This window comes from Undibacterium sp. RuRC25W, from assembly GCF_049339825.1.
Taxonomy (GTDB): Bacteria; Pseudomonadota; Gammaproteobacteria; order Burkholderiales; family Burkholderiaceae_D; genus Undibacterium.
The window spans coordinates 173,015-230,685 of sequence record NZ_JBMPPD010000002.1; the positions used below are offsets into that span (position 1 = coordinate 173,015).

Annotated in this window: 56 protein-coding genes (2 of these 56 running past the window's edge); 15 read left to right on the plus strand and 41 right to left on the minus strand. The window is 46.7% G+C overall.

All coding sequences use genetic code 11. The annotated features are described in order from the left end of the window. The 7 genes from ACO0KV_RS01900 to ACO0KV_RS01930 all read right to left on the minus strand — a co-directional run. Nucleotides 1–494, minus strand: the 5' portion of a protein-coding gene (locus ACO0KV_RS01900) for a sulfite exporter TauE/SafE family protein (protein WP_423039331.1). It extends 289 nt beyond the left edge of the window; the window shows 494 of its 783 coding nt (coding positions 1–494); its start codon is at nt 492–494; its stop codon lies beyond the left edge, outside the window. Between the two features lie 57 nt (nt 495–551). Next, entirely contained in the window at nt 552–2,129 is a 1,578-nt protein-coding gene (gene nadB, locus ACO0KV_RS01905; RefSeq protein ID WP_423039333.1) for an L-aspartate oxidase, read from the minus strand. Nucleotides 2,130–2,475: 346 nt separating this feature from the next. Further along, the gene (locus ACO0KV_RS01910; protein WP_423039335.1) at nt 2,476–5,418 is read right to left on the minus strand and encodes a CHASE domain-containing protein; all 2,943 of its coding nucleotides are present in this window, start codon (nt 5,416–5,418) and stop codon (nt 2,476–2,478) included. 101 nt (nt 5,419–5,519) lie between these two features. Beyond that, nucleotides 5,520–5,900, minus strand: coding sequence for a response regulator (locus tag ACO0KV_RS01915; protein WP_423039337.1), 381 nt, complete (start codon nt 5,898–5,900; stop codon nt 5,520–5,522). Further along, the gene (locus ACO0KV_RS01920) at nt 5,897–6,295 is read right to left on the minus strand and encodes a response regulator transcription factor (protein WP_423039339.1); all 399 of its coding nucleotides are present in this window, start codon (nt 6,293–6,295) and stop codon (nt 5,897–5,899) included. The genes ACO0KV_RS01915 and ACO0KV_RS01920 overlap by 4 nt, the downstream gene beginning before the upstream one ends. Nucleotides 6,296–6,343: 48 nt before the next feature. Further along, the gene (locus ACO0KV_RS01925) at nt 6,344–7,486 is read right to left on the minus strand and encodes a sensor histidine kinase (RefSeq protein WP_423039341.1); all 1,143 of its coding nucleotides are present in this window, start codon (nt 7,484–7,486) and stop codon (nt 6,344–6,346) included. After that, nucleotides 7,483–8,088, minus strand: coding sequence for a response regulator (locus tag ACO0KV_RS01930; protein ID WP_423039343.1), 606 nt, complete (start codon nt 8,086–8,088; stop codon nt 7,483–7,485). The genes ACO0KV_RS01925 and ACO0KV_RS01930 overlap by 4 nt, the downstream gene beginning before the upstream one ends. A 293-nt stretch (nt 8,089–8,381) precedes the next feature. On the opposite strand from ACO0KV_RS01930, the gene ACO0KV_RS01935 reads away from it, so the two are divergent. Beyond that, nucleotides 8,382–8,825, plus strand: a complete 444-nt coding sequence (locus tag ACO0KV_RS01935) for a thioesterase family protein (RefSeq protein WP_423039345.1) — start codon at nt 8,382–8,384, stop codon at nt 8,823–8,825. A gap of 85 nt (nt 8,826–8,910) precedes the next feature. Here the strand turns inward: ACO0KV_RS01935 and ACO0KV_RS01940 are convergent, their stop codons facing one another. After that, complete coding sequence (locus ACO0KV_RS01940; protein ID WP_423039347.1) at nt 8,911–9,648, minus strand: TIGR00730 family Rossman fold protein; 738 nt, start codon at nt 9,646–9,648, stop codon at nt 8,911–8,913. Here ACO0KV_RS01940 and polA point away from each other — a divergent pair, their 5' ends adjacent. The 5 genes from polA to ACO0KV_RS01965 all read left to right on the plus strand — a co-directional run bounded on the left by polA (nt 9,649) and on the right by ACO0KV_RS01965 (nt 18,033). Next, nucleotides 9,649–12,435, plus strand: coding sequence for a DNA polymerase I (gene polA, locus ACO0KV_RS01945; protein ID WP_423039349.1), 2,787 nt, complete (start codon nt 9,649–9,651; stop codon nt 12,433–12,435). Between the two features lie 281 nt (nt 12,436–12,716). Then, nucleotides 12,717–13,199: a GNAT family N-acetyltransferase gene (locus ACO0KV_RS01950; protein WP_423039351.1), complete on the plus strand. Its 483-nt coding sequence runs from the start codon at nt 12,717–12,719 to the stop codon at nt 13,197–13,199. Between the two features lie 56 nt (nt 13,200–13,255). Continuing rightward, nucleotides 13,256–14,170 carry an SDR family oxidoreductase gene (locus tag ACO0KV_RS01955; RefSeq protein WP_423039352.1) on the plus strand — a complete coding sequence of 305 codons (915 nt, stop codon included), beginning with the start codon at nt 13,256–13,258 and terminating at the stop codon, nt 14,168–14,170. Between the two features lie 214 nt (nt 14,171–14,384). Then, nucleotides 14,385–15,329 (plus strand): LysR substrate-binding domain-containing protein, encoded by a 945-nt coding sequence (locus ACO0KV_RS01960; protein WP_423039354.1) that lies wholly within the window; start codon nt 14,385–14,387, stop codon nt 15,327–15,329. 442 nt (nt 15,330–15,771) lie between these two features. Beyond that, the gene (locus ACO0KV_RS01965; RefSeq protein ID WP_423039356.1) at nt 15,772–18,033 is read left to right on the plus strand and encodes a patatin-like phospholipase family protein; all 2,262 of its coding nucleotides are present in this window, start codon (nt 15,772–15,774) and stop codon (nt 18,031–18,033) included. On the opposite strand, the gene ACO0KV_RS01970 is transcribed toward ACO0KV_RS01965, so the two are convergent. Then, nucleotides 18,006–18,794: a helix-turn-helix domain-containing protein gene (locus tag ACO0KV_RS01970; protein WP_423039358.1), complete on the minus strand. Its 789-nt coding sequence runs from the start codon at nt 18,792–18,794 to the stop codon at nt 18,006–18,008. The two genes, ACO0KV_RS01965 and ACO0KV_RS01970, sit on opposite strands and share 28 nt — an antisense overlap. 301 nt (nt 18,795–19,095) lie before the next feature. Between ACO0KV_RS01970 and ACO0KV_RS01975 the strand changes: the two genes are divergently transcribed. Further along, on the plus strand, nt 19,096–19,305 hold the full coding sequence (locus tag ACO0KV_RS01975; RefSeq protein WP_423039360.1) for a hypothetical protein: 210 nt from the start codon (nt 19,096–19,098) through the stop codon (nt 19,303–19,305). 54 nt (nt 19,306–19,359) lie between these two features. On the opposite strand, the gene ACO0KV_RS01980 is transcribed toward ACO0KV_RS01975, so the two are convergent. The 4 genes from ACO0KV_RS01980 to ugpB form a co-directional block, all read right to left on the minus strand. After that, nucleotides 19,360–20,445 carry a sn-glycerol-3-phosphate import ATP-binding protein UgpC gene (locus ACO0KV_RS01980; protein WP_423039362.1) on the minus strand — a complete coding sequence of 362 codons (1,086 nt, stop codon included), beginning with the start codon at nt 20,443–20,445 and terminating at the stop codon, nt 19,360–19,362. A gap of 88 nt (nt 20,446–20,533) precedes the next feature. Next, nucleotides 20,534–21,385, minus strand: a complete 852-nt coding sequence (gene ugpE / locus ACO0KV_RS01985) for a sn-glycerol-3-phosphate ABC transporter permease UgpE (RefSeq protein ID WP_423039364.1) — start codon at nt 21,383–21,385, stop codon at nt 20,534–20,536. Between the two features lie 2 nt (nt 21,386–21,387). Next, nucleotides 21,388–22,269 (minus strand): sn-glycerol-3-phosphate ABC transporter permease UgpA, encoded by an 882-nt coding sequence (ugpA, locus tag ACO0KV_RS01990; RefSeq protein ID WP_423039366.1) that lies wholly within the window; start codon nt 22,267–22,269, stop codon nt 21,388–21,390. 60 nt (nt 22,270–22,329) lie between these two features. Next, nucleotides 22,330–23,646 carry a sn-glycerol-3-phosphate ABC transporter substrate-binding protein UgpB gene (ugpB, locus tag ACO0KV_RS01995; protein WP_423039368.1) on the minus strand — a complete coding sequence of 439 codons (1,317 nt, stop codon included), beginning with the start codon at nt 23,644–23,646 and terminating at the stop codon, nt 22,330–22,332. A gap of 229 nt (nt 23,647–23,875) precedes the next feature. On the opposite strand from ugpB, the gene ubiA reads away from it, so the two are divergent. The 4 genes from ubiA to ACO0KV_RS02015 all read left to right on the plus strand — a co-directional run bounded on the left by ubiA (nt 23,876) and on the right by ACO0KV_RS02015 (nt 25,945). After that, entirely contained in the window at nt 23,876–24,742 is an 867-nt protein-coding gene (ubiA, locus tag ACO0KV_RS02000) for a 4-hydroxybenzoate octaprenyltransferase (RefSeq protein WP_423039370.1), read from the plus strand. Between the two features lie 170 nt (nt 24,743–24,912). Then, nucleotides 24,913–25,224 (plus strand): DUF883 family protein, encoded by a 312-nt coding sequence (locus tag ACO0KV_RS02005; RefSeq protein ID WP_423039372.1) that lies wholly within the window; start codon nt 24,913–24,915, stop codon nt 25,222–25,224. Nucleotides 25,225–25,226: 2 nt separating this feature from the next. Beyond that, nucleotides 25,227–25,616 carry a phage holin family protein gene (locus ACO0KV_RS02010; RefSeq protein WP_423039374.1) on the plus strand — a complete coding sequence of 130 codons (390 nt, stop codon included), beginning with the start codon at nt 25,227–25,229 and terminating at the stop codon, nt 25,614–25,616. Next, nucleotides 25,613–25,945 carry a YqjK family protein gene (locus tag ACO0KV_RS02015; RefSeq protein WP_423039376.1) on the plus strand — a complete coding sequence of 111 codons (333 nt, stop codon included), beginning with the start codon at nt 25,613–25,615 and terminating at the stop codon, nt 25,943–25,945. Before ACO0KV_RS02010 ends, ACO0KV_RS02015 begins: the two co-directional genes overlap by 4 nt. 6 nt (nt 25,946–25,951) lie before the next feature. On the opposite strand, the gene ACO0KV_RS02020 is transcribed toward ACO0KV_RS02015, so the two are convergent. From ACO0KV_RS02020 to ACO0KV_RS02030, 3 genes are all read right to left on the minus strand, one after another. Further along, a complete protein-coding gene (locus ACO0KV_RS02020) occupies nt 25,952–27,763 on the minus strand; it encodes an ArnT family glycosyltransferase (RefSeq protein ID WP_423039377.1) in 1,812 nt (603 codons plus the stop codon). A 361-nt stretch (nt 27,764–28,124) separates the two neighbouring features. Continuing rightward, nucleotides 28,125–28,952, minus strand: coding sequence for a pyrroline-5-carboxylate reductase (proC, locus tag ACO0KV_RS02025; protein WP_423039379.1), 828 nt, complete (start codon nt 28,950–28,952; stop codon nt 28,125–28,127). Next, entirely contained in the window at nt 28,942–29,646 is a 705-nt protein-coding gene (locus tag ACO0KV_RS02030; RefSeq protein ID WP_423039381.1) for a YggS family pyridoxal phosphate-dependent enzyme, read from the minus strand. The genes proC and ACO0KV_RS02030 overlap by 11 nt, the downstream gene beginning before the upstream one ends. A 117-nt stretch (nt 29,647–29,763) precedes the next feature. On the opposite strand from ACO0KV_RS02030, the gene ACO0KV_RS02035 reads away from it, so the two are divergent. From ACO0KV_RS02035 to ACO0KV_RS02045, 3 genes are all read left to right on the plus strand, one after another. Then, complete coding sequence (locus ACO0KV_RS02035) at nt 29,764–30,807, plus strand: type IV pilus twitching motility protein PilT (protein ID WP_423039383.1); 1,044 nt, start codon at nt 29,764–29,766, stop codon at nt 30,805–30,807. Between the two features lie 78 nt (nt 30,808–30,885). Beyond that, nucleotides 30,886–32,022: a PilT/PilU family type 4a pilus ATPase gene (locus ACO0KV_RS02040; protein WP_423039385.1), complete on the plus strand. Its 1,137-nt coding sequence runs from the start codon at nt 30,886–30,888 to the stop codon at nt 32,020–32,022. A gap of 2 nt (nt 32,023–32,024) precedes the next feature. Continuing rightward, nucleotides 32,025–32,507 carry a glutathione peroxidase gene (locus tag ACO0KV_RS02045; protein ID WP_423039386.1) on the plus strand — a complete coding sequence of 161 codons (483 nt, stop codon included), beginning with the start codon at nt 32,025–32,027 and terminating at the stop codon, nt 32,505–32,507. Between the two features lie 76 nt (nt 32,508–32,583). On the opposite strand, the gene ACO0KV_RS02050 is transcribed toward ACO0KV_RS02045, so the two are convergent. From ACO0KV_RS02050 to rplM, 11 genes are all read right to left on the minus strand, one after another. Next, a complete protein-coding gene (locus ACO0KV_RS02050; protein ID WP_423039388.1) occupies nt 32,584–33,312 on the minus strand; it encodes an LrgB family protein in 729 nt (242 codons plus the stop codon). Then, the gene (locus tag ACO0KV_RS02055) at nt 33,309–33,641 is read right to left on the minus strand and encodes a CidA/LrgA family protein (RefSeq protein ID WP_423039390.1); all 333 of its coding nucleotides are present in this window, start codon (nt 33,639–33,641) and stop codon (nt 33,309–33,311) included. The genes ACO0KV_RS02050 and ACO0KV_RS02055 overlap by 4 nt, the downstream gene beginning before the upstream one ends. Nucleotides 33,642–33,658: 17 nt before the next feature. Beyond that, on the minus strand, nt 33,659–34,888 hold the full coding sequence (gene glcF / locus ACO0KV_RS02060) for a glycolate oxidase subunit GlcF (protein ID WP_423039392.1): 1,230 nt from the start codon (nt 34,886–34,888) through the stop codon (nt 33,659–33,661). A gap of 6 nt (nt 34,889–34,894) precedes the next feature. Continuing rightward, on the minus strand, nt 34,895–35,971 hold the full coding sequence (gene glcE, locus ACO0KV_RS02065) for a glycolate oxidase subunit GlcE (RefSeq protein WP_423039394.1): 1,077 nt from the start codon (nt 35,969–35,971) through the stop codon (nt 34,895–34,897). A gap of 27 nt (nt 35,972–35,998) precedes the next feature. Beyond that, nucleotides 35,999–37,486 (minus strand): FAD-linked oxidase C-terminal domain-containing protein, encoded by a 1,488-nt coding sequence (locus tag ACO0KV_RS02070; RefSeq protein WP_423039396.1) that lies wholly within the window; start codon nt 37,484–37,486, stop codon nt 35,999–36,001. A 145-nt stretch (nt 37,487–37,631) separates the two neighbouring features. Next, nucleotides 37,632–37,982 carry an iron-sulfur cluster insertion protein ErpA gene (gene erpA / locus ACO0KV_RS02075; RefSeq protein ID WP_423039398.1) on the minus strand — a complete coding sequence of 117 codons (351 nt, stop codon included), beginning with the start codon at nt 37,980–37,982 and terminating at the stop codon, nt 37,632–37,634. 50 nt (nt 37,983–38,032) lie between these two features. Beyond that, nucleotides 38,033–38,425 (minus strand): bactofilin family protein, encoded by a 393-nt coding sequence (locus ACO0KV_RS02080; RefSeq protein WP_423039400.1) that lies wholly within the window; start codon nt 38,423–38,425, stop codon nt 38,033–38,035. A 77-nt stretch (nt 38,426–38,502) separates the two neighbouring features. Beyond that, on the minus strand, nt 38,503–39,228 hold the full coding sequence (locus ACO0KV_RS02085) for a DUF6776 family protein (RefSeq protein WP_423039402.1): 726 nt from the start codon (nt 39,226–39,228) through the stop codon (nt 38,503–38,505). Between the two features lie 6 nt (nt 39,229–39,234). Beyond that, a complete protein-coding gene (argC, locus tag ACO0KV_RS02090; RefSeq protein WP_423039404.1) occupies nt 39,235–40,272 on the minus strand; it encodes an N-acetyl-gamma-glutamyl-phosphate reductase in 1,038 nt (345 codons plus the stop codon). Between the two features lie 141 nt (nt 40,273–40,413). Then, the gene (gene rpsI / locus ACO0KV_RS02095) at nt 40,414–40,806 is read right to left on the minus strand and encodes a 30S ribosomal protein S9 (protein ID WP_110255177.1); all 393 of its coding nucleotides are present in this window, start codon (nt 40,804–40,806) and stop codon (nt 40,414–40,416) included. Nucleotides 40,807–40,815: 9 nt separating this feature from the next. Continuing rightward, nucleotides 40,816–41,244, minus strand: coding sequence for a 50S ribosomal protein L13 (gene rplM, locus ACO0KV_RS02100; RefSeq protein ID WP_186911382.1), 429 nt, complete (start codon nt 41,242–41,244; stop codon nt 40,816–40,818). Nucleotides 41,245–41,725: 481 nt separating this feature from the next. Between rplM and ACO0KV_RS02105 the strand changes: the two genes are divergently transcribed. Then, nucleotides 41,726–42,181 (plus strand): OsmC family protein, encoded by a 456-nt coding sequence (locus ACO0KV_RS02105; protein ID WP_423039406.1) that lies wholly within the window; start codon nt 41,726–41,728, stop codon nt 42,179–42,181. Between the two features lie 24 nt (nt 42,182–42,205). Here the strand turns inward: ACO0KV_RS02105 and ACO0KV_RS02110 are convergent, their stop codons facing one another. From ACO0KV_RS02110 to ACO0KV_RS02175, 14 genes are all read right to left on the minus strand, one after another. Further along, nucleotides 42,206–42,979: a BPSS1780 family membrane protein gene (locus tag ACO0KV_RS02110; protein WP_423039408.1), complete on the minus strand. Its 774-nt coding sequence runs from the start codon at nt 42,977–42,979 to the stop codon at nt 42,206–42,208. Continuing rightward, complete coding sequence (locus ACO0KV_RS02115; protein WP_423039410.1) at nt 42,976–43,941, minus strand: homoserine kinase; 966 nt, start codon at nt 43,939–43,941, stop codon at nt 42,976–42,978. Before ACO0KV_RS02115 ends, ACO0KV_RS02110 begins: the two co-directional genes overlap by 4 nt. A 30-nt stretch (nt 43,942–43,971) precedes the next feature. After that, nucleotides 43,972–44,430, minus strand: a complete 459-nt coding sequence (locus tag ACO0KV_RS02120) for a hypothetical protein (RefSeq protein ID WP_423039412.1) — start codon at nt 44,428–44,430, stop codon at nt 43,972–43,974. A gap of 196 nt (nt 44,431–44,626) precedes the next feature. Further along, nucleotides 44,627–45,685, minus strand: a complete 1,059-nt coding sequence (locus ACO0KV_RS02125) for a porin (RefSeq protein WP_423039414.1) — start codon at nt 45,683–45,685, stop codon at nt 44,627–44,629. Nucleotides 45,686–46,163: 478 nt separating this feature from the next. Beyond that, entirely contained in the window at nt 46,164–47,399 is a 1,236-nt protein-coding gene (locus tag ACO0KV_RS02130) for a multidrug effflux MFS transporter (protein ID WP_423039416.1), read from the minus strand. Between the two features lie 160 nt (nt 47,400–47,559). After that, complete coding sequence (locus ACO0KV_RS02135; RefSeq protein WP_423039418.1) at nt 47,560–49,041, minus strand: NAD-dependent succinate-semialdehyde dehydrogenase; 1,482 nt, start codon at nt 49,039–49,041, stop codon at nt 47,560–47,562. Between the two features lie 167 nt (nt 49,042–49,208). Then, nucleotides 49,209–50,420, minus strand: coding sequence for a THUMP domain-containing class I SAM-dependent RNA methyltransferase (locus tag ACO0KV_RS02140; RefSeq protein ID WP_423039420.1), 1,212 nt, complete (start codon nt 50,418–50,420; stop codon nt 49,209–49,211). A 116-nt stretch (nt 50,421–50,536) separates the two neighbouring features. Beyond that, nucleotides 50,537–50,959 carry a CopD family protein gene (locus ACO0KV_RS02145; RefSeq protein WP_423039422.1) on the minus strand — a complete coding sequence of 141 codons (423 nt, stop codon included), beginning with the start codon at nt 50,957–50,959 and terminating at the stop codon, nt 50,537–50,539. Between the two features lie 16 nt (nt 50,960–50,975). Further along, nucleotides 50,976–52,241, minus strand: a complete 1,266-nt coding sequence (locus ACO0KV_RS02150) for a glutamate-5-semialdehyde dehydrogenase (RefSeq protein WP_423039424.1) — start codon at nt 52,239–52,241, stop codon at nt 50,976–50,978. A 183-nt stretch (nt 52,242–52,424) separates the two neighbouring features. Further along, the gene (gene holA / locus ACO0KV_RS02155; RefSeq protein ID WP_423039426.1) at nt 52,425–53,444 is read right to left on the minus strand and encodes a DNA polymerase III subunit delta; all 1,020 of its coding nucleotides are present in this window, start codon (nt 53,442–53,444) and stop codon (nt 52,425–52,427) included. A gap of 1 nt (nt 53,445) precedes the next feature. Next, the gene (gene lptE, locus ACO0KV_RS02160) at nt 53,446–53,955 is read right to left on the minus strand and encodes an LPS assembly lipoprotein LptE (RefSeq protein WP_423039428.1); all 510 of its coding nucleotides are present in this window, start codon (nt 53,953–53,955) and stop codon (nt 53,446–53,448) included. A gap of 47 nt (nt 53,956–54,002) precedes the next feature. After that, on the minus strand, nt 54,003–56,639 hold the full coding sequence (leuS, locus tag ACO0KV_RS02165; protein WP_423039430.1) for a leucine--tRNA ligase: 2,637 nt from the start codon (nt 56,637–56,639) through the stop codon (nt 54,003–54,005). 95 nt (nt 56,640–56,734) lie between these two features. Beyond that, a complete protein-coding gene (locus ACO0KV_RS02170) occupies nt 56,735–57,109 on the minus strand; it encodes an ExbD/TolR family protein (protein WP_423039432.1) in 375 nt (124 codons plus the stop codon). 93 nt (nt 57,110–57,202) lie between these two features. Further along, a protein-coding gene (locus ACO0KV_RS02175) for a MotA/TolQ/ExbB proton channel family protein (protein ID WP_423039434.1) crosses the window boundary here: on the minus strand, nt 57,203–57,671 show its 3' portion. The gene runs 206 nt beyond the window's last position; only the last 469 of its 675 coding nucleotides appear in the window; its start codon lies off the right edge, out of view; it ends in the stop codon at nt 57,203–57,205.

A 57,671-nucleotide genomic window follows, 5' to 3' on the forward strand; every position in this document is an offset into this window, starting at 1 on the left:
GTCAGATAGAACGTCACCACGGATGCTCCCCCCATACCCGCGAGCGAATAGGCGATCCCAGATAACAGTCCAGCAAAAATATGGAAACGTTGAAAGCGTGGTGAATCTGTTGTCGATTGCTCTGTATGTATTAACAGTTTTACGCCAAAATATGCCAGCATCAAGGACAAACCAAAAGCCAACCACGCACCAGGAATACGAGCGGCAAGCAATGCACCAGCGGTAGCACCAATACCAGCCGGAAGAAATAATTTCTTCAACCACGAGATATCCACATTACCTCTTTGCCAGTGGCTTAAGAAGGATGAGAGCCCAGTGAAGGCCATGGTAGCAAGTGAAGTACCAAAGGCTAGCCGTATCGCTTCTGTTGCATCCATTCCTCCGTTCTTATACATATAAATTAGCATGGGAATGACAATCGCCCCCCCTCCAATGCCAAACATGCCCGCCAAGAAACCAGCAGCGGTCCCTACTATGATTAAATGAAGTAGCATTTATATTTCCATCTTAGAAAAGTTATTTCAACCTATCGAGTTAAGTAGGTATATTTTTTATGCTGAAAGAAATTCATCTGTTTTTCTTTCATTCCTTTGAGAATAGCCCCAGTGTTTTTTGTAGATTCCACTAACCACGGATGTCGTGGGATTAGATTTGAAGTTGCAATCTATATTGAAATGTCCCCCGCGCGATTCTTGGCGGAGAGATGCGCTAAGCAGTATCAGGCGAGCCGCGTCGTAGATATTTTGAGCACGCAGCGCTTGTCCATAAGGAAGAAGGCTTGGTGCTGTCTGGAGGTCCTCTAATTGACGGAGACCAGTTTTGATTCCATCATTACTACGGACGATGCCGGCATGATCCCACAGAGTGACACGTAAGCTTGGTAACATTGAAAGTGATAAGCCAGTTTCAACGATGGTGGGGATCTGAATTGATACTTTTTTGCTGCTAGCAATAGTGGAACTTGTAATTTGCATGGCACAGGCTTTTCCCATCACTACGCACTCCAGCAGCGAATTACTAGCCAGACGATTAGCGCCATGTAGGCCACAATTGGCTACTTCACCAACAGCATAAAGTCCCGCTACACTGGTTCGTCCACTGAGGTCAGCAGCGATACCACCACAGGTATAGTGAGCGGCAGGAGATACGGGTACGCGCGTCGTTGATAAGTCACGGTTGTAACGCCGCGTTAACTCTACAAGATTAGGGAAGTGATGCTCTACGAACTGCTGGCCTTTATGCGAGATATCGAGCCAGACGTAAGGCGATTTATGTGCTGCCATTTCCGAATAGATTGCACGAGCGACGATATCGCGCGGTGCTAATTCTTCTTGCGAGGAATATTTTGGCATAAATCGTTCATTTGCTACATTGTATAAATATCCTCCTTCACCGCGAACTGCCTCGGTGATGAGGCTAACGACTTTTTGGTCAACCTGAAATGCTGTTGGATGGAATTGTACAAATTCCAGATTTTCTACTGCTGCACCGGCACGCCACGCCATTGCTATCGCCTCACCTTTACTTGCATGCGGATTAGTAGCATAAGGATAAAGGCCAGTGATACCACCAGTCGCCAAAACGACATTGGGCGCACTAAAAACAGTCACATCGCCATCAGCCAAGCTTTGAGCGATCAAGCCTGTGACACGGCTAGTATCTGAGATGAGTTCAACTACTTCATATTGACGAATCCAGGTCACATTGGGAAGTAATGCCACTTTGCTCTGCAGTGTCTGCATGATACCGCGCCCCGTCATATCATCAACGTGAGCGACCCGACGTTCAGAATGTCCTCCTTCTCGCGTCAAATGGATATCATTATTTTCGCGGGTAAATGGGACCCCTAAATCGATGAGCCATTGGAGTACAGATGTTCCTGCACCGACGATATCTTTGACAACTTGCTCTTTGCAAAGACCGTCACCAGCAGCGAGAGTATCCTTAATGTGCTTGCCGAAGTTGTCTTCTGCTGAAAAAACTGCTGAGATACCTCCCTGAGCCCAATAACTCGAGGGTTCATCGAATTTGTTTCGAGAGATAACACCAACCTTGATCGTCGAAGGTAATGTTAAAAGTAATGTCAATGCAGCTAAACCTTCACCTACGATAAGTACATCAAACTTCATTTGCAATTCCCATCTATTATTTATTAATATATTTACGTTATCAAGATAACAATAATAATAGATGAATTACTTTTATAGAGCATGCACATTTACAACCGTTTACAACCGCTTACAACTTGATGTAGCCCGGCAATATAAAAAATTCGGTATGTTGGAAGGAGTGAAACGAAGCCAGACACGCCGTGATTATTGCCACTACTTGCTGGCAACAGCATCGAACCATATCCTACAATGTGGTGTTAAATAGACTGCGCCAAAGTCCGTTAGTATGGCGATGAAAAAATAAAGGCGGCCAGAACAACCCTGTCTGCCGCCCTCAGCCATCCTATTGCGATAGGGATCGATGTTACGCTGCTAGAAGTTCCTCTTGTTGTGCAACAGGAAGCCACAGCGTCACTGTCGTTCCAACATCTTTTTCGCTTTGCACGTCTACCCGACCACCATGCAACTCGATAATTTCTTTGACGATACACATACCGAGTCCAGTACCAGGAATATTACCTGACGGATCGGCACGGAAGAAACGCTCAAACAACCGTGACATCTGTGCCGGTGTCAGGCCAATCCCCTGATCTGTCACACGTAAGCCAATTTCTGTTACACCCTCGTGATCCTCGCTCAGTACAAACAGATCAATATCGCCGCCATTAGGTGAATATTTATAGGCGTTACTCAATACGTTCATGAGCGACTGACCAATTTTTTCTGCATCCACTTTGACATCCGGTAAATTGTCACTGATATTGACATTGATGCGACGAGGATCGTTGTTGACGAGTAAAGCGGCCACGGCATTTTCGACAATTGGTGCAATGGCTTGAACACTAAATTTAAAGTCTTTACCAGCACGAGCCTCAATGCGCGCAAGATCGAGTAATTCGTTAATGAGGTTAATCATAATACCGGCCTGACGATTGATCGTGCTTAACAAATCCTTCTGTGTTACCTCATCATATTTGCGGCGCAATAACAATTCTGAAAATCCAAAAATACTCGCCATTGGGGTACGTAATTCATGTGCAGCAGTCGATAAGAATTCGCTCTTAATACGATCGATTTCTGTTTCGCGGGTCACATCACGGAAATAAATTACTTGTTCCAATGAGCCTGGTGCAACCGTACGAATAGAACGAATCAAAATACAAGTCCGAGGAGAGCACAGGTAAACCATTTGCTGACTTGCCTGAACCAAATCATCGTCTGAATCAAGAACGAGATTCATCTTGTTCTCTTCATTAGACGAGACGTAAGCATGGGCAGGATCAGCCAAGGATGCCATGAGCGTGTCAAATTCGTCCATGGTCAGGTTCGTTAATTGAATATTACTAAATCCAGTCATCTCGAGAAACGCTGGATTAACATTCGTCAACTTACCATTGGCGTCAAACGCAACGACACCATCGGGGCTCAAGGTACAAATCGCATCAAGGCGCATTGATCTGATACGCAGGTTTTCTTCTGCTAGAACACGATCGGTTACATCATTCAAACTACCGACATAATGAGTGACTACGCCATCCTGATCAATCACCGGTGCGACAGAGAGATCATTCCAGAACAAGCTACCATCTTTACGATAATTGCGGATCAACACTTTACATTCTCGTCCCTGCTGAATTGCTTGCGATAATTCAACGTTCTCGAGCTGGAACCGATCATCTGCCTGAAGAATTCGACAATTCATACCCAACATTTCGCTGGCGGTATAGCCGGTGATTCTCTCAAACGCGGGGTTGCTATAAATAATTGGCTGACTGGACATCCGCATATCAGCAATAACAATGCCGTTTGTCGCGGCTTCGATTGCCGTTAGCCGGAGCTGAAGAATTGCTTCAGCCATTTTGTCATCACTGATATCTCTGACCATCAGCGAGTAGTTAATTTCATCGTTTTGATTGAACTGACTTAATGAAACTGCTAATGGAAACTGATCGCCAGAAGAACGGATACCAAACGATTCAACGCGGGCACTGCGCATTGCACTACCGGCATTTCCATAACTGTTGAGCGTTTCTTCGATTTTATTAACATCCATACCGTCGATGATTTGCTGCAACGGAAAGTCACTCAGTTTATCGGCGGACAAGCCAAAGATATGCTCCGCAGCTAGATTAACGGACTTCACTATCCCATTCCCATCAACACGCACAATACCATCGGCAGCCGAATCTAAAACTGCCCTCAGTGCATTTTCGCTATGACTTAATTGCGTCGTCATTTCTTTTGCCATACCAAATGCGCTATTGCGGGTCGCTGCTAAATTAGTGACCACGAAAGTAAGCAAAATAGTGACCGCAATTCCTGCAGCAAAAATCATGTGGCTGATAACATTATTTGATAACGCTTCAAATGTCGGTAGGCTCGTAAAACGCAAGGTCCAACTCTTACCTTCGAAGTCCATTTGTCTTGAGCTAACATAGCGTGGACTAACGCCATTATTATTTTGAACACTAGAGAAAAGTAGATTTTTATTGTCTATTTCTTTACCATCAAATACTTCGACTCCTACGCTACTATCGACATTCACCAATACATTGCGCATCATATCTTCGACGCGAAACGGACTATAAACATACCCTAAAAGTGACTCACGACGCTCTTCGACGGAACCTCTGGGTAAGCCATTTTTGTAGATGGGGATGAAGAGAAGAAACCCTGCCTGGTTACCATCTTTCCCTTCCTGAAGCAATTTTACTAGTCCAGTCAAAGCAGGCTCTCCGGTATCACGTGCCTGGTCTAACGCAGAGCGTCTGACTTCTTCACTAGCGAGGTCATAGCCAAACGCACGAAGGTTGCGCCCCCAGAATGGCTCAAGATAAATGACAGCCATATACTCGTCCCGCGGTGCTGCAGGATAAATAGTGTACTCGGGATAACCTTCTGCCCGAATTTTTGCGGTATGGGTTGCCTTCTCCCCATCCGGTACACGAAGAACAAACCCCACGCCCTGAATGCCAGGCGAGGTCTCATCGAGACGTAAGCTCGATACATAAGTACGCCACTGTTCGCGGGAAGTGCTGTTATTCATACTAAACAAAGCAGCACCACCACGTAGAATTTGTTCGTTGCTATTCATGCGTTTTGCTAACGACGTACTGATAAGCTCGCTCGTACTAACAAAGCGTGCCTTATCGACGTCTTCATGATTTCGAAGACTGATCGTCCATACGATATAAGAGATGCTAAGACCGGCAATCAGAATCAAAGAACTCAACCATTCTTTTTTGAGCAGTCTGATGTATCTGTACACCCATAATTGAGTCTTCGCTTGTGGCTGAATCTGGCTCATGATAGTCTCCTACCCATTTCTGGTGGCGGCTGCCAGACAATGCCCGTCGGCAGCAGATATTTAAAAAGCAGGTTGATATTGCAATTGATTTCATCCGTAATTTATTGCTTGACCCGATCAATAACCCGGTCCACTTCATCAAGTAATTGTGAGAAATTAAAAGGCTTCTCTAAAAATGCATCAGCGCCAAATTCTATTCCAAGATTTTTTTCATCTTGCTGAAAAAAAGCACTGAGAATAATGACCGGTATCTGGGATAAATCCGGATCATTTTTAATTGCCTGGCACAAATTAAATCCATCGACACGGCCAGGCATCCGTAGATCGATAATCACACAATCAGGCCTATGCAGATGTGCCATGGCCAACGCGCTTTCACCGTTAGCGGCTTCAATAATCTGATGGCGCTCAAGTTCCATCACCATCCGCACCAGTCGCCGCGCATCAGATTGATCATCCACCACTAAAATAGTGGATGTCATACGAGCGCTCCGGTGGCTTCAATTTCTGCAAAATATTTATCGATCGTATCCATGAGCTCCAATGGACTGAAAGGCTTAATCATGTACGAATTAGCGCCGACTTTTAATCCGGTATCAATATCAGACTGCTGGCCTCTGGCTGTCAACATGATGATTTTTGTCCTTGCATAATCAGGATTTTTTTTGAGTTTTTCGCAGACTTGTAAGCCATCCATACTACCTGGCATCATCACGTCTAATAAAATGATGTGGGGCGCTACAGTTAATGCTAGGTTATACCCACTATCGCCGTTATCGGCCTCATGTAGTTCATAATCTCCGAAATCTAATGTCATACGAATTAATTTTCGGATATCTGCCTGATCCTCAACAATCAAGATGCGCTTGGTTTTCATTTTTGCCTCCGTACCACGATGACTTACCACTGATATGAACAATTCATATTATTTCTTGTCCGCAGCCTGCGCCGCCTTAGCAGCTTGCATACGCTGCATTAAAGCGACCATGTCATGCGCATAGCGTTGCGCTTGTTCTGCATCTAACGTCTGTGTATCTTGAACAGGTGCACCGGTTGCTAATTCAAGATTAAACTCAATAATTTCATCGCCATCACCTTCGATAATACTCATTCGACCACCATGCAAATGTAATATTTGATGACAGATTGGCAGACCCAAACCAGGCCCTTTAGCTGCCATACCGGGCACTTTAGATGTACTGAATTTTCGATCTTTGATGTAATCCTCAACCAAATTAAAAGGGACAAATAATTTTTTTTTCAGAAGATGTTTACTTGCGAATTGGCCATGATTGCGTAAGCTCAGAATCACATGGGTGCCGGTACAACGTAAAGAAATTTCTAAGCGAGATTTTTGTGTCGCGTGGCGCGCCGCGTTGTTAATCAATTCGCGCAATGCTCTCGTTAGCCAAGTGCGACTGCCATAAACCGGTGGGAGTTCAGCATCAAGGCCTTCAAGGTAGACCTCTAAACCACGCGATTCGAGCTGCCGACGTTCGGCATTCAGCGCTTCGGTAATCATACTTTCGAATAGCAAGCGCTCCTGATCGACCAAAGGAGACGTTCCAAATAATTCAGCTAACATTTCGATTCTTTGCAAACGTTCAGAAATGGTGTTACCACTTTCAACCAGCCGTTGAACTTCTGATGGTAATTTTTCGTCTGCCAAAAGACCTAATTGCTGAGCGAATTGATGGATCGGCTTAGATAAATCAATCCGGATAAATTCATAGAAATTCTTGAGTGTCATCTCATAAAATTGCTTTTCGGTCAGCAACTGGGTGACGACAGCATATTGATCCGCAATGGGCAATGGCATGAGCTTTGCCATGCAACCGACTGGATTTCCGGCCTGCATCGGTAATGGAATATTTAACGGTGCCTTACCAAACCCTGCGATCAGATCACGTACCCCCTTTAGTATCCGGGGATCTGGAAAAGCGACACCGATCTTGGCTGAAAAAACCACAACACCTGGCGTATTGACGTACTGAACGATACCCTCTTTATTAACGATAGCAACGCCGTCGGACAGGGAATCAAAAAAAATCTTCATTTGAGCATTCATGATTTACTCCTGCGCGTCTTCCATGTTTCAAAATGGGAAGTAACTGTTTTCACTAGATCCGCGAGTACGACAGGTTTTTTGTAATAGTCTACCACTGAAGGTAGCCCACCCATCTCGTTAATCTGCGTTTTTGTCAGCGTACTGATGACAATAATTTTCATCGTTTCAGCCCAAGAATGTTTGCTGAGCATCAACAATAATTCAACACCATTCACATGCGGCATCAAGACATCGGTAATTAGTAAATCGGGGGGCGTTTCTCCCATTTTTATCAAGCTCTTAAGAGAATTTTCGATTGAAAGAACCCTAATGTTACTCGAGGGAATACAAGCATACAAATCGGTCAACTCTGAATACAAAGCTTGGTTGTCAACAATTAAAATATCGAACGTTTCCATCTCAGCAAGTGATGTTTGTCCGGAACACATCGCCTCAACAGAACTCTTAAATATTCGACGATGTCCACCCGGCGTCCGCCACGCGCTTAGGCGTCCCTGCGCTACCCAAAGCTGCACTGCTCTGACGCTAACCTTCAATACCTCAGCAGCATCGCGTGTGGAAAGCGTTTCAGCATCAAGATTTGTTTTCAGGTCAGATTTCATGACATGTCCCACTTCGGTTTTTTCATACTATGCATGTATTTCATACTATGCGTTTATTTCATCTTTACAAGGAGCAATGTTTTAAAAAATTGTTAAATATTTTTATTTATTTTACAAAGTGGTTTGACCTTGTGTGAGCTCCAGATTTTCACCATAAAACGTTGCGGCGCAACATTTCCCGAGGATTCCTGCAAAAGAGCGCAAAATAATTCATCAAATATAGTGATCGTATCTTTCTGAAGATCGGACAAAGCCAGTTACAATCACGGCTCATCTCAATTTTTGAATTTCTTATGGCTCGTCTGCAATTACAGTTCCCTGAAAACCAGTATTACTACTCCACGCCATTAACGGTTCGTGTCACTGATATTAACGGTGCCAACCATTTGGGAAACGATTCGATGATTTCGATGATCTCTGAAGCCAGAGCTCGGTTTTTATACGAATTCGGCATCCGCGAAACAGCGCAGGAGGGGGTAGGTATTATCGTTACTGATCTCGCAACAACCTACAAAGCCGAAGCGCATGCGCGCGACCAATTGTTGTTTGAAGTAGGCGTGATGGATTTTAATAAGTACGGTGGGGATATTATTTTCCGTATTTCACGTCCCGCTAATCAAACTCTGGTGGCGATGGCAAAATCCGGTTTTGTCTTTTTTGACTACCGCTCAGCGCAAGTTGTAGCAATGCCCGAGCACTTCAAAGACAAGTTCTCCCGTGTCAATTATATTGATTGAGCGAAGAACACTTTAATCTCCAGTGTGTGATAAAAAAGCAGAATACGCTCTGCTTTTTTATGGAACTGTAGAAATTCAAGCAATTTTACAAATATAACATTCGATGACGCTCATCCTCAGAGGGCTCGATATTACGTTGTTCATAGAACGCATAAATCGCATCAACAATATTGGCTGGCTCATCGATTAATTGCACTAGGTTCAGATCTTCAGGTGAAATCATCCCATTTGCCACCATCTGGATTTTCATCCATTCAATTAAGTCATTCCAAAAACTGGTGCCCACGAGAATAACCGGAATATGCCGGGTCTTACCTGTTTGTATCAACGTCAGCACTTCACTGACCTCGTCCATCGTGCCGAAACCACCCGGATAGACAACATACGCATCGGCGTATTTTACAAAAGCGACTTTGCGTGCAAAGAAATGGCGGAATGTCAGACTGATATTTTGCCATGGGTTATTTTTTTGCTCATGAGGCAACTCGATATTTAAGCCGACGGAAGACGATTTGCCTTCATATGCACCCTTATTTGCTGCCTCCATAATACCGGGGCCACCACCCGAAACCACAGCAAACCCTTCATCAGACAATCGTCGCGCCAGGTCAACGCAGCTTTGATAATACGGGTCCTCTGGCTTAGTTCTGGCGGATCCAAAAATAGTCACCGCAGGGCCAATATTTGAAAGGCGCTCGGTAGAGTCGATAAACTCTGCCATAATCGTGAACATATGCCATGATTCACGCGCTTTTAAGGCTGTTGCCTTATCTTTGTCCATTATCTGGCGCAACCTTGTTATATTTTTTCTGTTCTCGTTCATATGCAAAATACCCTGTTGTTAGTTGATGGTTCCAGCTATTTGTACCGTGCTTTTCATGCGATGCCTGATTTGCGCAATCCACAAGGCGAACCAACCGGTGCCATTTACGGCATGATCAATATGTTACGTCGCCTACGCAGCGATTATCCGGCAGCATACATGGCGTGTGTATTTGATGCAAAAGGCAAAACGTTCCGCGATGATCTTTATCCAGAATACAAAGCACAAAGGGCACCGATGCCAGATGACTTGCGACTGCAAGTTGAACCAATTCACGAAGTGGTCAAGGCGATGGGATGGCCTATCCTGATGGTGGAAGGTGTCGAAGCAGATGACGTGATTGGCACGCTCGCTGTCGAAGCCAGTAAACTCGGGATGAACACCGTCGTCTCCACCGGTGATAAAGATCTAGCGCAATTGGTTAATCCAAACGTGATGCTGATCAACACCATGACCAATGAAAAAATGGACGAGCCTGGCGTACTGGCAAAATTTGGCGTTCCACCCAATCGCATCATCGATTATCTGACACTGATTGGCGATACCGTGGATAACGTCCCTGGCGTTACCAAATGCGGCCCAAAAACTGCCGTAAAATGGCTCACAGAATACGACAGTCTGGACGGCGTCATTGAGAACGCTGACAAAATTAAAGGCGTGGTCGGCGACAATTTACGCGCAGCCCTTGAATGGCTGCCACGTGGCCGTGAACTCATCACCGTCAAGACAAACTGCGATTTAGCAGCGCATTATCAATCGATACAAGCGAGTCTGATCAGCCAAGACGAAAGCAAAGAAGCCATGCTGGCGTTCTTCAGCCGCTACGGTTTCAAAACCTGGTTACGTGAATTATCAGGTGACGCCACAGCTGGCTCGATACCACTGAAAGGTGGCGCTGCATCTAATTCTTCCGGCAACACGCCCGCACAAGCTGGATTATTTAGCGAAGACACCAATCCAGATACCGTGCCAGCCATCGTCGTCAAAAATTATGAATTGATCCTCACTGAGGCTGATTTGGACGCATGGATAGCACGCATCCAAAACGCCGACCTGACGGCAGTCGACACCGAAACAACGTCGCTTGAACCAATGACGGCACAACTCGTAGGCATTTCACTGTGTTGCGAAGCCGGACATGCATGTTATATCCCAGTTGCCCATCACTACGGTGATTGTCCACAGCAGTTATCGCGTGAACTAGTTTTAGCCAAACTTAAGCCTTGGCTGGAAGACGATAGCAAAGCCAAAGTCGGACAGAATCTGAAATACGATACGCATATTTTTGCGAACCAAGGTGTGCATTTACGTGGTATCAAACACGATACGCTATTGGAATCGTATGTGTTTGAATCGCATAAGTCGCATGATATGGATAGTCTCGCATTGCGTCACCTAGGCAAAAAAACGATTAGTTATGAAGAGGTCTGCGGTAAAGGTACCTCACAAATTTGTTTTGACCAAGTCGAGATCGAACGAGCGACTGCTTACGCCGCAGAAGATGCTGACATCACCCTACAATTACATCAGGCGATGTGGCCAGAGATTGAACCGGATGTCAATCTGCTACGTGTGTACCACGAGATTGAATTACCGACATCGATTGTTTTGCAAAAAATTGAACGCAACGGCGTCTTAATCAACAAAGATCTACTTGCGACGCAATCCAACGAAATCGGTCTTCGTTTGTTAGAACTCGAACAAAAAGCCTATGAGCTCGCAGAGCAGCCATTCAACCTGAACTCGCCAAAGCAATTGGGCGAAATCTTCTTTGGCAAACTTGGCTTACCTGTCGTCAAAAAAACACCGTCTGGCGCCCCCTCAACTGACGAAGAAGTCTTACAAAAACTAGCTGAAGATTACCCACTGCCAAAAGTACTACTTGAGTATCGCGGATTAGCCAAACTCAAATCGACTTATACCGACAAGTTGCCCAAAATGGTCAATGCTAGTACCGGCCGCGTTCACACCAACTATGCGCAAGCCGTTGCAGTAACAGGGCGTCTGGCGTCAAATGATCCAAATTTGCAAAACATTCCGGTACGTACTGCCGAGGGGCGCCGTATTCGCGAGGCGTTTATCGCGGCACCAGGTAATGTCCTTATTTCTGCTGACTACTCGCAAATTGAGTTACGCATCATGGCGCATATTTCTGGCGACGCGAGTTTGCTCAAGGCATTTGCTGATGGTGAGGATGTCCATAAAGCAACTGCGTCAGAAATTTTTGGTGTGTCATTACCAGAAGTCACGAGCGAACAACGACGCTATGCCAAGGTCATTAACTTCGGCCTGATCTATGGCATGAGCGCTTTTGGTCTCGCAGGTAATCTAGGAATTGAACGTAGCGCTGCGCAAAACTATATCGACCGCTATTTTCAAAGGTATCCTGGCGTTGCCCAGTACATGGCCGACACCCGTACGAAAGCAAAAGCGCATGGCTATGTAGAAACGGTCTTTGGACGTCGTCTGTGGCTGGCTGAAATCAATAGTCCGAACGGTCCACGTCGACAAGGCGCAGAACGGGCAGCAATTAACGCACCGATGCAAGGAACCGCCGCTGATTTAATCAAGTTGGCGATGATTGCAGTACAAAACTGGCTGGAAACAGACAAGTTGCAATCCAAAATGATTATGCAAGTCCACGATGAACTGGTGCTGGAAGTGCCAGAGTCTGAACTAGAATTAGTTAAGAAAAAATTGCCTGAATTGATGGCGGGCGTTGCACAATTAAACGTGCCTTTGTTAGCGGAAGTTGGCGTTGGTGCGAATTGGGAAGAAGCGCACTAAACATAAAAACCGCAGCAAAAAGTATAAATGCCGTGCTACTAGACAATACTGGGAGCACGGCAATCTTTTTTAGAGAGCTAGCTTATTTGTTGCCTTCCAACTTGAATGCACCTTTTCAACTGCTGTGATCGCACGTTCAATCTACGCTAAAACGCAACGACGCAATTCACCGACATAAGGACTATCGTCTAAGAGACACTCATTAATCAGTCAATAGCGACGATACAAGATTGCCTTACGTCGCTTATACTTCAGTATCGAACGCTCACTCATTTCTGCTTATGCTGACAATAACCCAAGCCGACTTACACCGCGCACAACATGCAAACGATCTGCTTTTCCTCTTGAATGACTATGCTTGTGACCCAATGGGTGGCGGGGAACCGTTATCGGATTACACCCGACAACATCTGATTGAATCCTTAAAACTACGTCCGACCGTCGTTGCATTCCTTGCGTATCAGAATGACCAACCAGCGGGTTTTTCGATCTGCATAGAAGGTTTTTCGACGTTCGCTTGTCGACCTTTACTCAATATCCATGACTTTGCGATACGCGCGGAGTTTCGAGGTTTAGGAATAGCAAAAAAACTCATCGACGTCATCAGCAATTTTGCTCAAACACGCGGTTACTGTAAATTAACGCTGGAAGTATTAGACGGTAATGCACCAGCGCGTGCCTTGTATATTGATCAAGGTTTTGCAACCTACGAACTCGATCCAGCCATGGGCGGTGCGATGATGATGCAAAAGAAATTTATCTGATTATTTTTTATGCTTGAAAAGTACAACATTTAATAACAACCTATAAAGGAAGACAAATGACGCTTAATTTTAATGGCCGGGTAGCAATCGTTACTGGTGCAGGTGGTGGTTTGGGTCGTGAACACGCGTTAGCGTTAGCTGCACGCGGTGCTAAGGTCGTTGTTAATGATCTAGGCGGAGCCCGCGATGGATCGGGTTCATCTCTCTCGGCAGCACAGGCGGTAGTTGAAGAAATCCGCGCAGCAGGCGGCGAAGCCATCGCGAATGGTGCGTCTGTGACCGATTTTGCCGCAGTACAGGCCATGGTTGCTGAAACCATCGCGCAATGGGGTCGGGTCGATATTCTGATCAACAATGCGGGCATTTTGCGAGACAAGAGTTTTGCCAAAATGGACATAGATGACTTCAAACTGGTGATGGACGTTCACCTGATGGGCGCTGTGCATTGCTGTAAGGCGGTCTGGCCTGTCATGACAGAACAGAAATACGGACGTATCGTGATGACGACTTCCTCATCTGGCTTATACGGCAACTTCGGGCAATCCAATTACGGTGCAGCCAAAATGGCGTTAGTCGGTCTGATGCAAACGCTGGCGCTGGAAGGGGCTAAATACGATATTCGCGTCAACAGTCTGGCACCAACAGCAGCGACGCGGATGACCGAGAGTTTGTTCCCTGTCGAGTTTTTACAGGCACTGAAACCATCTGATGTGGTTCCTGCCATGTTGGTATTGGCAGCAGAGGATGCACCGACACGTGCTATTTTATGTGCTGGTGCAGGCAGTTTTGAAGCAGCAAATATCACGTTAACTCAAGGCGTTTTTGTCGGCCGTAATAGCGATGCACCAGAACAACTTGCCGCCCGTTTATCAGAAGTTCGCCAACGCGAAGGTGAAACCGTGCCCGATAGCGGCACAGCACAAGGGCACGTAGAGCTCACCAAAGCGATGAGTAATTTGCAAAAAAATTAATTAAAGTTTTATAAAAACAACATCGCTTGCTTATTAAATTTATAAGCAAGCGAAATTTATACTCCCCTGTGTATAAGTATATTTTTTCTCAATATTGCGTTTTCATAAGGATAATTACGGATAATAAAATATACTCCCCGTATTAACGGTATTTTTCAGAAGTTGAATAAAACAGATTGCTGACGCCAGCAAAACTCTGTGCCACACTAAGCTCATGACACTCACAGAATTAAAATATATCGTTGCCGTCGCTAGGCAAAAACATTTCGGTCATGCAGCGGAAGCCTGCTTCGTTGCACAACCAACCTTGTCTGTTGCGATTAAAAAACTCGAGGATGAGTTAGGTGTAACGATATTTGAACGTGGTGGTACCGAAATTTCAACAACCCCGCTGGGCGCACAGATTGTTGCGCAGGCTGAGCGTGTGCTGGAACAAACTGCGGCAATCAAAGAAATAGCAAAGCAAAACAAAGATCCCTTAGCAGGCCCTTTCCGGCTTGGCGTGATTTACACCATTGGCCCCTATCTATTACCAACGCTGGTCAAAACAATGATACAGCGTGTACCGCAAATGCCGCTGGTGTTGCAAGAGAACTTTACTGTCAAGCTGATCGAACTCCTGCGCCAAGGCGAACTGGATGCAGCGATCATGGCCTTGCCTCTGCCTGAGCAAGGCATGATGATACAACCCCTATACGACGAACCATTCGTCGTCGCTATGCCGAAAGACCATGCCTGGGTAAATCGCAAAGAAGTCTCCACCGCAGAATTAAAATCAGAAACGATGTTATTACTGGGCAATGGTCATTGCTTCAGAGATCAGGTCTTAGAAGTTTGCCCTGAGATGGCACGCTTCTCGACCACAGGTGATGGTATCGCCCGTACGTTTGAAGGCTCATCGCTGGAAACCATACGTCACATGGTCGCTTCTGGCATTGGATTAACGGTGTTACCGATCGCCTCTGTGCCAGACATGGGCAGTACCGATGGCATGCTACGCTACGTCCATTTTGCGAAACCTGTGCCAGATCGTCGTGTTGTGATTGCATGGCGCAAAAGCTTCACACGACAAGCCGCCATCGATGCCATCCGTGACGCCGTACTCGCGTGTGACCTACCCGGCGTTACCATGCTGGATGAAGGCATTAGCCTCCAATAAACGAATCTGGACTATTTTTAGTTCCGCCATCGGTAAGTATCACCCCAACATAAACTCATGGCTCCCCTGCCCGCTTTGCGGCAGACGGGGATGTTGAGCATATTGATCATGTCGGGGATTGGTTCTGACGTTGGTTCTGACGTTGCTTTTGACCTTTTCCGGTTGAGACAACGCAATTTGTGCGACAAGAAAAGTGAGTGGCCGCCGAACTACCTCTAGCCTCGCACCGCAGAGTACAACCTCATTACTCACTAACATCCAACAAAAAAAAGAGACGACACCATGCTCTCCCACCCCATCCAAACTGCCACGCGCGCGCGCCAGTAGAAATAAGTAATAACTGATAACAGTATCAACATGACTGAAGCTATACTCTGGACTTTTCTGAACCAGTCGCCGCAAAATCAGTCTATCTGCGGTTCATTGTTTACAAAGAGTCTGGATGACTATGTTATTGAACCGATTTTTTCTCTTGTGCGCCAATATTACGTTAATGGGCGTAACAACTCTCAGCATCGCACAATCTAATCCCAATAGCTCTGTCGATACGATCGTACCGGTCAATCGTCCACGCATCGCGCTGGTGTTATCTGGTGGTGGTGCCCGTGGTTTTGCTCATATCGGCGTCTTACGGGCACTGCGTGAACTGCGAATTCCGGTTGATATAGTTGTGGGTACCAGTATGGGTGCCGTTGTCGGTGGTGCGTATGCAGCAGGACGTACGCCCGAAGAATTAGAAAAAACCGTTCACGATACGGATTGGGATAATGTCTTATCTGATCGCCCTGCTCGCAATGATCTCGATTTCCGACGGAAAGAAGAAGACACGCTGCTGCCGACACGGATCGAATTTGCTGCAACCAAGAAAGGCGTCTCCTTGCCAACAGCGGCAGCTGGTAATGCCGCACTGGAGAACGCCCTCACACAACTTTTACCTGAAGGAATGCGCGACTATCCGGTAAATCAATTAGCATTACCATTTCGATCAGCGGCATCGGACCTATTGACTGGCGAACTGGTTGAACTTGACACTACCCCCCTACTGGCAACGATGCGTGCGTCCTTGGCGGTGCCTGGTGTTTTTGCTCCGGTTCGCATCAAAGACAAATTAGTCGTTGATGGTGGGCTAGTCAGTAATCTTCCAGTCGAAATGGCGCGGGCGATGGGCGCCGATATTATTATTGCGGTAAACGTAGGCACTCCCCTAGCGAAAGAGCATCAGTTACAAAGTGCGGTGGACGTGGCAACACAGATGTTACAAATTCTGACTGAACAAAATGTACAACGCTCAATCAAACAACTAAAGGATCAGGACGTCTTAATCTCGCCAAATTTGGATGGCATTACATTTCTGGATTTTTCCCAATATCCACGTGCTATCAAGGCTGGCGAAGAAGCAACGCTGAAATTAGCTCCACAGTTGCAAGCGCTTAGCCTCTCACCTGATCATTTTTTAGCCTATGAAGTGCAACGACTGCACGCGGGTACGATGACAAAAATGCCCATCACTGCGCTACCGATCGCACATATTGAAGTTCAGGGAACGCAGTACATCAATCCGATTGCTTTACGATCGCAGACAGGAATCGAAGAAGGTCAGGTGCTGACACAAGAGCAGATTCGCGCTGCGACAACCCGACTCTATGGTCGTGGAGATCTCGATAAAGTTGAAACAATCATTACCGATCACAATGGCGAACGAGATATCCTCATCAAGCCAACAGAATCAAACTCCAGCCGTAATCGCTTACGTGTGGGTATGGAATTAGCGAGTAATTTTTCTGACGAAAACAATTTTGCATTAGATCTGATGCACGTTGCATCTTCAATCAATGCTTACGGTGCAGAACTACGCACACTTGCAAAGATTGGCAGCGTGCGTCAATTCAGCACCCAATTCTGGCAACCCTTAGCACCTGCTTCACAATGGTACGTGGCACCATCCGTCGACTACAAAGCAAATAACCTCAATGTCTACAACAATGAGACCAAAATTGCCACCGAAGGTACGACCAGTAGTAGCATAACGATGCTACTCGGAAGACAATTTGGTAATTGGGGAAGTATAGAAGCAGGCTTCACCAGAGGCTTTCAGAAAGTTACCTCGGAACTATCGTCTGATCCATCAAAAAGTTACAACCCCAATTCGCGAATCTATGACACGACCGAATTTATTAACTTTAAAATCGATACACTCAATTCTCTGGCATTCCCGACGCAAGGCAGTTATGTCAATGCGGTATGGCAACGCTCGCCCAGCAAGATATCGGGGCAACCATCCGCTGCAAAATCAGAACTCAGTATGATGCAGGCGTTTGAATCGGGTGACTGGTCAGGACATCTTTATGGAGAATGGACCAAATCACCAAATGCACCACAATTGGCACCGTTAGGGGGATTTCTCCGATTATCTGGCTTGCCCACTAACTCGTTGAGTGGCGACGAAAGTATATTTGGCCGTGTCGTTATCGCACGTAAAATCGGCGCTTTGCCGAGTACCGTGGGCGGTGCAATACGATTTGCACTTTCTGCTGAAGTTGGCGGTACTTATGGTGCATCAGTGCCGTTCAGTACAGGTATTCTGAAACAAGCAGGCAGTGCGAGTTTATCCGTCGATACCCGTTTTGGTCCGTTGTTCTTTGGTGCTGGTGCGACCCGAGGGGCGGGCTCAGCAGTTTATCTTTTCTTAAGTCCGATCTGGTGAGTGATGCTCGGCAGATCAGGTTTTGCTTCTGGCCGCCGTAACGCGGTCAAAGCCGAGAACTCCCAAGACTGGAAGCCCACCAATAGCGTAAAACCATCACGCTCCTCAGGTTTAAGACGACGATCATCTTGCTGTAAGCGTGCCAACTCAGCAGCGAGATGCTGAATTTTCTGGACGATTTCCATCGCGCTGCGATCAGACACTCGCGCAGGAACACACAATAAGGTCTCGCCATGTCGGTCAAAGGTTCCTCTGAAATAGTCACTCACGACATGATCACGAAAGAATTGCTGCACCGGCCCATCCGGACGCCAATGAAATGCTGGAGAGACGTTTAAGCGATAACGATTATTGGGGCGAAGCTCGATCAGTTCTAATTTATCTAATGCAATCAAATGCAGGATACATTCTGGTTCACTCAATTCGTAGGTTTCAACAATTTGTTCGAGTGTCCAGTGACCAAGACAAGAAATAGCAACCAATAATAACTTTGCATCCGCCACTAATGATTTTTCTTGTGCCAGTGTCAGCGTATCGGAATGGGGTGTCACATCAGCCGCTTGCCTAAACACATCCTCTAAGGCAATGCCTGCGGCTTTGCAGATTTCTGCCAAGCGCGATAAATTCATATCTTTTTGACCGAACATCCGTTTGACACTGGATTCACTCATTCCTATCCGGTCCGCCAGTATTTTGTAGGTCACACCAGCCGCCCGCAACTCGGCGCGCAGCACATTGAGCAATATTTCTGGTGAACTCATTTCATCCGACTCCGATTATAAATTGTGCACAATAGTATCAAAATTCAGTACCAAGCATACTAAATTTTAAACCTTAGCACATTTTACTGGTTCTGAGTTCTCGCCGTTGAGACACTACACGTCGTCAACAGAAGTGGACAAATTTTCTGAGTAGAACGATCTCTGACGTCGCAAGGCGATGGCTTTGCAGCGATGAGTAATCCGGATAGATGGTGTCTCCTCCGCTATTTATCCGGATGATCCAATCTAGAGACAGTGAATAGACAGCAGTAGAACATTCAATCAGACCGTAAAGGTGTTTATGAATACGCTCATCCGATATAGTGCATGCATACTCATAACTGGCTTCGTTTTTGCCTCGGGCTATGCACTAGGACAACATCAGGCGACAGAACAAGGGCCTTCTCTTCACCAACAAGATCTCTCAACGCTGATCAGTGAATCGACAGCAACAGATGAACACGTCGATAGCAATAAAACGCCGCGCCGTAAACCTGCTTTGTTGATGTGATTCGTCAGCACAATGAACGCAGAACGAGCCCGATTCACATCACGATCTGGTCACTTAATCGATACGTCTTTGTGTCTGCGGATCGAATCTGTGCATGCTATCGAAAGTAAATCCAGCAGTCGTTTTTTGTCCCACGCTGACCTGTACTCCGACTGGAGCCCGAACAACTAAGGTTTGTCCTGCACAACGACCATGAACCAACAAATCAGCACCTAACGATTCGACCAGATCGACCTCAAAAGGTAACCCAGGCATCCCGATAAATAAGTGCTCAGGACGCACACCCAAAATGGTTTCTGTATCTGTGGCAGTGTTAGGTTGCTGATGTAATGGATGGAACGGTAATTCAAACTTCACATCACCCATCGTCATCCAATGTCCATCGCTGCTCATCGTTCCTTGCAAAAGGTTCATCGGTGGTGAACCAATAAAACTCGCCACAAAACTTGTCGCAGGGCGGGAATAAACTTCGTCAGGTGTTCCAATTTGCTCTGCTACACCGCCATTCATCACAATCATTCGCTGACCGAGCGTCATCGCCTCGACCTGATCGTGGGTGACATATAAACTAGTGGTCGCCAGTGTTTTGTGTAATTTCTGAATTTCCAGACGCATTTGAACTCGTAACTTGGCATCCAGATTGGACAGTGGCTCGTCAAACAAAAATACAGCGGGCTCGCGGACAATCGCCCGGCCCATTGCCACCCGCTGACGCTGCCCACCAGATAAAGCACGTGGTGTACGATCCAGCAAATTTTCTAATTCCAGAATCTTTGCAGCCTTGTTCACGCGTTCGCTAATTTCTGCTTTGGAATAGCCTCGTATCTTCAAGCCATACGCCATGTTTTCAAACACACTCATGTGTGGATACAACGCATAGTTTTGAAATACCATCGCGATGTCACGGTCCTTTGGTTCAAGTTCATTGACCACGCGATCACCAATGACAACCTCGCCTTCACTGATCTCTTCGAGTCCGGCAATCATGCGTAATAAACTCGATTTACCGCAACCAGAAGGACCGACGATGACGACAAACTCACCATCATCAATATCAACAGAAATACCATGAATAACGTTCACCGTTTTTTTGCCGTGACCGTAGATCTTTTTTACATTTTTTAAGTGGACCTGTGCCATCTTTATTCTCTTTGTTTTCTTTAATTTCTTTGCGAATACATTGTTTGTCGTCTGCAATTGACTCAGCTAGAAAGACACGAGCAAAGCGTTACTTCTCAGAATCAACTAATCCTTTAACAAACCATTTTTGCATCAGCACCACAATCAGTCCAGGGGGGATCATTGCCAGCAATAAGGTTGCCATCACGAGATTCCACTCAACGGCAGCATCACCACCCGCAATCATACGTTTGATACCTACACCAATCGGATACATGCTTTGCTCGGTTGCAACCAGCAGAGGCCAAAGATACTGATTCCAACCGTAGATAAACATAATCACAAACAAGGCCAGCAAATTGGTACGAGACAAAGGCCAGATCACATCTTTAAAAAAACGAATTGGTCCTGCACCATCAATACGCGCAGCTTCGGCTAGTTCATCGGGTATTGTCAGAAAAAATTGTCGGAATAAAAAAGTAGCTGTCGCAGAAGCAATTAATGGCACCGTTAATCCAGCGTAGGAATTAAGCATCCCGAAATCTGAAATGACTTTATAGGTCGGGTTAATTCTGACCTCTACAGGTAACATCAGCGTCAGGAAAATCATCCAGAAAAATAAGCGCCGACCAGGAAAACGGAAGTACACCAAAGCAAATGCTGACAGCATAGAAATAGCAATTTTACCGACAGCGATCAGTAATGCTGATACTAGGCTGACCCACATCATCTGGGCGACAGGACTGATATCCACATTCCCACTGGCACCACCCTGAAGTACCGTCGCAAAATTATGCAAAAGCTGATCACCAGGGATCAGAGAAATCGGTGCTAATGCTGCTTGCTCAGCAGTCTGTGTGCTGGCAACAAAAGCAATATAGATTGGAAACGCAATCAACATCACGCCGATAATTAATACTGCGTGACTAATCGCATCTAGTATTGGTCTACGTTCTATCATGTTCAATACTGCACTTTCTTTTCTACATACTTGAACTGCAACACCGTCAGTGCCACCACAATTAACATCAGAACAACGGACTGCGCGGCGGCACTGCCAAGATCGCCACCTTTGAAGCCGTCATTAAACACTTTGTACACCAAGATTTCTGTTTCTTTGCCCGGGCCACCCTGTGTAGTTGCCTCAACAATCGCAAACGTATCGAAGAACGCGTACACAATGTTGACGACCAGCAAGAAGAAACTCGTCGGTGTCAGCAATGGCAACACAATAGAAAAGAAACGGCGCACTGGACCTGCGCCATCAATTGCGGCAGCTTCAATAAGTGATTTAGGAATCGACTGCAAACCTGCTAAGAAAAATAAAAAGTTATAGCTAACCTGCTTCCAAACAGCTGCAAGCACAATCAGAATCATCGCGTGCTGTGCATTGAGCAGATGATTCCATTCAATACCAACGTGTCGCAACAGATGGGCGACTACACCAAGCGTCGGATTGAGTAAAAACATCCATAGCACGCCAACCACGACAGGAGAAACAGAATATGGCCAGATCAGTAAAGTCTTATAGACCGCGGCGCCACGGACGACACGATCAGCAAACACCGCCAAGATCAATGAGACAGCCAATCCCGTCACCGCAACCAGCACAGAAAATAGGCCAGTTGTTTTGAACGACGTCAGGTAAGCTGGATCCTCAAATAAGATCTTAAAATTCTCAAACCATACAAACTCAGTGGATAAACCAAATGCATCCTGCAATAAAACGGATTGATATAACGCTTGTACTGCGGGCCAGAAAAAAAATACTACAGTCACAATGAGTTGCGGTGCCAGTAATGCGTATGGCACCCATCGTGAGCGAAAACGCGCTCGTTTTTCCAAGAATCACCTACTGATAAAAAATGTAAATACAACAGCCATTGAAAACACGTTCAACGTTCTCTATTTGTTTGCTTTCTCAAAGCGAGCCAATAGTTCATTGCCACGAGAGACCGCTGTATCGAGTGCCTCTTTCGCTGACTTTTTACCAGACCAGACCAATTCTAATTCTTCATCAACGACGGTACGGATCTGTGGAAAACTACCTAAGCGGATGCCGCGTGATTTGTCTGTAGTTTTAACTATCATCTGTTGTACTGCAACGCCTGTACCTGGATTTTTTTCATAAAACCCGGATTTTTTAGTCATCTCGTAGGCGGCATTCGTAATTGGTAAATAGCCTGTTTCCTGATGCCATTTGGCCTGAACTTCGGGCTGAGACAAAAATTTATAGAACTTGGCAACGCCTTTGTATTCTTCATTTTTTTTGCCAGCCATCGTCCACAGTGACGCACCACCAATGACGGTGTTTTGTGGCGCACCAGGAACGTCTGAATAATAAGGCAAAGGGGCAACGCCAAACTTAAACTTGGCATTTTTAACGATCACGCTGTAGACCGAGCTCGATGAGGTCAACATAGCACATTCACCAGAATAGAATTTCGCATCGGACTCACTCTTGCGTCCGGCGTAGACGAAATAGCCTTGCTTAGCCCAATTCGCCATATCTTCAATATGTCGGACATGTAAAGGACTATTGAATTTCAATCTGGCATCCAGACCGCCAAATCCATTATTTTTTGTCGCAAATTCAATGTTATGCCATGCAGAGAAATTCTCTAACTGAATCCACGTCTGCCATCCCGTTGTGTAGGGACATTTACTGCCTGCTACTTTTAAACGCGCGGCATCAGAAACCATTTCCTGCCAGGTTGTGGGCGGTTTATTTGGATCAAGACCAGCCTTTGCAAATAAATCTTTGTTGTAGAAAAAAACTGCCGTCGAGCTATTAAAAGGCAAAGACAACATTTCGCCGTTTGGTGCCGTGTAATAACTCGCCACTGCAGGGATATACGCTGCCGGTTCAAATTTTTCACCGGCGATTTTCATGACTTCAGATACCGGTTTAATGGCACCTTTGGCATACATCATGGTTGCCGTACCGACTTCAAATACTTGCAAAATATCAGGCGCATTACCAGCACGAAAAGCAGCAATCGCAGCTGACAGCGACTCGTCATATTCGCCTTTGTAGACAGGCACCACCTTATACTCTGCCTGACTTTTATTAAACTGGTCTGCGAGATTATTAACTCTGTCACCCAGTGCGCCTGTCATAGAATGCCACCAACTAATTTCTGTCACAGCGAACGCTGGTGCAGCTTGTGTCAGCATCAATGTTACTGAGGTAGCTAATCCTAATTTTCTAAAAAATTTCATGTTTTCTTCCACAATTCAAATGTGTGAGTAGCCATTGCACAAAAAATTCTCGCCCATTGCAAATACGGAGCGCACGGGTTGAGCACGTTTGGCGCATATTTCCAGGCGTTTTTGTAGCTGTTTCTGCACAAGCTATCAATAATTGATGAGGTGGGTAAGATAGCATTGAGACCATACAATGTATAGAGGACTTATAATTCCAAATGATCGAAACAACAGACAGGTAAAAATGAACGCTTTTGTTACACGTTGTCATTGGTATGTCAAATTAGTACGCTTAGATAAACCGATTGGAATAGTGCTTCTTCTTTGGCCAACACTGGTGGCAATCTGGCTCGCCTCTGCGGGCGATCCAAACTGGAATTTGGTCGCGATTTTTACGCTTGGTACGGTATTAATGCGATCAGCCGGTTGTGCAATCAACGACTATGCTGACAGAGATTTTGACAAGCATGTCGAACGGACAGCAGAGCGCCCGCTAACGAGCGGAAAGATTTCTGGTAAAGAAGCGTTAGCCATTGCAGGGGTCTTGGCATTGATATCGTTTTGTCTGATTTTACCGTTTAATCTTTTGACTAAAGAACTGTCAGTGATCGCCGTCCTAGTGGCAGGAAGTTACCCCTACTTCAAGCGCTTTTTTGCCATACCACAGGCATATTTAGGTATTGCTTTTGGATTTGGTATCCCGATGGCTTATGCAGCAATTCAAAACTCGGTGCCGATGGTCGCCTGGATATTGCTGATCGCCAATATATTTTGGGCTATTGCATACGACACCGAATATGCGATGGTCGATCGTGATGACGACTTAAAAATCGGCATCAAAACGTCGGCGATTACTTTTGGACGCTATGACGTCTTTGCCATTATGCTTTGCTATGCAATCAGTTTTGCACTGATCTCCTTCGTCGCTCTGCAATATGGTCTCGGTCTCTGGTTTTTTACTGGGATGGCCATTGCTATCGCTTGTGCCATCTATCATTACACCCTGATCCGAAATCGGGAAAGAATGCGTTGCTTTGCTGCGTTCCGTCACAATAACTGGCTTGGTGCCGCAATCTTTGCTGGCGTTGTCTTGGACTATGCATTAAAGTAAAAATACAGGTTCATTGAAAAAGTACCATCAAAAAACTTTGTAGATTTGGCTTGATCCATAACAACTCTGCGCAAGAGAATTGATCTAGACTAATCCATACTGATGGTGCTGTATGCCTCATCTTGAATTCTATATGGCGACACAACCCAACCTACTTCAAAGGAATGATCATGAGCTCAGTTGAACAACAGAACGATCGATTGATGGATGACCTGAATCAAGTTATCCGTGATGCAGAAGAGATGCTGAAAAACACCGAACAGCAATCGGGTGAAGGCTTCAGGGCGGCAAAAGCGCGCTTTGAAAGTACCCTCAAAAATGCAAAGGAAGAACTAGCCAAAGTTGAAGAAATTGTCGTGACGCGGACAAAAGACGCCGCCCGCGCTACAGACGTCTATGTTAAAGAAAACCCATGGCAATCCGTTGGTATTTCCGCAGGGATAGGATTGTTAGTTGGATTATTAATAGCCCGCAACAAATAACAATGGCGATACTCGATTCGGTAGGTCAATTGCTAGCGACTTCGCTGAGTATTGTTCATACTCGGCTGGAGTTAGCATCTGTAGAAATTGAAGAAGAGTTGGGGCGTTTTTTTTCGCTCCTGCTCTGGTCTTTGGTTGCCTTATTTTGCGCTTGTTTCGCACTGGTATTGCTGGCGGTGCTGCTCATTGCGGTGTTCTGGGATAATCATAGGATCGTAGTGGTCGCTTCTATGATATCGACTCTTTTTGCTGTGGCACTAGGGCTAGGTATTTGGCTTCGGAGCCAGTTCAGTAAAAAGCCAAGATTACTAGCCTCTACGTTGGCAGAGCTCCATCAAGACAGTGTTGCCTTACGTGGTCAGTCTGTGGCTTCAAAAGAAGAAAACTCATGAGACGTAAGTCAGAACAACTCGCATTGCAGCGCGAGGTACTTCTACTCAAAATCCGTGCGCAGAGACAGCTGCTTGCGCTACAAGTAGAAGACCTAAAACAATCGACAGAAGTCGCAGAGTTTGGTTACCACTGCGCTCGTCGTCTGGTCGGCACCTTGCGTCACCAACCCTTACTGACGGCAGCAATCACTGCCGCTGCTCTGCTAATAAAACCGACTCGGATTGCGTCGGTAGCTAAAGCCGCTATCAACACCTGGCAGATGTGGCGCGCCATCGCACCACTGATTAAGCAATTCAAGTCCGACGCTAAAAGCACAGACGCTAAATAAGCCGCTTTACTTCAGAGGACGACGAGCGCTACTCAGCGCTAATTGTCCATTCATCTTTTTTGCTTCAAACAACCACAGCCGCTCATTACTATCGCCAGGACGAGCACCTTCCCACACCAACCGCCAATTTTTATCGCGCAGATGCTCTGGCGGCTGCCGTTGAAAGCCGTCAATTAATAAAAAATCACAGCTAACTTCTGGAAGCGTTTCTTGCCGGTAGGTATTAATACCAGAAAAATATCTCAGCATGGCACGCTCAGACTCGCCAAGGTCCTTACTCGCCATACAATCAAAATTGCCTTTCATGGCTGTTTGCATAGACGAGAAAACGCTACGGTAACTTTTTGCGTGGTCAACCCATGGCAAGAGAAGTTGACAAATTAACATCCAACTTAAACCAAGACCGGATACCCAACTTACCAATCCACGTCCATGAATACGGGACAGTTGGCCTATTCCCGCAAAAGCGAGTGCAGTAATCATCAAGGCAATCAATACATGCCAAAACGCAAAATGCGGCACGAATTCACGGGGCAAATGGCGAAGCAAGAACATCCACTCTGGCGGTGTACCGTTAATCGTCATCACAGCCCACACTGCCCAGATAAAGCCAATGACAACACCAAAAATCAGCCGAGCACTCCAATCCCATGCTTTATCCAAGCCTGAGCCCAAATGCTTTGCCGATGGTGCAGCAATTAATGCAATCGGTAAAAGCAAAGGTAACGCGTAGTTATCGCGCGCAGAGGCAGCACTCCACAAGACCAGCAACATCATCGAAAATATCAAGCCGCACGCCTGTATCGCTGATGACTGAAATACCATGTGTCGTCGATGCCACAGCGTCAACGCTGCTAACGGCATCGCCGGAAAAGCAAACCAAGGCAATGTGGTAATCCAGAATCCTTCAGTGTGTGGCGCACCGAGTTGGGCGACAGAAAATCCAAAAAAGCGTCCGACATTATTGAGCCAGAACCAATCCATAAATAAGCTGGGAGAGCGCAAATACAAGCTAACAGGCCAGATCAATAACCAAGGGGCAGAAAAAAGTAGGGCAAGTGACAATACCCGCCAATAAACTGCATTCCGCCACTGCTTGAACAAGATAGGTAACAAGAGCGCGGTCAAACCGAAGACCCCAAGTGCCAATACACCTTTAGCCATAAAGCCAATACCAACGCCCGTACCAAGTAAAGCACCTGAACGGTTAGGGTTCTTTTCAATATTGACAAAACCTGCGGTAGCAACAGCAAAACCAGTCAGCAAAGGAACGTCAGTGAGCATCATGTGCGAATGCAAAACCAAACCCAGACAGCCTAATAGGGACATGACAGCATAGCGACCGTAACCGATCCCCCACCACTGACGTGCCGACCATCCTGCAGCAAGACAAGTGATCGACATAAAAAAACCCGTCGCCAGACGAGCTCCATCATGCAATGTCAACCAAGGATAAAACGTCTTCGCAAAAATGGCAGCTACCCAGTAATATAAAGGGGGCTTTTCCATAAATGGATCACCAGCCATCGTTGGCACAATCCAATCACCCGTTTCAATCAGGTGATGAATAATGCCAAAAATATATGTTTCATCTTGCTTCCATGGGTCGTGCCCGATGAGACCAGGAATCAGATAAATTCCAAGTAAGGATAAAAGCGTAATCCATGACCAATCGATGGACAAGACGAAACACTTGAGTTTATTCAGTGATGAATAACTGCCCTGATCAACAAGACGATTTGTATCTATCGTGTTACTAGGTATCTGAACTTGTAACAGATTAAATATAAATAAACGAAACCAAACAAAAATTGCCATACAAAAACCAGTGAGAGTGCTGAGGAGTTTGTGCGATTTACTGTGTTGATTTCTAAGGAATAAAAGAGATTTCCTATGAATAAAGGTAAAACGCAAAACAAAAAGGTGCTGCTGCAGTGAGCAAATTTTATGCAACAATGAGGTAACGTATTGTATCTCATTGCCCTATGATTTTTCTCAACAAGTCACCGAATAAGAGCACTCTCACTAATAAATTTTGTGAAATAACAAGCTTTTGTTTCCACAAAGAAAAATACAGCGTCTGTTACCAGAGCGCTGTATTTTATGATATGCAAATAACATCGTTTGATGTACTGTACTAAAAAGACACACGCCAAGTGCAGCAACCAGAAAATGTCACTTAATCCTGTCGGCCAAACTCCTCACCAAGCTCGGTCGCTCTGGCTGCAGCGGCCTTAATGGCGGTTATAATTTTACCTTTGACATCATCGGCTTCCAGACTACTCAACGCGGCGTAGGTCGTTCCGCCTTTCGAGGTAACACGTTCACGCAATATCGTTACATTCTCATCGGAGTGCATGGCGAGTTGTGCCGCTCCTTCAAAGGTGGCGATCGCAAACTGGGTTCCTTGTTCTGGGCTTAACCCTAATTCCTGCGCTGCTTGCTGCATTGCCTCAATGAAATAGAAAACGTAAGCCGGACCACTACCGGAAATCGCGGTCACAACATCAATCAGTTTTTCTTCGTGAACCCAAGACGTCGAACCAACCGCACGCAAAATTTCATCGGCACACTGTTTTTCCGCCACAGTCACTTCTGGCAAAGCAAACAGCCCTGTAACCCCTTTGCCAATCAAGGCAGGTGTGTTCGGCATCACTCGCACGATTCTTGGATACGAATTAAGCCATCGTGAAATATCTATCGCACGAATTCCCGCGGCGATAGATATCAATAGCTGTTGACGCAGATGGACAGCGAGTTCACCGACGACATCGCGCAACTGTTGGGGCTTCACGGCAAGCACGATCACATCCATGTGCTGCAGCTTTGCATCGATCATGAGAGAAGTTGAGACATTGAACTCCGTCTCAAGACGAGCGAGCATGGCCTGATTCACATCGACAACATGAATATCCTGAGCGCTCGTTCCCGCCTGCAGTAATCCGGTAATCAAGGCAACTGCCATGTTGCCACCACCAATAAATCCGATTTTCAATTTATTTTGCATAATCTCTTTTCCCAAAAATTGCTGTTCCTATTCTGACCATCGTACTTCCTTCGGCAATGGCGGCATGCAAATCGCCACTCATTCCCATAGATAAGGTATCAAGGACAATACCGTGTCTGGTAATCTCATCATTGAGGAACTTCAACTGTCTAAATGCTGCACGTTGTTGCTGTTCGTCGTTGGTGGGTTCTGGTACCGCCATGAGACCGCGAAGACACAAGCCTGGAAGTTTGGCGATCGCCAATGCAAGATTGACTGCCTGTTCAGGTGGTACGCCACTTTTACTCGCTTCGCCACTGATGTTAATTTGTAAGCAAATGTTTAATGGTGCCATGGTTGCGGGACGTTGTTCCGAGAGCCGATGTGCAATTTTCTCACGGTCAACCGCGTGCACCCATGCGAAATTCTCTGCAATCGGCCGGGTTTTATTGCTTTGTATCGGGCCAATAAAATGCCATTCCAGATCAAGCTCTGGTGCGTGTTGTCGAATGAATGTGATCTTATCTACCGCTTCTTGTAGATAATTCTCACCAAAGGCAACTTGTCCGCTGCGCGCGGCATCTAGTACCGCATCCGCCCCAAAGGTCTTTGAAACGGCCAATAAGCTCACTTGCTGCTCAGAACGACCACATTCATGAGCGGCACGTCTGATATCAGCACGTACGGCTTGCAAGTTGTCGGAAATTAAGGACATAATCAGGAATCTTGTATGTAAATTATTCGTTGGAATTGGTCACTTTTTGCAATAGATCCTAATCTCAGGCAGCCATTGCGTCTGTCATCTGCGACACACTCATTACCGGAATTATAAATGGACATTTCTGAACTACTCGCGTTCTCCGTCAAGAATAATGCATCTGACCTTCACTTATCGTCCGGTTTACCCCCGATGATACGGGTACATGGTGATGTACGTCGTATTAATTTGCCACCACTAGAGCACAAAGACGTGCACGAGCTCATTTATGACATCATGAATGACTCGCAAAGAAAAGCCTACGAAGAACATCTTGAAGTTGATTTCTCATTCTCTATTCCTGGTCTCGCCCGTTTTCGCGTTAATGCTTTCAATCAGGAACGTGGCCCAGCGGCTGTCATGCGTACGATTCCGTCCAAAATTCTGTCATTAGAGCAATTAAACACACCAAAAATTTTTGCAGAACTGTCACTCAAACCCCGCGGTCTGGTCTTGGTGACTGGCCCAACTGGTTCCGGTAAGTCAACTACGCTAGCAGCGATGGTGAATCATATGAATGAAAATGAATATGGCCATATTCTGACCGTCGAAGATCCGATTGAATTTGTACATGAATCCAAAAAATGCCTGATCAACCAGCGCGAAGTCGGCCCGCACACGATGTCATTTAATAATGCGTTGAAATCCGCATTGCGTGAAGATCCGGACGCCATTCTAGTCGGTGAGTTACGTGATCTGGAAACCATCCGGCTGGCATTAACCGCTGCAGAAACAGGTCACCTTGTATTTGGCACCTTACATACATCTTCAGCTGCAAAAACCATTGATCGTATTGTTGACGTCTTTCCGGCGGAAGAAAAAGAGATGGTGCGATCCATGCTATCTGAATCGTTACAGGCGGTTATTTCCCAGACACTATTAAAAACCAAAGATGGTACGGGTCGTGTCGCGGCACATGAAATCATGCTTGGAACGCCAGCAATCCGCAACCTCATTCGTGAAGGAAAAGTTGCACAAATGTATTCCGCCATCCAGACTGGTAGTAATCTGGGCATGCAAACCTTGGATCAAAATCTGACTGACCTAGTACGAAGGAACGTGATCTCTGTGAGCACCGCACGCAGTGCGGCGAAGATTCCGGAAAACTTCCCAGGTTGATTGAGTTGAGACGACATCAGCACCTGCTGACGACAAAAATACGATAGACCCGATTGAGTAAATAGGATAATCACAGCGATGGAACGCGATCAGGCAACAAAATTTATGCATGACCTTCTGAGGCTCATGCTGACAAAGAATAGCTCAGATTTATTTATCACAGCCGATTTTCCACCTGCATTTAAAATTGACGGTAAAGTGACACCGGTATCAAATCAACCGCTGACACAAGCTCACACGATTGATTTGGCGCGTGCAATCATGAATGATAAGCAAGCAGCCGAATTTGAATCAACGAAAGAATGTAACTTCGCGATTAACCCAGCGGGCATGGGTCGTTTCCGAGTATCAGCATTCATGCAACAGGGACGTGTAGGACTTGTTCTGCGGACGATTACGACTGCTATTCCTAAGTTAGAAGATTTAGGTCTGCCTGAGCACCTGAAAGAAGTCTCGATGACCAAACGTGGCTTGGTCATTATCGTTGGTGCGACCGGTTCAGGAAAATCAACCACGCTGGCAGCGATGGTTGGTCACCGCAATAAAAATAGTTACGGGCACATTATCACGATCGAGGACCCAATCGAATACGTGCATCCCCATGGAAATTGCATTGTAACGCAACGCGAAGTGGGTATTGATACAGAAGATTGGGCATCTGCGCTAAAAAATTCATTGCGTCAGGCCCCTGACGTGATTCAGATTGGCGAAATCCGTGATCGTGAAACGATGGACTTTGCAGTCGCGTTTGCAGAAACCGGTCATCTTTGTCTTGCGACATTACATGCCAACAGTGCCAACCAAGCGCTCGACCGCATTATCAACTTTTTCCCAGAAGAGCGTCGTGCACAATTATTAATGGACTTATCACTCAACCTCAGAGCGGTCGTTTCTCAGCGTCTACTCCCAATTAAAGGTCGCAAAGGCAGGATCGCTGCAGTTGAAGTACTATTAAACACGCCATTGGTCTGCGATTTGATATTTAAAGGAAACGTTCACGAGATTAAAGATATCATGAAAAAATCTCGCGAGTTAGGCATGCAGACCTTTGATCAGGCGCTATTTGATTTGCATGAAGCGGATAAAATTACTTACGAAGACGCACTGCGTAACGCCGACTCGGTTAATGAATTGCGGTTATCAATTATGCTGCAAGGAAAAGAAGCCAAAGATCGCGATCTGACCGCAGGAACCAATCACTTAGGAATACTTTAACGATGAACGCTCTCGACTTTAATGCCAACAATTTGCAAGGGCAACCGGTTGATCTGAAGCAGTATCTTGGACAGGTTGTTTTGGTCGTCAATACTGCAAGTAAGTGCGGTTTCACCCCACAGTATCAGGGACTCGAACAGATTTACCAGCAATTCAAAGATAAAGGCGTCGTCGTGCTCGGTTTCCCGTGCAATCAGTTTGGCCATCAGGAACCCGGGACAGCTGATGAGATTGGTAGTTTCTGCGAAAAAAATTATGGCGTCACTTTTCCTTTATTTGAAAAAGTTAATGTCAATGGTGATGACACTCATCCGTTCTTCAAGAATCTAAAAGAGGCGGCGCCGGGCTTACTGGGAACTAAAGCCATTAAATGGAATTTCACCAAATTCCTGATTAAAAAAGATGGCACGGTTTACAGCCGCTACGCTCCACAGACAGCACCTGCAGACTTAATTAAGGATGTCACGGCCTTACTGGCTGAATAAAAGGGAATAACGTTAATATGAAGCCGATGCGGGTATCATTGATGCCCGCATTGATGCTAACAACGTTCGCTACACATCAAATGACACCAAGTAGGCGTAAAGCAAAAGGGAGAGCAAGTGCTGTCAACAAGCCAGATAGACCCATTGCCAACCCTGCAAAAGCACCCATTTGCTCGTTGATTTGAAATGCCCGCGCTGTGCCTATGCCGTGAGCACTAACGCCTAAAGCAAACCCGCGTATCGCATCATCTCTGATCTTTAACAGATTCAAAATCCACGCCGAAATCATCGCGCCAATAATGCCAGTGAGCATCACTAAGGCAGCCGTCAACGATGGTAAGCCTCCGACTTTTTCACTCACGCCCATGGCAATCGCCATCGTGACCGACTTGGATGCCAGCGATAAAACCGTTGTTCGCGACGCACCTAAGGCGCTGGCGATCAACATAGCAGTTGCAATCGCTGAGGCGCTCCCCAGCACTGCGCCGACCAAAAATGCTTTCCATTGATAACGGAGTCTGCTCATTTGCTGATAAAGCGGCACTGCCAATGCGACAGTCGCTGGTCCCAGCAAAAAATGCACGAATTGTGCCCCGGCAAAATACGTCTGATATGGCGTGTTCGTCGCGACTAACACTGTGACAATCAAAATGACGGAGATGGCCACTGGATTGGCTAAGGGGCTAAATCGGCATTTGGCATAGATGAGATAAGCGACCTGGTAGGCAATTAATGTTGCCGTCAGCCCTAACAGAGGTGACGCGGCAAGATAGACCCAGACTTCGGAGAGATGATGATGGTTCATTTCTGTAGCCATTTCACACAGAACGCCGTTACCACAATCGACACCGCAGTGCTGATGACGAGCGCGAGTGCAAGCGGCAACCATTCGTCCATCACCATCTTACCGTGCACCATGATACCGACACCTGCCGGTATAAATAGTAGCGACAAATGTCCTAACAAGGTCTGAACGCCAGGAATCAGTTTTGCCGCTTCTGTTTTTTTTACCAGCAAAAATACGAAAAGCAGCAACATACCAATCACAGGCCCAGGCACAGGTAAACCCGTCGCGTAGACAAGCCCCTCGCCGAGACATTGAAAAATCAACAGAACGGAGAACGTTCGTATCATGTTTTTTTCAATCTCATTCAGGTTGGCATCAGCGCCCGATCAATTAACTCTACCCAGTGTCTTACAGGCGTCTCTGTGCCAGACTGCAAATGCGTCAGGCAGCCAATGTTGGCCGATAACACCATGTCTGGTTTAGTCGCCAGTAAATTAGCGAGTTTGTTGTCACGCAATTGATAGGACAAGGTAGGTTGTAATACGGAATAGGTACCGGCAGATCCGCAACACAAATGACTATCAGCACACAGTTGCACATCAACGCCGATTGCCCGTAGTAGACCTTCGACTTTGCCGCGAATTTGCTGTCCGTGCTGCAGAGTGCATGGCGGATGCCAAACGATACGTTCGGAAATCTTTCCCTTGAGCTTGTCAACTAGCTGCGCTTCGAAGTTTGGCAGAATTTCACTCAGATCACGGGTTAGTGACGAAATACGCTCTGCTTTTTGGGCATAGTCTGCATCATGCGCCAACATGTGACCATATTCTTTAACGGTGACGCCACAGCCTGAAGCAGTCATCACGATCGCCTCGGCACCAGCTTCCACCAATGGCCACCAGGCATCAATGTTTCTGCGCATATCATCAAGTGCCGCGTCGTGGTCATTCAAATGGTGACGGATTGCGCCACAACATCCGGCTTTCGGGGCTACGATCAATTCCACTCCAAGGAGGCTCAATACACGCGAAGTAGCAGCGTTGATATTGGGCGACATACTTGGCTGTACACAACCGTCGAGTAGTAACATTTTACGAGCATGGGTGGTGTTTGCCCATGCGCCGGACTCATGTGGAACGGGCACTTTATTTTTTAAACTCTGCGGTAATAAAGGACGCAAGGTCTGGCCCAGTTTCATTGCAGGCTGAAAAATCCAAGGTCGCGGCAATACCGCCTTTAAGGTCTCACGTACGATTCTTTGCGAGAATGTCCGCCCTACTTGTTCTTCGACGACTTGACGACCGATGTCGAGCAAACGTCCATATTGAACACCTGATGGACAGGTCGATTCACAATTACGACAAGTCAGGCAACGATCAAGATGTTGCTGCGTTTTTTCTGTTGCTGGTTTTCCTTCCAGCACTTGTTTAATCAGATAAATACGGCCACGAGGGCCATCTAACTCATCACCCAGTAGTTGATAAGTCGGGCAAGTCGCTGTACAAAAACCGCAATGAACACATTTACGCAGTATCTCATCGGCATCTTGCCCAGCACGCGTATCCTTAATAAAATCGGCGAGATTAGTTTGCATAGCGAATTAAAAGTCCTTGTACAAGCGGCCCGGATTAAAGATCCCGGCAGGGTCAAATGCATCTTTGAGGCGTTGGTGTATGTTGAACAGAGGCGCGGATAGCGGCGTGAAAACACCCATGTTTTTATCACCACCACGGAATAGTGTCGCATGTCCACCGGCAGCAATAGCGGAGGTACGAATGGTCGCTGGCGATTCATCGCTGAATAACCAGCGCTGTGCACCACCCCACTCGATTAACGATTTACCGGTCAACGGCAATGCGCCGGTCGTTGATGGAATAGAAAGGCGCCACAAACCATGCTCGTCATCTTGTGAAAAGAAATCATGTGTCTGCTCCCGCAACGATTGCCAGTAAGTCGCAGCATCCTGCATTTCTTCACCACCCAACACCTGTTTGGCTGCACGAACCGCCGCTTCAGCACCCGATAAGCGCAACATCAGGCGCCCGACATGCCAACTGCTACCGGAAATCGGCAATGCCTGTCCTGCCCATTCATTCATTTTACGAACCGCTTCGGCTTCCGACAAAGCAAATACCAGCGTTGTTTCAGCAAATGGCCGCGGCAATACTTTGACCGAAATATTGACTACCAACCCCAAGCTGCCCATCGCACCCGCCAGTAATCTGGAGACATCATATCCGGCGACGTTTTTCATGACTTGTCCGCCGAACTCCAGTATCTGTCCTTTACCATCCATCAGGGTCGCCCCCAACACAAAATCACGCACCGCGCCCACGTATGGACGGCGTGGGCCTGACAAGCCAGCCGACAGCATACCGCCCAATGTTGCACCGGGACCGAAATAAGGAGGTTCACATGCCAACATCTGATTTTGCGCAGCCAATACGGCTTCGATATCGGATAACGGTGTTCCACAACGCGCAGTCAACACCAACTCAGTCGGCTCGTAGGCGATGATACCGCTGTAGCCACGGGTATCGAGAATGTCACCATCTGTTGCTTGTCCATACCAGGATTTTGTTCCACCACCGCGGATTTGCAAAGCATTCCCCTGCTCTGCCGCACGCAAAATTTGATCGCGGAAACTCTGTAATATTGTTGTCGTCTCTGTATTCATCAGGATTCGTCGTAATGGATAAGGGAATTAAAAACGGGGTAAGTCAGCAAATGGGAGACGCCCGTGCTTGACATGCATACGACCATATTCAGCACAACGGTGCAGGGTCGGAATCGCCTTATCTGGGTTCAGTAACGAGTGCGTATCAAACGCCCGCTTCACAGCAAAAAAAGCATCCAGCTCTTCACGAGAAAACTGTACACACATTGAATTAATTTTTTCAATACCGACGCCGTGTTCACCCGTGATCGTGCCACCAACAGCGACGCACAGTTCCAGAATTTCTGCGCCAAACGCCTCAGCACGTTCAAATTCACCTGGCTGATTAGCATCAAACATAATCAACGGATGCAAGTTACCATCTCCTGCATGGAAAACATTGGCACAACGCAGGCCGTATTTTTCTTCCATATGAGTAATGCCAATCAGCACCTCAGCCAGACGTTTGCGTGGAATCGTACCATCCATGCAATAGTAATCAGGAGAAATGCGACCCGCAGCTGGGAACGCATTTTTTCGACCAGACCAGAAACGCAAACGCTCGGCATCACTCTGTGATACGGCAATCGCAGTTGCCCCCGCATTCTCTAAGACAGCGGTCATGCGTGCAATTTCCTCTTCGACTTCTTCGCTGGTCCCATCCGATTCGCACAACAAGATTGCTTCGGCATCCGTATCGTAACCAGCTTTTACAAACGGCTCGACCATACGCGATGAGGTTTTATCCATCATTTCTAGGCCAGCTGGAATGATCCCAGCGGCGATCACGTTAGCTACGGCATTACCACCTTTGACGACATCATCAAAAGAGGCCATGATGACTCTCGCTATTTGTGGCTTCGGTACTAACTTGACAGTCACTTCAGTCACAATACCGAGCATACCTTCAGAACCGATAAAAACGGACAACAAATCCAGTCCTGGTGCGTCCAACGCTTCACTACCAAGTTCAATCACATCACCATCAACCGTAACGACACGAACACGCAAAACATTGTGCACCGTGAGTCCATATTTCAGGCAATGTACACCGCCGGAATTTTCTGCAACGTTGCCGCCGATAGTACAAGCAATTTGTGATGAGGGATCTGGGGCATAATATAAATTCAAGGCGGATACCGCATCTGAAATCGCCAGATTTCGAACGCCGGGTTGAACAATCGCCGTCCGAGAATAGGCATCTACTTTCAGAATCTTATTGAGTTTGGCTGTAGATAATACCAATCCATCAGCAATCGGCATGGCACCACCGGATAAGCCAGTTCCAGCACCACGAGGAACGATAGGTACCTGTAAGCGGCGGCATACCTCCATGACGGCGATGATTTGCGCTTCATTTTCGGGAAGACAGACGACCATAGGAAGTTGGCGGAAGGCCGCAAGGCCATCACACTCATAAGGGCGAATATCCTCTTCGTCGTGCAAAACACAATGCGCAGGCAATACCTGGCGCAAGGCTTGGGCGACATCACTCTGACGTTTAACGAATATCTGATCTGAACTAATTTGCTCCATACCGACACCTTTTATTTATTTTTCACCCAGTGTAATCAGCTTTAGTTACCCGTGGGATGAATAGTTTGCCGCAACTTCACTGAATTGTTTTCAACGCATAAAAAAAGGACGCCTGGGCGTCCTTTTTGCATCACTTCAACCCGGATTAGACCGAGAAGGAAGAACCACAACCACAAGTTGTGGACGCGTTTGGATTTTTGATCACAAACTGTGCGCCTTCGAGATCATCTTTGTAGTCAATCTCTGCGCCAACCAGGTATTGGTAGCTCATTGAGTCGATCAACAGATGCACACCATTTTTAGTCATGGTCGTGTCGTCTTCATTCGTAATCTCATCGAAAGTAAAACCATATTGAAAACCAGAGCATCCACCACCCTGCACGAATACGCGCAATTTCAGGTCTGGATTACCTTCTTCTTCAATTAATTGCGCAACTTTTGACGCAGCGCTTTCGGTAAAAACAATCGGTGCTGGCATTTCGGCAACTGCATTCATTTCTTGCTCCTTCAATCTAAGATACTGCCATTATAGTCCTGACTGCGAAACTATGCATTGGACGCCGCAAGCATGAGTAATGCAGGTTCGTGCAACACATCGTGCGTCAATTTCCCTGACACCAACGCCCCACTGAGCATTTCCAGTGTTTTGTAGTGCACATCACCAGAAATTCTTGCTTTAGGTTGCAATTCTAATAATTCAGTCGAAAACACCGGACCATTAATTTGGCCATTCACAATAACATGCGCAGCACGAACTTCGCCATCAATAATTGCCTGCTCGGAAATAATCAGCATCGTAGACGCACCGAGTTCCGCAATCACATTCCCTTGGATGCGACCATCAATACGCAAGCCGCCTTTAAAATGCAGATCACCTTCTATTCTTGTACTGACGCCAATTAAACTGTCTATCGTGTTTTTTGCTTTTCGGTTAAACATGAAATGCTCCTTCTTTGAACATTTTCAACATACCGTCACTGACCAAATGAAGATCACAGAAACGTGGTTGAAAAAGTTTATAAATTAACAGCCTGCTGCGCTCGGACAACGCCTCTTTCAAGCACTTTGACTTGTACGTTTTTCGCTGTAGCGCCGTCTGGAATAGCAATCACTCCCTCCAGCCGCTGGTAATGTTTAAACGATAATTTCAATTTACCAGCATCCCCCGATTTAGGATCGGGGAACGCCATCGTAACAGGTTTACCGGCTTGTACCAAGCTGACAGAAAATTGCAATTCGCCGTCAAAGTCTTTGGTGTTTTTGACGCCTTGCATCACCAGCGCGCGGTACCGCAACTGTCCCTGCCCCTGTAGCTCAACTTTGAGGTTTTGTACAGTAATGCCATCAGTACCAGTCCCCGAGGGCATCAAACCTTCAAAAAAAGCTAAGTCATCTTTGAGTTTTTGATTTTCCGAGGTCAGGGTTTTAACCTGTTCGGCTAATTGCTTTTGCATTGAATGGTCAATGTTGAGCTTACTCTCAATCGTATTTGCATCCAATTGCAACCGATCACGCTCCGTCGTCAGTTGCTCGATTTTTTCTTGCATGTCTTGCACCTGATTTCGATTGAATCGAGAACCAAACGCGAAGCTACGTCCTAAGTCGTAGGTCCACCAAGCAAGCACAGCAACCAACGCGATTGCCAGAACTGAAACGCCGATTTTTAGATGCCACGGCCATGAGTGGGAAATCGTCAGTTTAGGGGCCAGATAGCGCCGATGCGTAAAACGTGATTTGCCCATGGTCAGTTATGGCAATACCGGCACATGATGCAAGCCAGTTGTCTCATCCAGACCAAACATAAGATTCATGCATTGCACGGCCTGACCCGATGCACCTTTAACAAGATTATCTTGCACCACTAACACCACCACTGTTTTACCGTTATTGGGGCGGTGTAAAGCAAGACGCAACATGTTAGAAGCGCGTGTAGAGCGTGTTTCAGGATGTGAGCCAAATGGCATAACATCCACAAAAGGTTCGTTTTTGTAGGCGTCAACAAACAAGGCTTGCAGTTCTTCATTAGTGATATCACGTGTCAGACGTGCATATAAGGTCGAATGCATGCCACGGATCATTGGAACGAGGTGCGGCGTGAATAGCAACTCAACTGGTTGCTTAGTTAGTCGCTGCAACTGCTCAGTGGTCTCAGGCGTGTGGCGATGACCGGAGACAGCATAGGCTTTAAAGCTGTCGCTGGCTTCAGAAAACAAAATGCCAATTTCGGCTTTGCGCCCTGCGCCAGAAACACCGGACTTACAATCCGCGATCAGACTGCTAGCATCAATCACATCAGCTTTTAATAGTGGCGCATAGCCCAGTTGCATCGTCGTTGGATAGCAGCCAGGATTACCAATGACCCGTGCCGATTTGATCGCGTCACGATTCAACTCTGGCAAACCATATACGGCTTCTTTCAGGACATCGGTACACGTATGTGGAATACCATACCATTTTTCGAACTGCGCGACATCTTGCAAGCGAAAATCTGCCGCCAGATCAATAACCTTTACGCCAGCGGCCAATAGCTCTTGTGCCTGCGCCATTGCAACACCATGCGGCGTGGCAAAAAACACCACATCACACTCAGTCAGGTTCGCTTTATCAGGTGCAGAAAATGCCAGATCGACCTTACCCCGCAACGAAGGATACATATCAGCGACAGGCAAGCCATCTTCTTTACGCGATGTGATGGCAGTTAATTGCACATTAGGGTGCGTTGCCAGCAAACGCAATAACTCAACGCCTGTATAGCCAGTACCACCTACAATGCCTACTTTGATCATTTACTTTTCCCAGTAAAAATTTTTTCACTATTCTAACAGCAGACTTCTGCATCTCAGTAGTTGCGTTAAAAATCGTTACATCAAAACATAGAAATAAAAAAAGCCGTCCAGAGGACGGCTTTTTGACCAGGCGAAAAAAAATTAACGCTTGGAGAATTGTTTTGCGCGACGTGCTTTGCGCAGACCAACTTTTTTACGTTCAACTTCACGTGCATCACGTGTAACGAAACCAGCTTTTGACAATTCTGGTTTCAACGCTGCATCGTAGTCGATCAGTGCACGTGTGATACCGTGACGAACCGCACCAGATTGACCTGATTCGCCGCCGCCGTGAACGTTAACCATAATGTCGAAAGTTTCGAGATTGTTAGTTAATTCCAGTGGTTGACGGATAACCATCAAGCCAGTTTCACGAGAAAAATATTCGTTGGCTGGTTTGCCGTTAACAACGATTTTGCCGCTGCCGGACTTCAGGAATACGCGAGCAACTGCGCTCTTGCGACGGCCAGTTCCGTAGTTGTAATTACCGATCATGGCTAATCCTTAGATGTCGAGTACTTGTGGTTGCTGTGCTGCGTGCGGATGCGTTGCATCTGCATACACTTTCAGCTTCTTGATCATTGCATAGCCGAGTGGGCCTTTAGGCAACATGCCCTTAACAGCTTTCTCGAGTGCACGACCTGGAAAACGCGCTTGCATTTTCGTAAAATTTGTTTCATAGATACCGCCTGGGTAACCAGTGTGACGGTAGTATGTTTTGTTCAGAGCTTTAGTGCCTGTCACGCGCAGTTTGCCTGCATTCACTACGACGATGAAATCGCCCGTGTCAACGTGTGGAGTAAATTCTGGTTTATGTTTGCCGCGTAAACGGAGTGCCACTTCGCTGGCAACACGTCCGAGTACTTTATCTGTCGCGTCAATCACGAACCAGTCGCGCTGAACCTCATGGCCCTTAGCGGAAAAGGTTTTCATGTTGAATCCTAAAAAGTTAAATACGCCTTTGTGCGGTGGTTCTACCCATGTTTTGGCAGACTCTCCCTTGTTAATTTCTCGCTCAGGCAAATCGAGAATCGGAAATTATAAGGTTTTCAAAGACTTAGTGCAAGAACTGTTTAAATTTTAGGCACAAAAAAGTGAAACACAAAAAAATAGCCCGAAGTCTGTGCTTCGGGCTGAATCCACCAAAGGTGTAGGTGGAGGAGACAATTGCGTGGCAACTACAACGCCTGACTCTGCTGAGGCGCAATAACTAACCGATGAGTCAATAATAGGACAAGAAATTGTGCAGTGCAAGATAAATTAAGTAAATTGTGCGAAGGTTTCTTCTAATTTATATTTTCAATGCCATACGATAAGCATTTTGCTATGAAAGGATACCTTTTCAAAAACTCGGTCGCATTGAATGCAGTACAATTTACTATAGACAACAACAACGCAAGAAAAAGAGGACACTATGGAAACAACGGTACGCTGGACTGGCCCGTCAGGGATGTCATTTTTGGCTGAGACAGGCTCGGGTCATGCAGTATTAATGGATGGCGCACCAGAAGGCGGCGGCCACAACCGGGCACCCCGTCCGATGGAAATGGTTTTATTGGGAACTGGCGGCTGTACGGCGTACGATGTCGTTTTGATTCTACGTAAAGGGAAGCAAGATGTACGCGCGTGTGACGTGACCCTCCAGGCTGAGCGCGCGGAAACAGAGCCGAAAGTCTTTACCAAGATTCATTTCCATTTTACCGTACGTGGTCGTCATCTCAAGCCAACTTTAGTTGAGCGCGCCATCAAGTTATCCCATGAGAAATACTGCTCGGCATCTATCATGTTGGAAAAAACTGCAACAATCACGCACAGTTTTGACATTATTGAAGATCTGACCGACGAACTCATCACAGAACAGCAAGCCTAAGCTTGCCACTCTGTCAGCACGGCATCAGGCGTGTGTATCGATCTCCGGCTTACCAAACACATCACGGTAAGTCGGATAAAAAGAGCAATACAAAATCGTTGTCAGCAAGGCAGAGATAGGCAGCATAGCCAGCATTACGGCGACAGGATCGCCAATGATCACGGCAACAAACACGCTAAACAAGGCCGGCAAAATACCCGCAATCATCATCCATGCAGCGGCGTAGAGCAAAAAAGCTTTACCTGCATGTTTCACTGAAAAAAAACTGTAAAAAATCGCTTTTCCAACAGACATTTTTTTCCACATGATTAACGGTGCCGCAAACCAGAACGCCATTAAAGCAGGCAAATAAATCATCGCGGCGACCAGAATACCTAAAAACAGGCGCCCGTCTGGCAATTCTTTGGGGTCCGTCTGCTTTTGACTGGAAAGAAAATCAAATAAAGCGCCACCATCAACCCAACTGGAGACAAAAATAGCGAAGGCGATTGCGATCACGTACAAAGAGCCCAGTGCCAGTAGGCGACCAAAAGCCTCAGAACGAAAACCCACTAAGAGGAGATTAGGGTACACCTTCACGCCATTTTCAATACGATCACATGCCTGCATGAAACTCATACTAAATACAGGAATCAGCAATAAGGGCAGGAACTCTCCAGCGATAGGAATAAACCCTATCCCCATTACAATAAACATATAGGAGAAGAACAGCGTGAGCATCTCTGAAGGTTGTTGACGAAACAAGTAAAAACCTCGTTTCACCCAAAGCCAACCTGCTGTTGGTGTTACTGGATTCATAGTGTCGTCGGTAAATGTGGTACAGGTAACGACTCACGTAGGCGCAATATACGTTCAAAATGCGCCGGATCGTGCGGTGTCAGCATTTCCGCATCCCGTGGTTGATAATAGTCGTAAAGGCGCGACAACCAAAACCGTAAGGCAGCGGCTCTTAACATCGGTTGCCATGCGATTGATTCTTCTTTAGTAAATGGGCGCACCTGATGGTAGGCATCAAGCAAGGCCTGTACGCGTTCATGATCGAGTTCGCCCGTTACAAGATCAATACACCAGTCATTCACCGTCACCGCAACATCGAAAATCCAGGTATCACAACCAGCAAAATAAAAATCAAAAAATCCGGTCAGGCGCTCGCCAACAAACATAACGTTATTTCTGAACAGATCCGCATGAATAGGGCCACGTGGTAGCGCCTTATAAATTGGCGTACTTTCAAAAGCGTCCTGGAAATGAACTTCGGCACGCAACAAATGCTGTAACTCATCAGAAATAAACGGCAACACCTTTGGTGTTGTTTCATGCCACCAATCCAATGAACGCAGGTTATCCTGGCGCAATGGGAAGTCTTTCCCAGCGAGATGCATCCGTGCGAGCATTTCACCGACTTCTGCACAATGCGTGATTTGCGGCGCCATTTGCGAGCTACCTTCGAGCTTACTCACAATCGCTGCGGGCTTACCATGCAACGCGGCGACAAGTTCTCCATCTGCATTAGCGACTGGTGCTGGAACCAAGACCCCATGATCCGCCAGATGGCGCATGAGTTTTAAATAGAATGGCAGTTGTTCAAAACTCAGATTTTCAAAAATCGTCAGGACAAACTCACCAGCTTCTGTCGTAATAAAGAAATTACTATTCTCGATACCGGAGGCAATCCCTTTAATCGCAAGTGCTCTTCCAAGTGGAAATTGACGCATCCACCCGCTTAGGTCATTCAAGTTAACTGGTGTAAAAACTGCCATTATTGTTTCGCAAAAAAAATTCTAAATTATTTATTTATCAGTTGCACTTGCTGAAGCAGCATGCGCTGGTGCCTGTGGTAATACGGGTAAAGGTTCTACTTCTTTATTCTCTTTTTTCCCACCAAATTGGAAAATGGTCCACTGAGGAGGACGATTGTTAACCCCTTGTGCAGTGCCCTTCGGCGCGTTACCAATTTCAGGATCTGCTTTCAGTACATAATGACTGCCGCCAGATTGCACTTGAACTTCAGTGACTTTGCCTGCATTGTCGCGAATTTCTTTGGTTTGATTTCTTGGTTCAGGCTTGGCTGCCTTGATATCTGCCTCTGGCCGACCTTCTTCAAGCACCTCAAGTCTTGGCGGTGGCGGTGGCGGCGTCAGATCATTTTTTGTCTGCGTTGTCGCAGTCTGCGCAGTAGCTATACCCGCCAACAGCATAAAAAGCGCCGAACTGCATATACCCGCGCATAGTCTGACCGTTTTTTTCATGATGCTCACCTATTAAACTTTTCGTGCAGTCATTGTAACAAATCAAGCCTGCTTCGGTCGCGATTAATCACTGGCTTTTACACAGCGTCAATACGAAATACACTAAACAATAAATTTTTTTTACAGTTAAAAAAAAGAGCGGTCAAAGACCGCTCTTTTTAATCAACTATGGCATCAGGCAAGTGCCTGATATCAATTAGAACTGGTGACGAACGCCAGCAGTCAATTCATTGATGTTTGCGCCAGCTGTAGAAGCTACACCAGCGAAACCAGTGGAGTTTGCATCTTGATTAGTACGAGCATACGCTGTGTACAAATCAGTACGCTTGGATAAGGCATACTGGTAACCAATTGCAAACTGTTTAGCTGTACCAACAGTACCCTTAGCAGTAGCGGTGTCGTTTTTAACGTTAGTGAACGTTGCCAACACTTTACCAGTTGGTGTTACTGGAACTGTTACACCCAAAGTGAAAGTTTTAATGCTCACACCTGTGTCATCAGATTGCTTTTGGTAAACGAACACTGGCTTAGCTACGCCAAAATCATAATTAACAGCAACAGTGTTTGCTTTGATGCCGTTAGTCATTTTTGTTGAAGTGGCGTTATCTTTTACGTAGTTATACGCAATATCCAAGCCTTCAGCTTTGAAACCAACTGTCAAACCGAGTGCACGGCCAGCTGAGTTGTCGCCAGCAGCTTCACCAGCACCGTACTGACCAACACCGTAGAAACCACCCAAATTACTTGGTGTGTAGTAGAACACAGAGTTACCATCACGACCACGTGTGTTTGCACCGTTTGTAACTGCCGTATCAGCTTTACCGCCGATGTAGTAGATGCCGGACAAGCCCGAACCGCTGTTGATAAAACCAGATGCAAACGGATCAAAGTTATCAAAGAGCTGGAAAGTTGGTGTTTTATCACGACCCAGATTCACAGCACCGAAGTCACCAGACAAACCAACTAAAGAACGACGACCAAAAGTACGGCTTTGAGCAGAGGCACCAGTATCCATTGAGATACCTTGTTCCAATACAAAATTAGCTTTCAAGCCATCGCCCAGATCTTCAGTACCTTTGAAACCGATACGTGAACCAGATTCTTGACCGCTTTCGATTTTAGCTACTTTACCTGCACCAGCGCTCAAGCCTTGAACGCCAACGTCAGCGATACCGTAGATAGTTACAGAAGATTGCGCGAAAGCTGCGCCGGAGAATGCACTCATCAGAGCAAGTGCGAGGAATGATTTTTTCATTGTCTAGTATCCAAAAATGAATGTTAATTTTTTTGCTGCAGCACAAAATCTATCGCGGCAAAAAACTGAAATGCAGGTCTGTTTAAAGCCTTGAATCGAACTGAGATTCAATGACAAATGTCACAATACCTGCTGAAAATGACATTTTAATGAAATCAGGCTACTTTAAAAACAAGGTCTTACAAAGCGTTGCAATATAAAGACACAACAGATCGTAATTAGTTCAATCAAACGAAAAACGATTTATTACGACTCAAGGCTACATTATAGGCAATTTTTGACTATGCTGCATAGCACAACCCATATAGGGCAACATTACCGCTTTTCAAGTAGAACCCTTAATTGTTTTTAATTATTTGTTTATTACTATCTAAATATTCTTCAGCTACACGTCAAAAAAACTCGCTTCCATTCGGCACAAGCCTAGCGTCAAGCGTATCTGACACGACATCGCGACAACCTATATCTGGCGCGTTTTTTATCCTATCGTCTCCCACGGGGTTTGTTTTTGTGCTGTCATTGCACGCCAGTAGGCGCGCCCTGCAAACCACATAACAAGGGCAATCATGACACAGACAAATTGCCCGAGCGCGAGATGCAATGGAGACTGATCCAGCACCGGTGCCACAATACCAGCAATGATAGCCCCCAGCAGAGTGACGCTCGCCGACTGGCATGAAGCAACGATACCGCGAATATCAGGAAACAAATCGAGGACTTGCAGCGTTGCACCAGGGGCGACTAACGACATGCCAAACGTGTAAAAAAAGAGTGGCATCACCGACCAGAATAATATCGGTGCAGAGAAAAAATTGAATACGACATTAAACAAAGCTGCTCCGGTTAAAAAGCAAAACCCAATACTTACCTGCTTCCAGACGGTGATTTTTCCGGCCAACCTATTCGCCGCCAACGCCCCTAGAAATATCCCTCCGACGGAGGGGATAAACTGCCAGCCGAACTGATCTGCGTGCAATTTTAGATGTTGTGTAATAAACGTAGGGGCGGAAGAGATATACAAAAAGAGTCCGCCAAAATTGAAAGCGATCGTGCCAGCTTTTAAATGAAAAAGTGGCGATTTAAATACTTTTAAGTAACTTTCCCAGAGAAATTCAGGACTAAACTCTTGCCGCTTCTCTCGCGGCAAGGATTCCGGCAGAAATTTGTAACAAGCGAAAAAAAGCAACACGGTGTATCCAAACAACAACAGAAAAATACCACGCCACGACCAAAAAACCACAACCCAACCACCTAATATTGGCGCGATGGCCGGCGCAATGGAAAAAATCATGGTGACCATCGACAACAAACGCTCTGCGGGTGCGCCCGCATACAGGTCACGGATAATGGCACGTCCAATCACCATCCCTGCACCAGCCGAGACGCCCTGCAAAATTCTGAAACCCCATAGGTAGTGAATACTATGGGCGGATGCGCAGCCAAAGCTGGCAACGGCAAACACAAGAAGCGCAACAAGAATCACATTCCGTCGACCAAATGAGTCCGATAAAGCCCCATGCCATAGTGTCATGGTCGCGAAAGAGAGCATGTAAGCGGTCAGCGTTTGTTGCACTTCCAATCCACTCGCCCCCAGCGTCGCCTGAATATCAGGAAATGCAGGAAGATACGTATCAATAGAAAATGGTCCGAGCATTGCCAGAGCAGCAAGTAGCGTGGCGAGTCGCGCGTCACTCAGCTTATTAGTGGAAGGCATAAAAGATTCAGCAATTGGCTAGTTGAGTATTTCGTTCAATTAATAAAAAAAACTGGGCGGAAGGAAGTCCGCCCAGCAATTCAGATTCGAACAATATGGATGCAAAGAACCAAGACTTCACGCAACCATATTGATTCAAAAAAAATGTCCTTAAGGATTTTTACATACCTCCGAGACAGAGATATTTCATCTCCAAGTATTCATCGATACCGTATTTAGACCCTTCGCGTCCGAGACCAGATTGTTTGACTCCGCCAAACGGTGCGACCTCGTTAGACATTAAACCCGTGTTAATACCAACCATGCCGTATTCAAGTTTTTCAGCAACGCGCCAGACACGGCCGATATCACGCGAATAGAAATACGATGCCAATCCAAATTCGGTATTATTGGCTGCGGCGATAACTTCGTCTTCAGACTCAAATTTCATTACCGCAGCCACGGGACCAAAGGTTTCTTCTTGCATCACGAGCATGGCGGATGTGACATCAGACAACACCGTTGGCTCATAAAACAATTCGCCAGCAGCGTGTAGTTGGCCACCTGTTACTAATCGTGCCCCTTTTGCCTGCGCATCTGCGACATGTTCACTAACCTTCGCTATCGCTTGCTCATCAATCATCGGACCTTGCTGGACACCCGCAGCAAAGCCATCACCAACCTGAATTTTTTTAGCACCGATCGCCAATTTTTCAACAAATTGATCGTAAATTGATGCATGGACGTAAAAACGATTCGTACAGACACAGGTCTGACCAGCATTTCTGAATTTAGACTGAAGCGCACCTTCCACAGCAGCATCAACATCGGCATCATCAAACACAATAAACGGCGCATGGCCACCGAGCTCCAGAGCGAGTTTTTTGATCGTTGGTGCAGACTGACGCATCAAAATACGACCAACTGGCGTTGAGCCTGTAAACGATAAGTGGCGAACAACTGGGCTATCGCAGAGTACTTTACCAACGGCAACAGAACGCTCTGCGTCTGCCGTCAATACATTAATTACACCAGCAGGAATACCTGCGCGCTGGGCAAGTTCTACCATTGCCAAGGCTGACAACGGCGTTTGCTCTGCAGGTTTAATCACAATTGTGCAGCCAGCCGCCATTGCCGGAGCAACTTTACGCGTAATCATCGCAATCGGGAAATTCCAAGGTGTAATCGCGGCACAGACACCGATGGGCTGTTTCAGGACAACGATCCGTTTATCCGTCCATGTCGACGCCATGACATCGCCGGAAACACGTTTTGCCTCTTCTGCGAACCACTCTAAAAAGCTGGCACCGTAAATCACCTCGCCTTTTGCTTCCACTAAGGGTTTGCCTTGCTCTGCTGTCATGATCGCTGCCAAGTCATCCGCATGGGCAATCATCAGATTAAACCAAGTCCGCATTAATGCTGCTCGTTCTTTAGCCGTTTTTGCTGCCCACGCTGGAAAAGCGGCTTGCGCAGCAGCTATCGCGGCCTCTGTGTCGGCCTCAGTCACATTACTGACTTCCGCCAGAAGCTGATTCGTCGAAGGATTACTGACTTTGAAACGGTCTTCTGTAGAGAGCCAAGTGCCGTTGACAAACGCCGCATCGCGCAGCAGAGATGCATCTTTTAAGTGTAATTGTTGAGTGATTTGCGTTAAAGACATAGCAAGCTTTCTCCGATTGATTTATGACATTAGCCGATACGATACATCTGTCTCAAAAATGAAGCCTTAACAATGAAACAGTAAAAATTAACTCCTAAGGGTAAAGCAAAACGGTCAGCTCTGCAGAGATCTGACCGTTTTTATATTAAGAGAGCAACATCACTTACTTAGTTCAATTCTTTTGGCTTTGCTTCTTCACGGCGATTAAAACCTGCAACCATGTCAAAGCGGAACAAACGACATTCCAGTGCGCCATTAAAAAATGGCGTCTTGCGTGATTCTTTCAAGCGCAACATTTTTGGTACCGTTAAATCAGCGGTAAATAAAAAGACACTCCACCCTGCAAAACGTTGCTTCAAGGTAGAACTAAATGCGCTGAAAAAATCTTTCGCTAATTCATCAGTCTCTAATGTGCTGTCGCCACGGACGCCAATACGTTCACCGTAAGGTGGGTTGGTTAACAAGACACCAGGTGTCGTCGTTGGTGCTTTGATTTCCTGCGCTTCAATTTGCTTGAGAGGTACGTCAAAGCGGATACCAGCTTTGTTCAAATTATTGCGCGTCATGACCACCATGTCTCCAGAAATATCGCTACCGAAGATGGTTGGCTCAGCCGGAAATGGATTCGGTTTGACACTGGCTTTCATTTCCTGCCACTGGGCTTCATCAAACTGATGGAATTTCTCAAATGCAAATTCACGTTTCAGACCAGGCGGAATACCGGCCACAATCTGTGCTGCTTCAATCAAAATGGTGCCAGAACCACACATCGGATCAAACAAAGGCACGCCCGGTTTCCAGCCTGCGGTACGCAATAAACCCGCAGCCAGATTTTCACGCAGCGGTGCATCGCCCGTTTCCATGCGCCAGCCGCGTTTAAATAAGGCTTCGCCGGAGGTATCGAGGTAGATCGTGAAATTACGTGCATCCATAAAACCGACGATGCGCATGTCCGGGGTCTTCGTATTCACAGACGGACGTTGCGTGAACTGATCACGGAAACGGTCACAGATTGCATCTTTAATCTTGAGTGTCGTAAATTCTAAACTTTTGAGCGGGGATTTGACCGCAGTCACATCGACGCGAATGGTATGGTGATAACCAAACCAGTCTTCCCAAGGCTGTTCTAAAACCAGATCATAAATATCGTTTTCATTCACATAACTTGATTGCGCCATACGCATAAGTACACGAGAGGCGATCCGTGAATGCAAGTTAATGCGCCAGCTATCTTGCAAGCTGCCAGAACAATGCACGCCACCAGGTACCTGGTTATGCACTGACATGGTGGTACCAAGCGCAGCAATTTCAGACAACTCTTCAGCGAGAGCGATTTCCATACCGCGTGGGCAAGGGCAAAAATAGGAATATTTCGTCATGGGGAACCTTTTATCCGTTAAAAATCAAAAAACCTTCGCAATGACAACTGGTCGTTGCGATCCATCTATTACATTTATTTATACTTCGCGTGGAAAACCACACTACGACACAGCGTTTAAAATGGTTTCACTACCACCATGATCAACACGATTAACAATAACAAGACGGGCACTTCGTTAAACCAGCGGAACCACACATGGCTACGCTTATTCACGCCTTGTTCAAATTTTTTGAGCAAACTACCGCAAGCATGGTGATAACCAATCAGCAAAATAACGCACGTTAATTTAGCGTGCATCCAGCCATTGCCGGGGCCTTTTCCGATACCGACCACCAGCCACAGATATAAACCAAGCGCCAGTGCTGGTACTGCAAGGATCGTCATAAAACGGTACAGCTTACGTGCCATCAATAATAAACGTTCTGTGGTTGCGGCGTCGTTTTCCATTGCCAGATTAACCAGAATACGGGGCAAGTAAAACAAACCAGCAAACCAGGAAGTCACAAACAAAATATGAAACGCTTTAATCCAGAGCATTATTATCTTTCAAAAATTATTGACGGACTTCACCATGACCAAATACGACATACTTCAACGACGTTAACCCTTCCAGACCCACTGGACCACGGGCATGCAATTTATCATTCGAAATACCGATCTCAGCACCTAGACCATATTCAAAGCCATCCGCAAAACGCGTTGACGCGTTCACCATCACGGAAGCAGAATCGACTTCACGCAAAAACCGCATCGCACGACTGTAATCTTCAGTGATAATCGATTCGGTATGCTTTGACGAATAATCATTGATGTGGGTGATCGCTTCATCCATATCCGCTACCACTTTCACTGCCAAAACGGGAGCCAGATATTCGGTGCTCCAGTCTTCCTGCGTCGCCTCGGCGAGGTAGGGATAATCGGCCAGAATCGCTGATGCAACAGGATCACAGCGTAGCTCAACTTGCTTGCCAGCGTATAACTCACTCAACTTCGGCAACACCTCGGCGGCAATTCCTTGGGCAACGAGCAGAGTTTCCATCGTGTTACAGGTGCCGTAACGATGACACTTAGCATTAAAAGCGACATCCACTGCTTTTTGTAGATCCGCTTTGTCATCGATATACACATGACAGATGCCATCCAGATGTTTAATCATCGGCACTGTTGCTTCACGCATCAGGCGCTCAATCAAACCTTTGCCGCCGCGGGGCACAATCACATCAACGTATTGTGGCATGGTGATCAGTTCACCCACCGCTGCGCGGTCAGTAGTTTCGACAATCTGAACCGCATCAGGTGGCAAGCCCGCACCTGCCAGACCTTCTTTGACGATACTCGCAAGTGCCTGATTGCAGTGAATCGCTTCCGAGCCACCGCGTAAAATAGTGGCATTACCACTCTTGATACAAAGACCGGCAGCGTCTACTGTCACATTAGGGCGGGCTTCATAAATGATGCCAATCACACCGAGAGGGACACGCATTTGTCCAACCTGAATACCAGTTGGTCGGTATTTCATGTTTGATATTTCGCCGATCGGATCCGACAAACTAATGATCTGTTCCAGACCTTCGGCCATGGTGGCAATGGCCTTATCGGATAAAGTGAGACGGTCGAGCATTGCGGCTTCCATTCCTGCTGCGCGCGCTGCTGCCAGATCGAGCTCGTTGGCCGCCCGTAACGCAGAAGCATCGCGACGGATCGCGGCTGCAATAAGGCGTAATGCGGTATTTTTGGCTGCAGTGTCGGCTCTGGCCATCGCACGCGAAGCAGCACGAGCGCGCAGGCCGAGGTCATTCATGTAGTGCTTGATATCCATGATGTCATTTCAGTAGGGAGCATACTCCCTGGTGTATTTTTAAACATCCTTTATACGCAAGGACAGGTCAATTATTTATTCAGATACTCCCCTATTTTTAAGGAAAGCGTGACAAATATTATGCGGTTTTGACGGTATCTTTTGGATGCCCGCCAAACCATTGCTTGATTCAGCGTTCAGAAACTAAGAAGCACTGGCAACACGCAGTCCCAGTTGCAATAATGCATCCCAGGCGTCACCTGCAAATGCTTTGGCGCGTAATCCTTTTACCATTTTATCGACTTGCGATGCTTCTTGCAGTGCCGTCTGCAGGGTCTGCAAACTGACCCTGCGTAAGGCCGGATCCATGAGCTTTTCTCGTGGTCCCCAGATACGATATTCTTTCAGCAGCGCTGATAAAGGCCGTCCCTGGCTCATACCTGATTTCAGTTTTAACAAGGTGCGAATTTCTTCCGCCATCGCCCATAATACCAGCGGCAGAGCTTCACCCTCCCCTTTTAAACCATTCAGCATGCGTACCAGACGCGACACATCGCCACTCAACATGGCTTCATTGAGCTTGAATACATCGTAGCGTGCGACATTGAGCACCGCATCATGGATCTGTTCAAAACTTAATTTGCCTGTCGGATGTAGCAACGCCAGTTTCTGAATTTCCTGATGTGCGGCTAATAGGTTACCCTCTACGCGGTCAGCAATAAAATCCAGACTTGGACGATCGGCACTCTGTTGCTGCATAGCTAATCGTTGATTAATCCAATTCGGCAACTGATTGCGTTCAACCAGCGCAATATCAATATATACAGCAGCCTGCTGCAAACTGGTGACCCAAGCAGCCTTTTGCGTTGCCCAGTCTAATTTTGGCAGAGTAATAAGCGTCAAATTATCTGGTGATAAATGATTAACATAATCCTGCAATGCTTGCCCACCGTCTTTACCTGGTTTGCCGGTCGGAATGCGCAGATCGATGAGTTTTTTGTCGCCAAATAAGGACTGTGATTGATTCGCTGCCAGCAACGCGCCCCATTTAAAGCTACGCTCCACGCTTAACATTTCACGCTCAAGAAAACCCTGAGCTTTTGCGGCACGACGAATTTTGTCTGCCGCTTCCAGCGCCAGCAGATGCTCATCACTGGTAATCACATAAAGTGGTGCCAGTGTTTTCGCCAGATGGCCGTCAAGGGCATCGAAGCGTAATTGCATATTAATCGCCTATCTTCACAACAGAGAGGCGGCGCATAATTTGCTGCACCAGATCAATCTGCATATCGTGGTACAGCGTCGCTTCCTCGGTTTCTTTTGCCAGAACCACCGACTCATTAAAAGTCAGGGTACGCTTCAATTGCATTTTGACTGGTGCCAGATACTCTTTACCTTGCGCATCGCGTAGCCGAAAACTGAAGTTATAAAGCAACGTATATTCGCGCACCCGCCCTTGACTATTGAGCGACAGAATTTGTTTCTCTTTAGATTCCTGAAGCACATCCATGATGACTTCAGCACCATCTGCGCTCTCCATGACTTGCGTCTGCCCGTTCGCATGGATCTGACGGCGCAATTCACTTCCAAGCGGAGAGGCATCAGGTAATGCAACATAAATCGAATGAAATGGGAGGCTGACTGGCCCCCGCATTTTAAAACCGCAGGCGGACAAACTCATCAACATAGCCAGTATCAACAAGCATGTCTGTTGACGGAAAAAAAATTGACGCATGCGGCGCTCTCCTGATTTAGCGTTGTACAACGAAGTGAACAACAATATTAAGCAACGATATTCACTAACTTCCCTGGGACAACGATAATTTTCTTCGGCGCGCCTTCCAAGAAACGTTGCACTGCCTCATTCGCTAAGGCAGTTGCTTCGATGGTCGCTTTATCCGCATCTTTAGCTACCTTGATGCTGCCGCGCAATTTACCGTTGACCTGAATCATTAACTCGATTTCGTCCTGTACCAATGCGGCTTCATCAATTGTCGGCCATGGTGCATCAATCAATTCGCCCAACTCGGCAGCAAAGCCCAACTCTTGCCACAACGCATGCGTGATGTGCGGGCACACTGGATACAAGCCACGCAACAAGACACTGAATGCTTCACGCAATGCAACAGCATGACCATCCGCTTCTAACTTAAATGACTCAATGGTGTTGAGCAATTTCATCGCGCCAGAAACGACGGTGTTGTACTGGAGACGCTCGTAATCGCCATCAATCTGCTTCAACGTCAGGTGTACTTCGCGACGCAGGGCTTTCACGTCCGCTGCATAGGCTGTCGCATCCACAGTGACGTTTGCACCAGCCGCGATCTTGCTGGACAGACGCAAGGCATTTGCCCATAAACGGCGCAGATAACGTGACGCACCTTCTACACCACTGTTACTCCACGCAGCACTCTGATCTGGTGGACCAGCGAACATCGTGAACAAACGCGCCGTATCGGCACCAAACTGCGTGATGATATCTTTTGGTTCAACCACATTGTTTTTGGACTTCGACATTTTCTCAATGCCGCCCATCTGTACTGGCTGACCGTCGCTCTTCAGAATCGCGGAAACAGGACGACCTTTATCGTCATGCTGCACTTCAATTTCGTTTGGATAGAACCACGTCTTTTTGCCGCTATCCTCTTCGCGGAAGTAGGACTCGTTCAGCAACATCCCTTGTGTGAACAAATTCTTAAATGGTTCATCGATCTTCACCAAGCCCAGATCACGCATGGCTTTAGTCCAGAAACGCGCATACAGCAAATGCAGAACAGCATGTTCGACGCCACCGATGTACTGATCCATCGCCATCCAGTAATCATTGCGCTCATCGACCATTGTCTTGGCATCCGGGCAGGTATAACGCATGAAGTACCAGCTCGAATCCACGAAGGTATCCATCGTATCGGTTTCACGTTGCGCTGGTTTGCCGCATTTTGGACAAGGCACGTTCAGAAATTCGGCGTGAGTTTTCAATGGATTGCCAGAACCATCAGGAATACATTCCGTCGGCAAAACCACTGGCAAATCTTCATAAGGCACAGGTACATCACCGCAGCATTCGCAGTGGATGATAGGAATCGGTGTACCCCAGTAACGTTGACGGGAAATACCCCAGTCACGTAAGCGCCAAGTGGTTTTCTTTTCGCCTAATTCTTTGGCAGTCAGATCAGTTGCAACCGCATCCACAGCCTCTTTAAAGCGCAGACCATCATACTTGCCAGAGTTGATCATGACACCGCGTTGTTTATCTCCATAGGAGTCTGCCCACGCGTCTGTTGTGAACGTTTCACCCTCTACAGCAACAACTTGTTTGATGTTGATGCCATATTTTTTTGCAAACGCAAAATCACGCTCATCATGCGCAGGAACACCCATGACAGCGCCATCGCCGTAAGTCATCAGCACGTAGTTGCCGACCCAGACTTCAACTTGTTCACCAGTCAACGGATGCGTCACAAATAAACCAGTCGGCAAGCCTTCTTTTTCTTTGGTCGCCATTTCTGCTTCAGTGGTGCCGCCCGCTTTGCATTCTTCAATAAACGCAGCAAGTACAGGATTATTTTTTGCAGCCAGCGTTGCCAGAGGATGCTCAGCTGCCACGGCGCAGAAAGTCACGCCCATGATGGTATCTGGACGAGTCGTGAAGACAAACATTTTACCGTCTTGCACCCATGCGCCAGATTCGTCAGTGATCTGATGCGTGAACGCAAAACGCACACCTTCGCTCTTGCCGATCCAGTTGCGCTGCATGGTGCGTACTTGTTCTGGCCAACCGTCGAGTGTTTCGATGCTATTCAATAATTCATCCGCGTACTGCGTAATACCGAAGTAGTAGCCAGGAATTTCGCGCTTTTCAACCAAAGCACCTGAACGCCACCCGCGACCATCGATGACTTGTTCGTTAGCGAGCACAGTTTGATCAATCGGATCCCAGTTAACGACCTGCGTTTTTTTGTAAGCGATGCCTTTTTCGAGCATCTTCAAAAACAGCCATTGGTTCCAACGATAGTAGTCAGGATCGCACGTGGCGACTTCGCGTGACCAGTCAAATGCCAGACCCAGCGGTTGCATTTGCGACTTCATGTCTTCGATGTTGGCGTAAGTCCATTCTGCTGGCGATTTTTTATACGCAATCGCTGCATTTTCTGCCGGCAAACCGAATGCATCCCAGCCCATTGGCATCAAGACGTTGTAGCCCTTCATGCGTAACTGGCGTGCGAGCATGTCATTGATGGTGTAATTACGAACATGGCCCATATGCAACTTACCAGATGGGTAAGGCAACATGGAGCAGGCGTAATACTTGCCTTTCGGGAAACGGGGATCGTTTTCCGTTGCCGTGTAGGCATCAATTTTTTTCCAATGGGATTGCGCCGCTTGTTCGACGTCGGAGGGAGTATATTTTTCTTGCATGGCGTGACCGGAGATAGGTGCGAAAATGACTCAGAACCTTAGATTATAACTGCTTCAGGGTCAATTCAGCGTCATTTATGAGCAAAGCCAAGGCTTCACCTTGGTGCATCAGTGACAAATGAGATCTTATTGACGCCTTTTGCCTGAGCTGCCGACATCAGTCGGGCGATTGTTTCGTAGCGTGTGGACTTATCTGCCCACAGTTGTAAATCAGGGGGAACGGTCTGGTGACCTGCTGCATCAAGCCTGATCTCCAACGCTGGATAATCAATCACCTGATCATTGAGGTACATCAAGCCATTAGCATCAATGGCAACATGCAAGACCGCTGCCGGTTGCGGTAACGCTTTGGCAGCAGCTTGCGGCAAATCGAGTTTGAGCATCGGCGTCATCAATGGCGCAGTAATAATAAAAATTACCAGCAAGACCAACATCACATCCACCATCGGCGTGACATTAATATCAGCCATGCTCTGCAGAGGCTTGGCGGATGTACTTCCGTGATCGTTAAATTGACCAAACGCCATTGTCACGCACCGAGTACAAAAAGAACTAAACGCATCTCAGACCGCATGATTGTGGTGTAGGCGGCAGAAATGGGCATGCAGATCATGCGCAAATCCATCGAGTTCAGCCAGCGTGATCCGGTTTATCCGATTAAACGCATTGAACGCCAGCACTGCCGGAATAGCGACCATCAGCCCCAACGCAGTCATAATCAGCGCCTCACCCACTGGACCTGCGAGCTGATCGATTTGCACCATACCAGATGCAGAAATGCTGGTTAATGCATGATAAATACCCCAGACCGTGCCTAATAGACCGACAAAAGGTGCTGTCGCGCCAACCGATGCGAGCACCGTTAGGCCATTTTCGAGACGGGTCGTTGCGGCTTGCAATTCCTGCCGCAACGACCGTGTCAGGACGTCGCTGATATCACTATCCACGCTCAGCGTTGCCAGTCGGTGCTGATGAGATGTTACTTGCACAGCGGCGTGGGCCAAAGACAAAAAAACTTTTTCGCGGTCTGCG

What these genes read in the sequence shown, in the direction of transcription:
- nadB (WP_423039333.1), bottom strand. Translation starts at nt 2,129, where the DNA reads ATGAAGTTTGATGTACTTATCGTAGGTGAAGGTTTAGCTGCATTGACA.
- ACO0KV_RS01910 (WP_423039335.1), bottom strand. Translation starts at nt 5,418, where the DNA reads ATGAGCCAGATTCAGCCACAAGCGAAGACTCAATTATGGGTGTACAGA.
- ACO0KV_RS01915 (WP_423039337.1), bottom strand. Translation starts at nt 5,900, where the DNA reads ATGACATCCACTATTTTAGTGGTGGATGATCAATCTGATGCGCGGCGA.
- ACO0KV_RS01920 (WP_423039339.1), bottom strand. Translation starts at nt 6,295, where the DNA reads ATGAAAACCAAGCGCATCTTGATTGTTGAGGATCAGGCAGATATCCGA.
- ACO0KV_RS01925 (WP_423039341.1), bottom strand. Translation starts at nt 7,486, where the DNA reads ATGAATGCTCAAATGAAGATTTTTTTTGATTCCCTGTCCGACGGCGTT.
- ACO0KV_RS01930 (WP_423039343.1), bottom strand. Translation starts at nt 8,088, where the DNA reads ATGAAATCTGACCTGAAAACAAATCTTGATGCTGAAACGCTTTCCACA.
- ACO0KV_RS01935 (WP_423039345.1), top strand. Translation starts at nt 8,382, where the DNA reads ATGGCTCGTCTGCAATTACAGTTCCCTGAAAACCAGTATTACTACTCC.
- ACO0KV_RS01940 (WP_423039347.1), bottom strand. Translation starts at nt 9,648, where the DNA reads ATGAACGAGAACAGAAAAAATATAACAAGGTTGCGCCAGATAATGGAC.
- polA (WP_423039349.1), top strand. Translation starts at nt 9,649, where the DNA reads ATGCAAAATACCCTGTTGTTAGTTGATGGTTCCAGCTATTTGTACCGT.
- ACO0KV_RS01950 (WP_423039351.1), top strand. Translation starts at nt 12,717, where the DNA reads ATGCTGACAATAACCCAAGCCGACTTACACCGCGCACAACATGCAAAC.
- ACO0KV_RS01955 (WP_423039352.1), top strand. Translation starts at nt 13,256, where the DNA reads ATGACGCTTAATTTTAATGGCCGGGTAGCAATCGTTACTGGTGCAGGT.
- ACO0KV_RS01960 (WP_423039354.1), top strand. Translation starts at nt 14,385, where the DNA reads ATGACACTCACAGAATTAAAATATATCGTTGCCGTCGCTAGGCAAAAA.
- ACO0KV_RS01965 (WP_423039356.1), top strand. Translation starts at nt 15,772, where the DNA reads ATGACTATGTTATTGAACCGATTTTTTCTCTTGTGCGCCAATATTACG.
- ACO0KV_RS01970 (WP_423039358.1), bottom strand. Translation starts at nt 18,794, where the DNA reads ATGAGTTCACCAGAAATATTGCTCAATGTGCTGCGCGCCGAGTTGCGG.
- ACO0KV_RS01975 (WP_423039360.1), top strand. Translation starts at nt 19,096, where the DNA reads ATGAATACGCTCATCCGATATAGTGCATGCATACTCATAACTGGCTTC.
- ACO0KV_RS01980 (WP_423039362.1), bottom strand. Translation starts at nt 20,445, where the DNA reads ATGGCACAGGTCCACTTAAAAAATGTAAAAAAGATCTACGGTCACGGC.
- ugpE (WP_423039364.1), bottom strand. Translation starts at nt 21,385, where the DNA reads ATGATAGAACGTAGACCAATACTAGATGCGATTAGTCACGCAGTATTA.
- ugpB (WP_423039368.1), bottom strand. Translation starts at nt 23,646, where the DNA reads ATGAAATTTTTTAGAAAATTAGGATTAGCTACCTCAGTAACATTGATG.
- ubiA (WP_423039370.1), top strand. Translation starts at nt 23,876, where the DNA reads ATGAACGCTTTTGTTACACGTTGTCATTGGTATGTCAAATTAGTACGC.
- ACO0KV_RS02005 (WP_423039372.1), top strand. Translation starts at nt 24,913, where the DNA reads ATGAGCTCAGTTGAACAACAGAACGATCGATTGATGGATGACCTGAAT.
- ACO0KV_RS02010 (WP_423039374.1), top strand. Translation starts at nt 25,227, where the DNA reads ATGGCGATACTCGATTCGGTAGGTCAATTGCTAGCGACTTCGCTGAGT.
- ACO0KV_RS02015 (WP_423039376.1), top strand. Translation starts at nt 25,613, where the DNA reads ATGAGACGTAAGTCAGAACAACTCGCATTGCAGCGCGAGGTACTTCTA.
- ACO0KV_RS02020 (WP_423039377.1), bottom strand. Translation starts at nt 27,763, where the DNA reads ATGGCAATTTTTGTTTGGTTTCGTTTATTTATATTTAATCTGTTACAA.
- proC (WP_423039379.1), bottom strand. Translation starts at nt 28,952, where the DNA reads ATGCAAAATAAATTGAAAATCGGATTTATTGGTGGTGGCAACATGGCA.
- ACO0KV_RS02030 (WP_423039381.1), bottom strand. Translation starts at nt 29,646, where the DNA reads ATGTCCTTAATTTCCGACAACTTGCAAGCCGTACGTGCTGATATCAGA.
- ACO0KV_RS02035 (WP_423039383.1), top strand. Translation starts at nt 29,764, where the DNA reads ATGGACATTTCTGAACTACTCGCGTTCTCCGTCAAGAATAATGCATCT.
- ACO0KV_RS02040 (WP_423039385.1), top strand. Translation starts at nt 30,886, where the DNA reads ATGGAACGCGATCAGGCAACAAAATTTATGCATGACCTTCTGAGGCTC.
- ACO0KV_RS02045 (WP_423039386.1), top strand. Translation starts at nt 32,025, where the DNA reads ATGAACGCTCTCGACTTTAATGCCAACAATTTGCAAGGGCAACCGGTT.
- ACO0KV_RS02050 (WP_423039388.1), bottom strand. Translation starts at nt 33,312, where the DNA reads ATGAACCATCATCATCTCTCCGAAGTCTGGGTCTATCTTGCCGCGTCA.
- ACO0KV_RS02055 (WP_423039390.1), bottom strand. Translation starts at nt 33,641, where the DNA reads ATGATACGAACGTTCTCCGTTCTGTTGATTTTTCAATGTCTCGGCGAG.
- glcF (WP_423039392.1), bottom strand. Translation starts at nt 34,888, where the DNA reads ATGCAAACTAATCTCGCCGATTTTATTAAGGATACGCGTGCTGGGCAA.
- glcE (WP_423039394.1), bottom strand. Translation starts at nt 35,971, where the DNA reads ATGAATACAGAGACGACAACAATATTACAGAGTTTCCGCGATCAAATT.
- ACO0KV_RS02070 (WP_423039396.1), bottom strand. Translation starts at nt 37,486, where the DNA reads ATGGAGCAAATTAGTTCAGATCAGATATTCGTTAAACGTCAGAGTGAT.
- erpA (WP_423039398.1), bottom strand. Translation starts at nt 37,982, where the DNA reads ATGAATGCAGTTGCCGAAATGCCAGCACCGATTGTTTTTACCGAAAGC.
- ACO0KV_RS02080 (WP_423039400.1), bottom strand. Translation starts at nt 38,425, where the DNA reads ATGTTTAACCGAAAAGCAAAAAACACGATAGACAGTTTAATTGGCGTC.
- ACO0KV_RS02085 (WP_423039402.1), bottom strand. Translation starts at nt 39,228, where the DNA reads ATGGGCAAATCACGTTTTACGCATCGGCGCTATCTGGCCCCTAAACTG.
- argC (WP_423039404.1), bottom strand. Translation starts at nt 40,272, where the DNA reads ATGATCAAAGTAGGCATTGTAGGTGGTACTGGCTATACAGGCGTTGAG.
- rpsI (WP_110255177.1), bottom strand. Translation starts at nt 40,806, where the DNA reads ATGATCGGTAATTACAACTACGGAACTGGCCGTCGCAAGAGCGCAGTT.
- rplM (WP_186911382.1), bottom strand. Translation starts at nt 41,244, where the DNA reads ATGAAAACCTTTTCCGCTAAGGGCCATGAGGTTCAGCGCGACTGGTTC.
- ACO0KV_RS02105 (WP_423039406.1), top strand. Translation starts at nt 41,726, where the DNA reads ATGGAAACAACGGTACGCTGGACTGGCCCGTCAGGGATGTCATTTTTG.
- ACO0KV_RS02110 (WP_423039408.1), bottom strand. Translation starts at nt 42,979, where the DNA reads ATGAATCCAGTAACACCAACAGCAGGTTGGCTTTGGGTGAAACGAGGT.
- ACO0KV_RS02115 (WP_423039410.1), bottom strand. Translation starts at nt 43,941, where the DNA reads ATGGCAGTTTTTACACCAGTTAACTTGAATGACCTAAGCGGGTGGATG.
- ACO0KV_RS02120 (WP_423039412.1), bottom strand. Translation starts at nt 44,430, where the DNA reads ATGAAAAAAACGGTCAGACTATGCGCGGGTATATGCAGTTCGGCGCTT.
- ACO0KV_RS02125 (WP_423039414.1), bottom strand. Translation starts at nt 45,685, where the DNA reads ATGAAAAAATCATTCCTCGCACTTGCTCTGATGAGTGCATTCTCCGGC.
- ACO0KV_RS02130 (WP_423039416.1), bottom strand. Translation starts at nt 47,399, where the DNA reads ATGCCTTCCACTAATAAGCTGAGTGACGCGCGACTCGCCACGCTACTT.
- ACO0KV_RS02135 (WP_423039418.1), bottom strand. Translation starts at nt 49,041, where the DNA reads ATGTCTTTAACGCAAATCACTCAACAATTACACTTAAAAGATGCATCT.
- ACO0KV_RS02140 (WP_423039420.1), bottom strand. Translation starts at nt 50,420, where the DNA reads ATGACGAAATATTCCTATTTTTGCCCTTGCCCACGCGGTATGGAAATC.
- ACO0KV_RS02145 (WP_423039422.1), bottom strand. Translation starts at nt 50,959, where the DNA reads ATGCTCTGGATTAAAGCGTTTCATATTTTGTTTGTGACTTCCTGGTTT.
- ACO0KV_RS02150 (WP_423039424.1), bottom strand. Translation starts at nt 52,241, where the DNA reads ATGGATATCAAGCACTACATGAATGACCTCGGCCTGCGCGCTCGTGCT.
- holA (WP_423039426.1), bottom strand. Translation starts at nt 53,444, where the DNA reads ATGCAATTACGCTTCGATGCCCTTGACGGCCATCTGGCGAAAACACTG.
- lptE (WP_423039428.1), bottom strand. Translation starts at nt 53,955, where the DNA reads ATGCGTCAATTTTTTTTCCGTCAACAGACATGCTTGTTGATACTGGCT.
- leuS (WP_423039430.1), bottom strand. Translation starts at nt 56,639, where the DNA reads ATGCAAGAAAAATATACTCCCTCCGACGTCGAACAAGCGGCGCAATCC.
- ACO0KV_RS02170 (WP_423039432.1), bottom strand. Translation starts at nt 57,109, where the DNA reads ATGGCTGATATTAATGTCACGCCGATGGTGGATGTGATGTTGGTCTTG.